General features: G+C 58.1%; 51 protein-coding genes (1 of these 51 running past the window's edge). 34 read left to right on the top strand and 17 right to left on the bottom strand.

Annotation, left to right across the window (positions count from 1 at the left end):
- The 5 genes from mrcB to fhuB form a co-directional block, all read left to right on the top strand.
- Positions 1-2467: the 3' portion of a bifunctional glycosyl transferase/transpeptidase gene (gene mrcB, locus ABLV52_RS09795; protein ID WP_348890320.1), read on the top strand. It extends 86 nt beyond the left edge of the window; 2467 of the gene's 2553 nt are visible here — the last part of the coding sequence; the start codon falls outside the window, past its left edge; it ends in the stop codon at positions 2465-2467.
- Positions 2468-2701: 234 nt separating this feature from the next.
- The gene (gene fhuA / locus ABLV52_RS09790; RefSeq protein WP_348890319.1) at positions 2702-4909 is read left to right on the top strand and encodes a ferrichrome porin FhuA; all 2208 of its coding nucleotides are present in this window, start codon (positions 2702-2704) and stop codon (positions 4907-4909) included.
- A 45-nt stretch (positions 4910-4954) separates the two neighbouring features.
- Positions 4955-5752: a Fe3+-hydroxamate ABC transporter ATP-binding protein FhuC gene (gene fhuC / locus ABLV52_RS09785; RefSeq protein WP_004204431.1), complete on the top strand. Its 798-nt coding sequence runs from the start codon at positions 4955-4957 to the stop codon at positions 5750-5752.
- The gene (gene fhuD, locus ABLV52_RS09780; RefSeq protein WP_032452786.1) at positions 5752-6642 is read left to right on the top strand and encodes a Fe(3+)-hydroxamate ABC transporter substrate-binding protein FhuD; all 891 of its coding nucleotides are present in this window, start codon (positions 5752-5754) and stop codon (positions 6640-6642) included. Before fhuC ends, fhuD begins: the two co-directional genes overlap by 1 nt.
- On the top strand, positions 6639-8621 hold the full coding sequence (fhuB, locus tag ABLV52_RS09775) for a Fe(3+)-hydroxamate ABC transporter permease FhuB (protein ID WP_130952974.1): 1983 nt from the start codon (positions 6639-6641) through the stop codon (positions 8619-8621). The genes fhuD and fhuB overlap by 4 nt, the downstream gene beginning before the upstream one ends.
- 136 nt (positions 8622-8757) lie before the next feature.
- Here the strand turns inward: fhuB and hemL are convergent, their stop codons facing one another.
- A complete protein-coding gene (gene hemL / locus ABLV52_RS09770) occupies positions 8758-10038 on the bottom strand; it encodes a glutamate-1-semialdehyde 2,1-aminomutase (protein WP_017900647.1) in 1281 nt (426 codons plus the stop codon).
- Positions 10039-10218: 180 nt separating this feature from the next.
- Between hemL and clcA the strand changes: the two genes are divergently transcribed.
- Together clcA and erpA are read left to right on the top strand one after the other, a co-directional pair.
- Positions 10219-11637, top strand: a complete 1419-nt coding sequence (gene clcA, locus ABLV52_RS09765; protein WP_032429103.1) for a H(+)/Cl(-) exchange transporter ClcA — start codon at positions 10219-10221, stop codon at positions 11635-11637.
- Between the two features lie 81 nt (positions 11638-11718).
- On the top strand, positions 11719-12063 hold the full coding sequence (gene erpA, locus ABLV52_RS09760; protein WP_002889275.1) for an iron-sulfur cluster insertion protein ErpA: 345 nt from the start codon (positions 11719-11721) through the stop codon (positions 12061-12063).
- A gap of 82 nt (positions 12064-12145) precedes the next feature.
- Here erpA and ABLV52_RS09755 read toward each other — a convergent pair whose 3' ends face one another.
- The 3 genes from ABLV52_RS09755 to mtnN are packed head-to-tail and all read right to left on the bottom strand — an operon-like array spanning position 12146 to position 14300.
- Complete coding sequence (locus ABLV52_RS09755) at positions 12146-12772, bottom strand: TRIC cation channel family protein (protein ID WP_023292038.1); 627 nt, start codon at positions 12770-12772, stop codon at positions 12146-12148.
- 36 nt (positions 12773-12808) lie between these two features.
- Entirely contained in the window at positions 12809-13609 is an 801-nt protein-coding gene (gene btuF, locus ABLV52_RS09750) for a vitamin B12 ABC transporter substrate-binding protein BtuF (RefSeq protein WP_023292039.1), read from the bottom strand.
- A complete protein-coding gene (gene mtnN / locus ABLV52_RS09745; RefSeq protein ID WP_023292040.1) occupies positions 13602-14300 on the bottom strand; it encodes a 5'-methylthioadenosine/S-adenosylhomocysteine nucleosidase in 699 nt (232 codons plus the stop codon). Before mtnN ends, btuF begins: the two co-directional genes overlap by 8 nt.
- Positions 14301-14383: 83 nt before the next feature.
- Here mtnN and dgt point away from each other — a divergent pair, with 83 nt between their 5' ends.
- From dgt to cdaR, 3 genes are all read left to right on the top strand, one after another.
- The gene (gene dgt, locus ABLV52_RS09740) at positions 14384-15898 is read left to right on the top strand and encodes a dGTPase (RefSeq protein ID WP_023292041.1); all 1515 of its coding nucleotides are present in this window, start codon (positions 14384-14386) and stop codon (positions 15896-15898) included.
- A 134-nt stretch (positions 15899-16032) separates the two neighbouring features.
- On the top strand, positions 16033-17466 hold the full coding sequence (gene degP, locus ABLV52_RS09735) for a serine endoprotease DegP (protein WP_023292042.1): 1434 nt from the start codon (positions 16033-16035) through the stop codon (positions 17464-17466).
- A 166-nt stretch (positions 17467-17632) separates the two neighbouring features.
- Entirely contained in the window at positions 17633-18790 is a 1158-nt protein-coding gene (gene cdaR / locus ABLV52_RS09730; protein WP_023292043.1) for a DNA-binding transcriptional regulator CdaR, read from the top strand.
- A gap of 118 nt (positions 18791-18908) precedes the next feature.
- Here the strand turns inward: cdaR and ABLV52_RS09725 are convergent, their stop codons facing one another.
- From ABLV52_RS09725 to map, 4 genes are all read right to left on the bottom strand, one after another.
- Entirely contained in the window at positions 18909-19295 is a 387-nt protein-coding gene (locus ABLV52_RS09725) for a DUF3461 family protein (protein WP_002889292.1), read from the bottom strand.
- 107 nt (positions 19296-19402) lie between these two features.
- Complete coding sequence (gene dapD / locus ABLV52_RS09720) at positions 19403-20227, bottom strand: 2,3,4,5-tetrahydropyridine-2,6-dicarboxylate N-succinyltransferase (protein ID WP_002889295.1); 825 nt, start codon at positions 20225-20227, stop codon at positions 19403-19405.
- Between the two features lie 30 nt (positions 20228-20257).
- Positions 20258-22921: a bifunctional uridylyltransferase/uridylyl-removing protein GlnD gene (glnD, locus tag ABLV52_RS09715; RefSeq protein WP_348890318.1), complete on the bottom strand. Its 2664-nt coding sequence runs from the start codon at positions 22919-22921 to the stop codon at positions 20258-20260.
- Positions 22922-22978: 57 nt separating this feature from the next.
- Positions 22979-23773, bottom strand: coding sequence for a type I methionyl aminopeptidase (gene map / locus ABLV52_RS09710; RefSeq protein ID WP_004204446.1), 795 nt, complete (start codon positions 23771-23773; stop codon positions 22979-22981).
- Positions 23774-24096: 323 nt separating this feature from the next.
- Between map and rpsB the strand changes: the two genes are divergently transcribed.
- From rpsB to tilS, 20 genes are all read left to right on the top strand, one after another.
- On the top strand, positions 24097-24822 hold the full coding sequence (gene rpsB / locus ABLV52_RS09705; protein WP_004204447.1) for a 30S ribosomal protein S2: 726 nt from the start codon (positions 24097-24099) through the stop codon (positions 24820-24822).
- A gap of 119 nt (positions 24823-24941) precedes the next feature.
- A complete protein-coding gene (tsf, locus tag ABLV52_RS09700; protein ID WP_004151930.1) occupies positions 24942-25793 on the top strand; it encodes a translation elongation factor Ts in 852 nt (283 codons plus the stop codon).
- A 147-nt stretch (positions 25794-25940) separates the two neighbouring features.
- Entirely contained in the window at positions 25941-26666 is a 726-nt protein-coding gene (pyrH, locus tag ABLV52_RS09695; RefSeq protein ID WP_004098747.1) for a UMP kinase, read from the top strand.
- Positions 26667-26816: 150 nt separating this feature from the next.
- The gene (gene frr / locus ABLV52_RS09690; RefSeq protein ID WP_002889308.1) at positions 26817-27374 is read left to right on the top strand and encodes a ribosome recycling factor; all 558 of its coding nucleotides are present in this window, start codon (positions 26817-26819) and stop codon (positions 27372-27374) included.
- A 228-nt stretch (positions 27375-27602) separates the two neighbouring features.
- A complete protein-coding gene (gene ispC, locus ABLV52_RS09685; RefSeq protein ID WP_044521082.1) occupies positions 27603-28805 on the top strand; it encodes a 1-deoxy-D-xylulose-5-phosphate reductoisomerase in 1203 nt (400 codons plus the stop codon).
- 237 nt (positions 28806-29042) lie between these two features.
- Positions 29043-29801, top strand: coding sequence for a (2E,6E)-farnesyl-diphosphate-specific ditrans,polycis-undecaprenyl-diphosphate synthase (ispU, locus tag ABLV52_RS09680; protein WP_032429282.1), 759 nt, complete (start codon positions 29043-29045; stop codon positions 29799-29801).
- Positions 29802-29813: 12 nt separating this feature from the next.
- A complete protein-coding gene (gene cdsA, locus ABLV52_RS09675; protein ID WP_023292047.1) occupies positions 29814-30671 on the top strand; it encodes a phosphatidate cytidylyltransferase in 858 nt (285 codons plus the stop codon).
- An 11-nt stretch (positions 30672-30682) separates the two neighbouring features.
- Positions 30683-32035, top strand: a complete 1353-nt coding sequence (gene rseP, locus ABLV52_RS09670; RefSeq protein WP_004204451.1) for a sigma E protease regulator RseP — start codon at positions 30683-30685, stop codon at positions 32033-32035.
- Positions 32036-32066: 31 nt separating this feature from the next.
- The gene (bamA, locus tag ABLV52_RS09665) at positions 32067-34496 is read left to right on the top strand and encodes an outer membrane protein assembly factor BamA (RefSeq protein WP_023292048.1); all 2430 of its coding nucleotides are present in this window, start codon (positions 32067-32069) and stop codon (positions 34494-34496) included.
- Between the two features lie 121 nt (positions 34497-34617).
- Positions 34618-35103, top strand: a complete 486-nt coding sequence (gene skp / locus ABLV52_RS09660; protein WP_002889325.1) for a molecular chaperone Skp — start codon at positions 34618-34620, stop codon at positions 35101-35103.
- 3 nt (positions 35104-35106) lie between these two features.
- The gene (lpxD, locus tag ABLV52_RS09655; protein ID WP_044521084.1) at positions 35107-36132 is read left to right on the top strand and encodes a UDP-3-O-(3-hydroxymyristoyl)glucosamine N-acyltransferase; all 1026 of its coding nucleotides are present in this window, start codon (positions 35107-35109) and stop codon (positions 36130-36132) included.
- Between the two features lie 105 nt (positions 36133-36237).
- Positions 36238-36693, top strand: a complete 456-nt coding sequence (gene fabZ, locus ABLV52_RS09650) for a 3-hydroxyacyl-ACP dehydratase FabZ (RefSeq protein WP_004145858.1) — start codon at positions 36238-36240, stop codon at positions 36691-36693.
- A 3-nt stretch (positions 36694-36696) separates the two neighbouring features.
- Complete coding sequence (gene lpxA, locus ABLV52_RS09645) at positions 36697-37485, top strand: acyl-ACP--UDP-N-acetylglucosamine O-acyltransferase (protein WP_004204455.1); 789 nt, start codon at positions 36697-36699, stop codon at positions 37483-37485.
- Entirely contained in the window at positions 37485-38636 is a 1152-nt protein-coding gene (lpxB, locus tag ABLV52_RS09640; protein WP_023292050.1) for a lipid-A-disaccharide synthase, read from the top strand. Before lpxA ends, lpxB begins: the two co-directional genes overlap by 1 nt.
- Positions 38633-39232: a ribonuclease HII gene (gene rnhB / locus ABLV52_RS09635; RefSeq protein ID WP_004204458.1), complete on the top strand. Its 600-nt coding sequence runs from the start codon at positions 38633-38635 to the stop codon at positions 39230-39232. The genes lpxB and rnhB overlap by 4 nt, the downstream gene beginning before the upstream one ends.
- 17 nt (positions 39233-39249) lie before the next feature.
- The gene (gene dnaE, locus ABLV52_RS09630; RefSeq protein WP_023292051.1) at positions 39250-42732 is read left to right on the top strand and encodes a DNA polymerase III subunit alpha; all 3483 of its coding nucleotides are present in this window, start codon (positions 39250-39252) and stop codon (positions 42730-42732) included.
- Positions 42733-42744: 12 nt separating this feature from the next.
- The gene (accA, locus tag ABLV52_RS09625; RefSeq protein WP_004145855.1) at positions 42745-43704 is read left to right on the top strand and encodes an acetyl-CoA carboxylase carboxyl transferase subunit alpha; all 960 of its coding nucleotides are present in this window, start codon (positions 42745-42747) and stop codon (positions 43702-43704) included.
- Between the two features lie 113 nt (positions 43705-43817).
- Positions 43818-45971: a lysine decarboxylase LdcC gene (locus tag ABLV52_RS09620; RefSeq protein ID WP_048336438.1), complete on the top strand. Its 2154-nt coding sequence runs from the start codon at positions 43818-43820 to the stop codon at positions 45969-45971.
- Positions 45972-46017: 46 nt separating this feature from the next.
- Positions 46018-46407: a VOC family protein gene (locus tag ABLV52_RS09615; RefSeq protein WP_002889387.1), complete on the top strand. Its 390-nt coding sequence runs from the start codon at positions 46018-46020 to the stop codon at positions 46405-46407.
- 53 nt (positions 46408-46460) lie between these two features.
- Entirely contained in the window at positions 46461-47774 is a 1314-nt protein-coding gene (gene tilS / locus ABLV52_RS09610) for a tRNA lysidine(34) synthetase TilS (protein ID WP_348890317.1), read from the top strand.
- A gap of 12 nt (positions 47775-47786) precedes the next feature.
- Here the strand turns inward: tilS and rof are convergent, their stop codons facing one another.
- Complete coding sequence (rof, locus tag ABLV52_RS09605) at positions 47787-48047, bottom strand: Rho-binding antiterminator (protein WP_002889424.1); 261 nt, start codon at positions 48045-48047, stop codon at positions 47787-47789.
- Positions 48034-48234: a YaeP family protein gene (locus ABLV52_RS09600; RefSeq protein ID WP_002889429.1), complete on the bottom strand. Its 201-nt coding sequence runs from the start codon at positions 48232-48234 to the stop codon at positions 48034-48036. The genes rof and ABLV52_RS09600 overlap by 14 nt, the downstream gene beginning before the upstream one ends.
- A gap of 196 nt (positions 48235-48430) precedes the next feature.
- Here ABLV52_RS09600 and ABLV52_RS09595 point away from each other — a divergent pair, with 196 nt between their 5' ends.
- The 3 genes from ABLV52_RS09595 to nlpE are packed head-to-tail and all read left to right on the top strand — an operon-like array spanning position 48431 to position 50127.
- Entirely contained in the window at positions 48431-48976 is a 546-nt protein-coding gene (locus tag ABLV52_RS09595; RefSeq protein ID WP_023292054.1) for a YaeQ family protein, read from the top strand.
- The gene (gene arfB / locus ABLV52_RS09590; RefSeq protein ID WP_004204468.1) at positions 48973-49386 is read left to right on the top strand and encodes an alternative ribosome rescue aminoacyl-tRNA hydrolase ArfB; all 414 of its coding nucleotides are present in this window, start codon (positions 48973-48975) and stop codon (positions 49384-49386) included. Before ABLV52_RS09595 ends, arfB begins: the two co-directional genes overlap by 4 nt.
- Before the next feature lie 42 nt (positions 49387-49428).
- Positions 49429-50127, top strand: coding sequence for an envelope stress response activation lipoprotein NlpE (gene nlpE, locus ABLV52_RS09585; protein ID WP_101976373.1), 699 nt, complete (start codon positions 49429-49431; stop codon positions 50125-50127).
- 157 nt (positions 50128-50284) lie between these two features.
- Here nlpE and ABLV52_RS09580 read toward each other — a convergent pair whose 3' ends face one another.
- From ABLV52_RS09580 to metN, 7 genes are all read right to left on the bottom strand, one after another.
- The gene (locus ABLV52_RS09580) at positions 50285-51127 is read right to left on the bottom strand and encodes a YaeF family permuted papain-like enzyme (protein ID WP_348890316.1); all 843 of its coding nucleotides are present in this window, start codon (positions 51125-51127) and stop codon (positions 50285-50287) included.
- 59 nt (positions 51128-51186) lie between these two features.
- On the bottom strand, positions 51187-52905 hold the full coding sequence (gene proS, locus ABLV52_RS09575) for a proline--tRNA ligase (RefSeq protein ID WP_032452990.1): 1719 nt from the start codon (positions 52903-52905) through the stop codon (positions 51187-51189).
- A 112-nt stretch (positions 52906-53017) separates the two neighbouring features.
- Positions 53018-53725, bottom strand: a complete 708-nt coding sequence (gene tsaA / locus ABLV52_RS09570; protein WP_032452991.1) for a tRNA (N6-threonylcarbamoyladenosine(37)-N6)-methyltransferase TrmO — start codon at positions 53723-53725, stop codon at positions 53018-53020.
- Complete coding sequence (gene rcsF / locus ABLV52_RS09565) at positions 53722-54129, bottom strand: Rcs stress response system protein RcsF (protein ID WP_023292059.1); 408 nt, start codon at positions 54127-54129, stop codon at positions 53722-53724. The genes tsaA and rcsF overlap by 4 nt, the downstream gene beginning before the upstream one ends.
- 107 nt (positions 54130-54236) lie before the next feature.
- The gene (gene metQ / locus ABLV52_RS09560) at positions 54237-55052 is read right to left on the bottom strand and encodes a methionine ABC transporter substrate-binding lipoprotein MetQ (RefSeq protein ID WP_002889445.1); all 816 of its coding nucleotides are present in this window, start codon (positions 55050-55052) and stop codon (positions 54237-54239) included.
- Positions 55053-55095: 43 nt separating this feature from the next.
- Complete coding sequence (locus ABLV52_RS09555; protein WP_004204478.1) at positions 55096-55749, bottom strand: methionine ABC transporter permease MetI; 654 nt, start codon at positions 55747-55749, stop codon at positions 55096-55098.
- Positions 55742-56773, bottom strand: coding sequence for a methionine ABC transporter ATP-binding protein MetN (metN, locus tag ABLV52_RS09550; protein WP_348890315.1), 1032 nt, complete (start codon positions 56771-56773; stop codon positions 55742-55744). Before metN ends, ABLV52_RS09555 begins: the two co-directional genes overlap by 8 nt.
- A 188-nt stretch (positions 56774-56961) precedes the next feature.
- Here metN and gmhB point away from each other — a divergent pair, with 188 nt between their 5' ends.
- Complete coding sequence (gmhB, locus tag ABLV52_RS09545) at positions 56962-57528, top strand: D-glycero-beta-D-manno-heptose 1,7-bisphosphate 7-phosphatase (RefSeq protein ID WP_023292060.1); 567 nt, start codon at positions 56962-56964, stop codon at positions 57526-57528.
- Positions 57529-57671: the final 143 nt, after the last annotated feature.

Raw genomic sequence — 57671 nt, 5'->3', positions numbered from 1 at the left:
GGAAGAGGACTACGACGACGAGTATGATGACGATGATTATGAGGATGAGAAACCGGTGCCGAGAAAAGGCAAAGGCAAAGGTGGTAAGCCTCGTCGTAAGCGCAGCTGGCTGTGGCTGCTGGTCAAGCTGGGGATTGTCTTCGCGGTGCTGATTGCCGCCTATGGCGTCTACCTCGACCAGAAAATCCGCAGCCGCATTGACGGTAAAGTCTGGGAGCTGCCGGCCGCGGTCTATGGCCGAATGGTGAACCTTGAGCCGGACATGCAGATCAGCAAAAACGAGATGGTGCGTCTGCTGAACGCCACCCAGTATCGTCAGGTCAGCGCGATGACGCGTCCCGGCGAATATACGGTGCAGGCCAACAGCATCGAGATGATCCGCCGTCCGTTCGATTTCCCGGACAGTAAAGAAGGGCAGGTGCGCGCGCGTCTGACCTTCGATGGCGACCATCTGGAAACCATCGAGAATATGGATAACAACCGCCAGTTCGGTTTCTTCCGTCTCGATCCGCGGCTTATCACCATGCTGCAGTCGCCGAACGGCGAGCAGCGTCTGTTCGTGAAGCGCAGCGGCTTCCCCGACCTGCTGGTGGATACGCTGCTGGCGACCGAAGACCGCCACTTCTACGAGCACGATGGTATCAGCCTCTATTCCATCGGCCGTGCGGTGCTGGCGAACCTGACGGCAGGCCGGACGGTGCAGGGGGCAAGTACCCTGACCCAGCAGCTGGTGAAAAACCTGTTCCTCTCCAGCGAACGCTCCTACTGGCGTAAAGCCAACGAAGCGTACATGGCGCTGATCGTCGACGCCCGCTACAGCAAGGATCGCATCCTTGAGCTGTATATGAACGAGGTGTACCTCGGTCAGAGCGGCGATAACGAAATTCGCGGCTTCCCGCTGGCCAGCCTGTACTACTTTGGCCGTCCGGTGGAAGAGCTGAGCCTCGACCAGCAGGCGCTGCTGGTGGGGATGGTGAAAGGGGCCTCGGTCTATAACCCGTGGCGCAACCCGAAACTGGCCCTTGAGCGACGCAATCTGGTGCTGCGTCTGCTGCAGCAGCAGCAGGTCATCGACCAGGAGCTGTACGACATGCTGAGCGCGCGTCCGCTGGGCGTGCAGCCGCGCGGCGGAGTGATTTCACCACAGCCGGCGTTTATGCAGATGGTGCGTCAGGAGCTGCAGGCGAAGCTGGGCGATAAAGTGAAAGATCTCTCCGGCGTGAAGATCTTCACGACCTTCGACTCGGTGGCGCAGGATGCCGCGGAAAAAGCGGCCACCGAAGGGATCCCGGTACTGAAGAAACAGCGCAAGCTGGCAGATCTGGAAACCGCCATGGTGGTGGTGGACCGCTTTACCGGTGAAGTGCGGGCGATGGTCGGCGGCGCGGAGCCGCAGTTCGCCGGCTACAACCGTGCGATGCAGGCCCGACGGTCGATTGGTTCTCTGGCCAAGCCGGCGACCTATCTGACCGCGCTGAGCCAGCCGAACCAGTATCGCCTGAATACGTGGATCGCCGATGCGCCAGTGACTATTCGCCTGTCCAACGGCCAGACCTGGTCGCCGCAGAACGACGATCGTCGCTTCAGCGGCCAGGTGATGCTGGTGGATGCCCTGACCCGTTCGATGAACGTGCCGACGGTTAACCTCGGGATGGCGCTGGGCTTGCCGGCGGTGGTCGATACCTGGACCAAACTGGGGGCGCCGAAGAATCAGCTCAACGCCGTGCCGGCGATGCTGCTTGGCGCGCTGAACCTGACGCCAATTGAAGTGGCCCAGGCCTTCCAGACCATCGCCAGCGGCGGCAACCGTGCGCCACTCTCCGCCCTGCGGTCAGTGATTGCGGAAGATGGCACGGTGCTGTATCAGAGCTACCCGCAGGCGGAGCGCGCGGTGCCTGCCCAGGCGGCCTACATGACGCTGTGGACCATGCAGCAGGTGGTGCAGCGCGGGACGGGGCGTCAGCTGGGCGCGAAGTATCCGGGCCTCCATCTGGCGGGGAAAACCGGGACCACCAACAATAACGTCGATACCTGGTTTGCCGGGATCGACGGTAGCCAGGTGACCATCACCTGGGTGGGTCGCGATAATAACCAGCCAACCAAACTGTACGGCGCCAGCGGTGCGATGTCGATTTACCAGCGTTATCTGGCGAACCAGACGCCAACGCCGCTGGTGCTGACGGCGCCTGAGGACGTGGTCGACATGGGCGTGGACAGCAACGGCAACTTCGTCTGCAGCGGCGGTATGCGTTCGCTGCCGGTGTGGACGACGCAGCCGGATGCGCTGTGCCGCCAGGGCGAAATGATGCAGCAGCAGCAGTTGCAGCAGCAGGAAGCGAACAACCCGTTCAATCAGTCCGGGCAGCAGCAGCCTCAGCAGCAACAGCAGCAACAGCAGCCGCCGAAGCAGCAGGAGAAGAGCGACGGCGTCGCGGGCTGGATCAAGGATATGTTCGGCAGTAACTGATTTAAGCCCTAAGACCAGACCCCTTAAGACGAAAGTATTAAGGGGTTTTTTTATGCCTGTAAAAAAGTTAACGGCTCTTTAACTCCATAATAACTATCTGGTTATTAATTCAGCCTTCAGCCCGCAGCGACAGGCATATCGCTTGCCTTGCCTTCAACGTTTCGCCTATTATATCGCCCGTCATAATAATAATTCTCGTTTACGTTATCATTCACTTTCATCAGAGATATACCCATGGCGCGTCCAAAAACTGCTCAGCCAAACCACTCGCTGCGTAAAGTCGCAGCTGTAGTAGCCACGGCGGTTAGCGGCATGTCTGTCTACGCACAGGCAGCAGAACAACCGAAGCAAGAAGAAACCATCACCGTCGTTGCCGCCCCGGCCGCCCAGGAAAGCGCCTGGGGACCGGCGCCGACCATCGCGGCGAAACGTTCCGCCACGGCGACGAAAACCGATACCCCGATAGAAAAAACGCCGCAGTCTGTGTCGGTGGTGACGCGCCAGGAGATGGAGATGCGCCAGCCGACGACGGTAAAAGAGGCGCTCTCCTATACGCCAAGCGTCTTCTCCACTCGCGGCAGTTCGACCACCTATGACGTGGTCACCATTCGCGGCTTCACCACCTCGACGACCGTCAACACCAACCAGTATCTGGACGGCATGAAGCTGCAGGGGAATAACTACTCTGAAGTCTCCATGGATCCTTACTTCCTGGAGCGCGTGGAAGTGATGCGCGGGCCAACCTCGGTGCTGTACGGCAACAGCAACCCGGGCGGTATCGTCAGCATGGTCAGCAAACGCCCGACCACCGAGCCGCTGAAAGAAGTGCAGTTTAAGATGGGCACCGACAATCTGTGGCAGACCGGGTTTGACTTCAGCGACGCCATTGATGATGCCGGCGTCTGGTCCTACCGCCTGACCGGTCTGGGCCGCAGCCAGGATGCCCAGCAGCAGATGGCGAAATCGACCCGCTACGCGGTGGCGCCCTCCTTTAGCTGGCGTCCGGACGATAAAACCGACTTCACCTTCCTGAGCAACTTCCAGAATGATCCGGATGCGGGCTACTACGGCTGGCTGCCGCGCGAAGGCACCGTGGTGCCGTATTACGACGCCAACGGTAAGGCGCATAAGCTGCCGACCGATTTCAACGAAGGCGAGGCGGATAATAAAATCTCCCGCCGCCAGAAGATGGTGGGCTACAGCTTCTCCCATCAGTTCGATGACATCTTTACCGTGCGGCAGAACCTGCGCTATGCCGATGTGCATACGCTCTATCGTTCGGTGTACGGCAACGGCTATGTCGCGCCGGGCTACATGAATCGCGCCTATGTGCGCTCCGACGAGCACCTGAACACCTTCACCGTCGATACTCAGCTGCAGTCTGATTTCGCCACCGGCGCGGTTAGCCATACCCTGCTGACCGGCGTGGACTACTCGCGGATGCGTAACGATGTGGATGCCGACTACGGGACGGCGGATCCCATCAGCATGAACAATCCGCAGTACGGCAACCCGAATATTCAGGTCACCTTCCCGTACGCGGTGCTCAACCGGATGGAGCAGACTGGCCTGTACGCGCAGGATCAGATGGAGTGGGATAAATGGGTGATGACCCTGGGCGGCCGTTACGATTACGCCACGACCTCAACGTTAACCCGCGCCACCAACAGCCTGGCGGAGAACCACGACCAGCAGTTCAGCTGGCGCGGCGGCATCAACTACCTGTTCGATAACGGTATCTCTCCGTACTTCAGCTACAGCGAATCGTTTGAACCGGTATCGGGATCCAGCAGCAGCGGTAAGCCGTTCGATCCGTCGCGCGGTAAGCAGTATGAAGCCGGCGTGAAATATGTGCCGAAAGATATGCCGGTGGTGGTCACCGCGGCGGTCTATCAGCTGACCAAAGACAAGAACCTGACGGCGGATCCGGCTAACCAGGCGTTCAGCATCCAGACCGGCGAAATCCGCTCCCGCGGCCTTGAGCTGGAGGCGAAGGCGGCGGTGAACGCCAATATTAACGTCACCGCAGCCTACAGCTACACCGATGCGGAGTACACTCACGATACGGTGTTCAACGGCAAACGTCCGGCGGAAGTGCCGCGTAACATGGCCTCCCTGTGGGCGGATTATACCTTCCACGAAACCGCGCTGAGCGGTCTGACGATTGGGGCCGGGGCGCGCTATATCGGTTCAACGGTCAGCTACTACAAAAATGACACCAGCACCGGTAAGAAAAATGATGCCTTTAGTGTGGCCGGTTATGCGCTGATGGATGCGACGGTGAAATACGATCTGGCGCGCTTTGGCCTGCCGGGCTCGTCGGTCGGCGTCAACGTCAACAACCTGTTCGACCGCGAATATGTCTCCAGTTGCTACAGCGAATACGCCTGCTACTGGGGGGCCGGACGTCAGGTCGTCGCCACCGCCACCTTCCGTTTCTAACCACCTACGGGCGCGGTTCGCCGCGCCCTTTATCAGGTTATCGCTATGCAGGAACAGACTCCGCACGCAGAAACCACCTTTGCGCTGGATCGCGTCACTTTCCGTGTGCCTGGCCGCACGTTGCTCCATCCGCTCTCGCTCACCTTCCCGGCCGGAAAAGTCACAGGCCTGATCGGCCATAATGGCTCCGGCAAGTCGACGTTATTGAAAATGCTTGGCCGCCATCAGCCGCCTTCCGCAGGCGATGTGCTGCTGGACGGCCAGCCGCTGGAGAGCTGGGGCAGCAAAGCCTTTGCCCGCAAAGTGGCCTATCTGCCGCAGCAGCTGCCGCCGGCCGAAGGTATGACGGTGCGCGAGCTGGTGGCGATCGGCCGCTATCCGTGGCACGGCGCGCTGGGTCGCTTTGGCGCGGCGGACCGCGAGAAAGTGGAAGAGGCGATTGCGCTGGTAGGGCTGAAGCCGCTCGCCCATCGTCTGGTGGACAGCCTCTCCGGCGGCGAACGTCAGCGGGCGTGGATCGCCATGCTGGTGGCGCAGGATAGCCGCTGTCTGCTGCTCGATGAACCCACCTCGGCGCTGGATATCGCCCATCAGGTTGATGTTCTCGCGCTGGTGCATCGTCTCAGCCAGCAGCGTGGCCTGACGGTGATCGCCGTCCTGCACGACATTAATATGGCGGCCCGCTACTGCGACTATCTGGTGGCCCTGCGCGGCGGGGAAATGATCGCCCAGGGGACGCCGGCGGAACTGATGCGCAGCGATACCCTGGAACAAATCTACGGCATCCCGATGGGGATCCTGCCGCACCCGGCCGGCGCGGCGCCGGTAAGCTTTGTCTATTAATGATGACCCCGACTCAGATAACCCGACGTCGCCTGCTGACCGCGATGGCGCTCTCGCCGCTGCTGTGGCAGATGCGCGGCGCGCAGGCGGCGAACGTTGACCCGCAGCGTGTGGTCGCCCTGGAGTGGCTGCCGGCGGAGCTGCTGCTGGCGCTGGGCGTCACGCCTTACGGCGTGGCCGATATCCCTAACTATCGCCTGTGGGTAAACGAGCCCGCGCTGCCCGACTCGGTGATCGATGTCGGACTGCGCACTGAACCCAATCTTGAGCTGCTGACGCAGATGAAACCGTCGTTTATCGTCTGGTCAGCAGGCTACGGCCCGTCGCCGGAGAAGCTGGCGCGTATCGCCCCCGGCCGCGGATTCACCTTTAGCGACGGCAAACGTCCGCTGGCGATGGCTCAGCGCTCGCTGCTGGAGATGGCTGACCTGCTGGGCAAACCGCAGCAGGCTCAGCGCCACCTGGCGGAGTTTGAGGCGCTGATGGCGAGCCTGAAGCCGCGTTTTGCCGGGCGCGGCGACCGTCCGCTACTGATGATCTCCCTGCTCGATCCGCGCCACGTTCTGGTGTTTGGCGAAAACTGCCTGTTCCAGGAGGTGCTTGACCGCTTTGGTATTAAAAACGCCTGGCGCGGCGAAGCGGCGTTCTGGGGCAGCGTCAGCGTTGGCATCGACCGGCTGGCGGCGTTTAACGAGGCCGATGTGATCTGTTTTGATCATGGTAACGAGCGGGAGATGACCCAGCTGCTGGCGACCCCGCTGTGGCAGGCGATGCCGTTCGTGCGCGCGGGGCGCTTCCAGCGCGTTCCGGCGGTATGGTTCTATGGCGCGACGCTGTCGGCGATGCATTTTGCCCGCGTGCTGGCCGAGGCCCAGGGGAGTCCGGCATGAATACGCGTATTTCACCGTTAGCCAGTATCCTGCTGGCCGCGCTGCTGGTTGCCGCCTTCGCGTTGAGTATCGTCAATCTCAATGTCGCCTTGCCCTATGCGCAATGGCGGCAGGCGCTGTGGCAGCCGGATAGCGATCAGATTGCCCAGATGCTGTTTCATTACAGCCTGCTGCCGCGGGTGGCCGTTTCACTGCTGGTGGGGGCCGGGCTGGGACTGGTCGGCGTACTGTTCCAGCAGGTGCTGCGCAATCCGCTGGCGGAGCCGACCACCCTTGGCGTCGCCACCGGAGCGCAGCTGGGGATAACGGTCACCACGCTGTGGGCCATCCCCGGCGTGCTGGCGTCGCAGTTTGCCGCGCTGGCCGGGGCCTGTCTGGTGGGTGCGCTGGTGTTTGGCGTCTCCTGGGGCAAGCGTCTGTCGCCGGTAACGCTGATCCTGGCGGGCCTGGTGGTCAGCCTCTACTGCGGGGCGCTTAACCAGCTGATGGTGATTTTCCATCACGACCAGCTGCAGAGCATGTTCCTGTGGAGCACCGGGACGCTGACGCAAACCGACTGGAGCGTGGCGCAGCGCCTGTGGCCGCAGCTGCTGGGCGGGGCGATACTCACCCTGCTGCTGCTGCGTCCGCTGACTCTGATGGGGCTCGATGACGGGGTGGCGCGCAACCTGGGGCTGGCGCTGTCTCTGGCGCGCCTCGGCGCCCTGACGCTGGCGATCGTGATGAGCGCGCTGCTGGTCAACGCGGTCGGGATTATCGGCTTTATCGGCCTGTTCGCGCCGCTGCTGGCGAAAATGCTCGGCGCCCGTCGACTGCTGGCCCGGCTGCTGCTGGCGGCGCTGATCGGCGCGCTGCTCCTGTGGCTTTCCGATCAGGTGATCCTCTGGCTGAGCCGGGTATGGCGGGAAGTCTCCACCGGCTCGGTCACCGCCCTGATTGGCGCGCCGCTGCTGCTGTGGCTGCTGCCGCGGCTGCGCAGCATCAGCGCCCCGGTGATGAACGGCGGCGATAATGTGCAGCCTGAGCGCTATCACGTGCAATGGTTTGTTCTCGGGGGCGTCGCGTTGCTGCTGCTGGCGATGAGCGTAGCGCTGGCCTTTGGTCGCGATGCCCACGGCTGGCTGTGGGCTCACGGCGATCTGCTGGAGCAACTGCTGCCCTGGCGCTGGCCGCGGGTGCTGTCGGCGCTGTTCGCCGGGGTGATGCTGGCGGTCGCCGGCTGTATTATCCAGCGCCTGACCGGCAATCCGATGGCCAGCCCGGAAGTGCTGGGCATCAGCTCCGGCGCCGCCTTTGGCGTGGTGCTGATGCTGTTCTTCGTGCCTGGCGACGCCTTTGGCTGGCTGCTGCCGGCCGGGAGCCTTGGCGCGGCGGCCACTTTGCTGATCATTATGCTGGCCGCCGGACGGGGCGGTTTCTCGCCGCATCGGATGCTGCTGGCGGGGATGGCGCTCAGTACCGCCTTCACCATGCTGCTGATGATGCTGCAGGCCAGCGGCGATCCGCGCATGGCGCAGATCCTGACGTGGATCTCGGGGTCGACCTACAGCGCGACGCCGGAGAGGGTGGTACGCAGCGGCGCGGTGATGCTGGTCCTGCTGGCGCTGGCGCCGCTCTGTCGCCGCTGGTTAACCATCCTGCCGCTGGGCGGGGAGGCGGCGCGGGCGGTGGGTATGGCGCTGACGTCATCGCGGATTGTTCTGCTGCTGCTGGCGGCATGCCTGACGGCGGCGGCGACGCTGACCATCGGCCCGCTGAGCTTCGTCGGGCTGATGGCGCCGCATATTGCGCGCATGATGGGCTTCCGGCGAACGCTGCCGCATATGGTGATCTCCGGACTGACTGGCGGGCTGCTGCTGGTCTTCGCCGACTGGTGCGGACGGATGATCATGTTCCCGTACCAGATCCCGGCGGGGCTGCTGTCGACCTTTATCGGCGCGCCGTACTTTATCTATTTGCTGAGGAAGCAGAGCCGCTAACGATCCCGGATGGCCTCAACATCCCCGGTGGCGCTAGTGCTTACCGGGGCTACAGTGCTGTGCGATTTGGTAGCCCGGATAAGGCGCAATGCGCCGCATCCGGGAAAATCCCTGCGTCACCAGGCATTCAAGCACCTTACAGTTTGGCAAATACCCGACGCGCGGCGTCGATGGTATTGTCGATATCTTCTTCGCTGTGGGCGACGGACATAAAGCCAGCCTCAAACGCTGACGGCGCCAGGTACACGCCTTCCTCCAGCATCAGATGGAAGAAGCGCTTGAAGCGTTCGACATCGCACTTCACTACGTCCTGATAGCAGGTGACGGTTTCGGCATCGGTAAAGAAGATGCCGAACATGCCGCCGACGTTATTGACCACCAGCGGGATCCCGGCGTCACGCGCCGCATCCAGCAGGCCTTGCGCCAGCTGGTTGGTCAGCTCGGTGAGGGTTTCATGCACGCCCGGCTGCGCCACTTCGCTTAAGCAGGCGAAGCCGGCGGCCATGGCGATCGGGTTACCGGAGAGGGTTCCGGCCTGGTAGACCGGACCGGTGGGCGCCAGCGCGTCCATCACCTCGCGACGGCCGCCGAAGGCGCCTACCGGCATCCCGCCGCCGATGATTTTCCCGAGACAGGTCAGATCCGGCTCCACGCCGTAATAAGCCTGCGCGCCCGCCAGCGCCACGCGGAAGCCGGTCATCACTTCGTCGATGATCAGCAGGGCGCCAAATTCGTCGCACAGCGCGCGCAGGCCCGGCAGGAACTCCGGCTGCGGCGGTATGCAGTTCATATTCCCGGCGACCGGCTCGACGATGATGCAGGCGATATCCTGCGGATACTGCTCGAACGCCGCGCGCACGGAGGCGAGGTCGTTATAGGTGCAGGTCAGGGTATGTTTGGCGAAATCAGCCGGCACGCCCGGCGAGTTCGGCTGGCCGAGGGTCAGCGCGCCGGAACCGGCTTTCACCAGCAGGCAGTCGGCATGGCCGTGGTAGCAGCCTTCGAACTTGATGATCTTGTCGCGGCCTGTGAAACCGCGCGCCAGGCGAATCGCGCTCATGGTGGCTTCGGTACCGGAGTTCACCATGCGCACCATATCCATGGTCGGCACCAGCTCGGTCACCAGCGCCGCCATTTTTACTTCCATTTCGGTCGGCGCGCCAAAGCTCAGGCCGCGGGACGCCGCCTCGATCACCGCGTTGCGGATCGCCGGATGGTTGTGGCCCAGCACCATCGGACCCCAGGAGCCGACATAATCGATATAGGCTTTCCCATCCACGTCATAAAGGTAAGCGCCATCCGCGCGTTCGATAAACAGCGGGGTGCCGCCGACGCCGGTGAAGGCGCGGACCGGCGAGTTAACGCCGCCGGGGATCAGTTCACGCGCAGCGTGGTACAGATTTTCAGATTTGCTCATGGCCAGGGTCCTGGTTCGTGAAAAATGTTTTATCGGCTATTCTAAGTTATTCCAGGATGGTTATGAAAGTTTTGCCCAATTGAAACAATGTGCCGCAAGGGCATTTTTTTGACGACGCAGCGCGCCGGGGCGGCTAAAATGCCTCTCTCTTCATTTGTATTACCAATAATTGATAATGGCATGAAAGCAGAAACTCCCTCTTTTGAAGCACATCAGTTCGTGCGGGTGCGTCGCGGCGATGCGGTGCGCCGTTTGATTCAGCGCGATAAAACGCCGCTGGCGGTGCTGTTTATGGCGGCGGTGGTCGGCACGCTGGCCGGGCTGGTGGGCGTGGCGTTTGAAAAGAGCGTGAACTGGGTGCAGAACCAGCGGATCGGCGCGCTGGCGCAGGTGGCGGACCACTGGTATCTGGTCTGGCCGCTGGCGTTTATCTTGTCGGCGCTGCTGGCGATGGTCGGCTATTTCCTCGTGCGCCGTTTTGCGCCGGAGGCTGGCGGATCGGGGATCCCGGAAATCGAAGGGGCGCTGGAGGAGCTGCGGCCGGTGCGCTGGTGGCGCGTGCTGCCGGTGAAATTCATCGGCGGCATGGGGACCCTGGGCGCCGGAATGGTGCTGGGACGCGAGGGGCCGATGGTGCAGCTTGGCGGCAACATTGGACGCATGGTGCTGGATATTTTCCGCATGCGCAGTCCGGAAGCGCGGCACACGCTGCTGGCGACCGGTGCGGCGTCGGGGCTCTCAGCGGCCTTTAACGCGCCGCTGGCCGGTATCCTGTTTATCATCGAAGAGATGCGCCCGCAGTTCCGCTACAACCTGATCTCCATTAAAGCGGTATTTACCGGCGTGATCATGTCGAGCATTGTGTTTCGCATTTTCAACGGCGAGGCGGCAATTATAGAGGTGGGCAAGCTGAGCAATGCCCCGGTGAATACCCTGTGGCTGTACCTGGTGCTGGGGATGCTGTTTGGCTGCTTTGGCCCGTTGTTTAATTTTCTGGTGCTACGCACCCAGGATCTGTTCCAGCGCATTCACGGCGGCAACATCAAAAAATGGGTGTTAATTGGCGGGGTCATCGGCGGGCTTTGCGGCCTGCTGGGGCTGATGCAGCCCTCCGCGGTGGGCGGTGGCTTTAACCTGATCCCCATCGCCGCCGCCGGTAACTTCTCCGTCGGTTTGCTGCTGTTCATCTTTATTGCCCGCGTGGTGACCACGCTGATCTGCTTCTCTTCCGGCGCGCCGGGCGGCATTTTCGCTCCGATGCTGGCGCTCGGCACGCTGCTGGGCACGGCGTTCGGCATGGCGGCTATTCCGCTGTTTCCGTCCTACCATCTCGATGCCGGCACCTTCGCCATCGCCGGTATGGGGGCGCTGCTCGCCGCCTCGGTGCGCGCGCCGCTGACCGGGATTGTGCTGGTGCTGGAGATGACCGATAACTATCAGCTCATTTTGCCAATGATTATTACCTGCCTTGGCGCAACACTACTGGCGCAATTCCTCGGCGGTAAGCCTTTGTATTCGACCATTCTGCAACGTACTCTGGCGAAGCAGGAGGCCGAGCAGGCGGCAAAAGCGCAGCAGGCACCCCGGGAGAATACTTGAACGATTTACCAGGGTATTAGATAATGGCTCAAAAGGTCCGGTTATTCTTTAACCGGCCGGAAGTATCAATGGGAGCAAAAAATGAGTGATGACGTAGCGTTGCCGCTGGAGTTTACCGAAGCCGCAGCCAATAAAGTAAAACACCTGATTGCGGATGAAGATAATCCGAACCTGAAACTGCGCGTGTATATCACCGGCGGCGGTTGCAGCGGTTTCCAGTATGGCTTCACCTTCGACGATCAGGTGAACGAAGGGGATATGACCATTGAGAAACAGGGTGTCGGCCTGGTGGTTGACCCGATGAGCCTGCAGTACCTGGTCGGCGGCTCTGTCGACTATACCGAAGGGCTGGAAGGTTCGCGCTTTATCGTGACCAACCCGAACGCGAAAAGCACCTGCGGCTGCGGGTCCTCGTTCAGCGTTTAAAGCGAGCGCGGCAGGGGGCTTTTTCTCGCAGCGAGAGGGCGCCAACGCTAAAAACGGTAACCTCAGGGTTACCGTTTTGCTTTTATGACCGTCCGTTATCGTCCAGGGCAAATGTCGGCAGCTTCAGATGCCAGCGGATCGCCGCCAGCCGGATCGCCAGGGTCACCACCATCCCCATCATCGCCGAATTCTCCAGCGGGAGATGGAAGGTGTCGTGCGCGGTGGCGTGGACAATGCCGCCGACAATACAGGCGGTGGCGTAGATCTCGGTGCGCAGAATCATAGGAATTTCGCGCGCCAGCACGTCGCGGATTATCCCGCCGCCAACGCCGGTCACCACCCCCATGCATACCGCTACCAGCGGGCCGCTGCCGGCGAGAAAGGCTTTATTCACGCCGATGCCGACAAACACCGCTAAACCGACGGCGTCGAGCACCGGCAGGATCCATTTCGGCAGCCGGCGCGGCTGGCGGACCAGCAGGATGGTCAGCATGCTGGTGACCATCGCCACCACCAGATCGGTGGGATCTTTGACCCAGAATACCGGGCCATTCGCCAGCGCCATGTCGCGGATGGTTCCGCCGCCCACCGCCGTCACCACGCCTAACACCAGCACGCCAAACGGGTCCATGCGTAATTTTCCGGCCAGCAGAACGCCGGAGATCGCGAAAACGGCCGTGCCAATAATATCCAGCCAATAGACAAGCATCGTTGATTCCCACTGAACATCCGCTTTACCGGATGGTTATTTTACCTGGTCGAGCGCCGCACAAAGTTGTTTGGCGGCGAGGATAATACGTGGGCTTGCGCGTTCAAACCAGTCGCTGTGTAACGCAATCAACGAAATGGTGAGCTGATGTTGCCAAAAGCGCTGCGCCTCGGCGATGCGGCTGGCGTCGCCGGTCACCACAATCGCCTGCGGCTGACGGGCCAGCACCTGTTCGCGGCTCACCTGCGGCCAGGGAACGCGGCTGGCGGCAAAGATATTCTCGCCGCCGCACAGCCTCAGCACCTGATCCTGAATCGAGCCGGGGCCGCTGGTGAACAGCGGGGCGGAACCGAACTGCAGGAAGACGCGTTTCTTCGGCGCGCTGGCATAGCGCGCTTTCAGCGCATCGTATTCCTGCTGCATCGCCTGCGCCGCCTGCTGCGCTTTTTCCGGTTGCGGGCTCCACTTCGCCAGTTGACGCAGGGTGGCGATGATCTCTTCGATGGTCGAAGTCTGCACCCAGAGGACGTGGATCCCCAGGGACTGCAGCTGGTTAACCTGACGTTCGGCATTACCGCCGCGCCAGGCCAGCACCAGGTCTGGCTTTAACGCTACGATGCGCTCCAGGTTCATCCCCTGCCAGCTGGCAACCTGCTCAATCGTTTTGGCCTGCGGCGGATAATCGGAATAGCTACTGACGCCGACCGGCGTGATCCCGGCGGCAAAGGCCAGTTCGGTATTGGCGGGGGAGAGGGTGATCACCCGCGGCGCGGCCAGCAGCCACGCCGGGGCGAGTAACAGCAGCGCGGCAAGCGCGAAGGAGAGCGACTTAGCCACGTGCCAGGTTCTGGACCAGATTCTCCACCATCAGGGTGGACTGTCGGGCGGCGACCGCAAGGAACTCCTCAAAGCTGAGGTGAGACTGCTGGTCGGCCACATCGGATATGGCGCGAACCACCACGAAGGGAACCTTAAAGTTATGGCAAACGTGAGCGATAGCGGTCGCTTCCATTTCCACAGCGATCGCCTGCGGGAAATTATGGCGGATCTTCGCCAGACCGACAGAGCCGTTAATGAAGGCATCGCCGCTGACGATCAGGCCGCGAACGGCATTGAGATCTAACGCGTTAATGCAGCTCTCCGCGGCGGCCACCAGTTTTTCGTCCGCTTTAAAGCCCGCCGGGCAGCCAGGCAGCTGGCCGTACTCATAACCGAAGGCGGTGACGTCGGCGTCGTGGTAGCGCGCTTCATCGGAGACGACGATATCGCCGACCTTCAGCGTCGACGCCAGGCCGCCGGCTGAGCCGGTATTAATGATCACGTCAGGCTGGCAACGCTCCAGCAGCAGGGTCGCGCCCATCGCCGCCGCCACTTTCCCGATACCAGACTTCAGCAGCGCGACGTCAACGCCGTGAAGTTGGCCGGTATAGATTTCGCTCCCGCCAATAGTGATAGTCTGGCGGTTTTCGATTTTGTCGCGCAGAAGGGTAACTTCCTCTTCCATAGCGCCAATAATGCCAATTTTCATAGATTTACTCGCGATGTGTCAGGTTTAGTTGCATAGTCTATCATGCGCTTAAGGGGAAGCGTATTGCTCGCGCGGGAGAGGCTATGGCAAAGATTGATTTTCGCAACAAGATAAACTGGCGTCGACGCTTCCGTTCGCCGCCGCGTGTCGAGACGGAGCGCGACATCCTGCGGATCTTCGAAAGCGATCGGGGACGGATCGTCAACTCGCCGGCCATCCGTCGCTTACAGCAAAAAACTCAGGTCTTCCCGCTGGAGCGCAACGCAGCGGTGCGTACCCGTCTGACCCACTCGCTGGAGGTGCAGCAGGTGGGGCGTTATATCGCCAAAGAGGTACTGAGCCGGCTGAAAGAGCAGAGGCTGCTGGAAGAGTATGGCCTGGAAGAGCTGACCGGGCCATTCGAGAGCGTCGTGGAGATGGCCTGCCTGATGCACGATATCGGCAACCCGCCGTTTGGCCATTTTGGCGAGGCGGCGATTAACGACTGGTTCCGCCAGCGTCTGGCGCCCGGCGATGCGCTCGGGCAGCCGCTGACCGACGATCGCTGTGAAGTGCAGGCATTACGCCTGCAGGAGGGGGAAACGTCGCTTAACGCGCTGCGCCGCAAAGTGCGCCAGGATCTCTGCTGCTTTGAGGGCAACGCCCAGGGCATTCGTCTGGTCCATACGCTGATGCGCATGAATCTGACCTGGGCGCAGGTCGGCTGTATTCTGAAATATACTCGTCCGGCGTGGTGGTCCGAGGCGACGCCAGCCAGCCACAGTTATTTAATGAAGAAGCCTGGCTACTATTTAGCCGAAGAGGAGTATGTGGCGCGCCTGCGTAAAGAACTGGATCTGGCGCCTTACAATCGGTTCCCATTAACCTGGATTATGGAAGCCGCGGATGACATCTCATATTGCGTCGCGGATCTCGAGGACGCGGTGGAAAAACGTATTTTCAGCGCTGAGCAGCTTTATCAGCATCTTTACGACGCCTGGGGCAGCCATGAAAAAGGATCGTTATTCTCGCAGGTGGTGGAAAATGCCTGGGAGAAATCACGAGCCAATTCCCTGAAGCAGAGCGCGGAAGATCAGTTTTTTATGTATTTGCGGGTGAACACGCTGAATAAGCTGGTGCCCTACGCGGCGCGCCGATTTATTGACAACCTGCCGGCCATCTTTACGGGCGACTTTAATCATGCGCTGCTCGAGGACGACAGCGATTGCAGTCAGCTGCTGGAGCTTTATAAAAATGTAGCGATTAAACAGGTGTTTAGCCATCCGGATGTCGAGCAGCTGGAATTGCAGGGCTACCGGGTGATCAGCGGCCTGCTGGATATCTATCAGCCGCTGCTGAAATTATCACTGGAGGATTTCAGCGAATTAGTGGCGCAGGAGCGGGTACGGCGTTTACCCATTGCCTCCCGGCTGTATCAGAAACTTTCAACCCGCCACCGGCTGGCCTATGTGGAAGCGGTAAATAAGCTCGCGCGCACAGCGCCTGAATTTGCGCTGATGGAATACTATTATCGCTGCCGTCTGATTCAGGATTATATCAGCGGGATGACGGATTTATATGCGTGGGATGAATATCGACGACTGATGGCGGTGGAATAGGCTGGAGTTTTGTAAAGATGGACAATAAATTTTTACTTTTTCCAGAAACTTAATTCCGGAACTTAGCGCTATAAAATGACTCTGATAGTCACGTACACAGCAACTTTCGTTTTCTGATATTGAGATTGAAACTGATGAAAAAAACCACGTTAGCAATGAGTGCACTGGCTCTGAGTTTAGGTCTGGCATTGTCCCCGCTCTCTGCGAGCGCGGCGGAAACGGCATCTTCGGCCACTAACGCGCAGCAGATGCCAAGCCTGGCCCCGATGCTGGAGAAAGTGATGCCGTCGGTGGTGAGCATTAACGTTGAAGGTAGCACCACCGTTAATACCCCACGGATGCCGCGTAACTTCCAGCAGTTCTTTGGCGATAACTCGCCGTTCTGCCAGGATGGTTCTCCATTCCAGAGTTCGCCGTTTTGCCAGGGCGGCGGACAGGGCGGTCAGCCTGACGGCGGCCAGCAGCAAAAATTCATGGCGCTGGGCTCCGGCGTGATTATTGATGCGGCCAAAGGGTATGTGGTGACCAACAACCACGTCGTGGACAACGCCACCACGATTAAGGTCCAGCTGAGCGATGGTCGTAAGTTTGATGCCAAAGTCGTGGGTAAAGATCCGCGCTCTGATATCGCGCTGATTCAGATTCAGGATCCGAAAAACCTGACGGCAATTAAGCTTGCCGACTCTGACGCGCTGCGCGTCGGCGACTACACCGTGGCTATCGGTAACCCGTTCGGTCTGGGCGAAACCGTGACCTCCGGGATTGTTTCCGCGCTGGGTCGTAGCGGCCTGAACGTGGAAAACTACGAAAACTTTATCCAGACCGATGCGGCGATTAACCGCGGGAACTCCGGCGGCGCGCTGGTGAATCTCAACGGCGAGCTGATCGGCATCAACACCGCCATTCTGGCGCCGGACGGCGGCAACATCGGTATCGGTTTTGCTATCCCGAGCAACATGGTGAAAAACCTGACCGAGCAGATGGTGAAATATGGCCAGGTGAAACGCGGCGAGCTCGGCATCATGGGCACCGAACTGAACTCTGAGCTGGCGAAAGCGATGAAAGTCGACGCCCAGCGCGGCGCCTTCGTCAGCCAGGTGATGCCGGGATCGGCGGCCGCGAAAGCGGGCATTAAAGCCGGCGACGTGATCACCTCCCTCAACGGGAAGGCGATCAGCAGCTTCGCCGCACTGCGTGCTCAGGTCGGCACCATGCCTATCGGCAGCAAGGTTGAGCTTGGCCTGCTGCGCGATGGCAAACCGGTGACCGTCACCGTCGAACTGCAGCAGAGCAACCAGACCCAGGTTGACTCCAGCACCATCTTCAACGGGATTGAAGGGGCGGAAATGAGCAACAAGGGTCAGGACAAAGGCGTGGTGGTCAATAATGTGAAAGCCGGCACCCCGGCGGCGCAGATTGGCCTCAAGAAAGGCGACATCATTGTCGGGGCCAACCAGCAGCCGGTGAAAAACATCGCCGATCTGCGGAAAATCTTCGACGCCAAACCGTCCGTGCTGGCGCTGAACATTCAGCGCGGCGACGCCTCTATCTACCTGCTGCTGCAGTAATCGTCAGCGCTTGATCCCAGCCCCTTCCCTCGCCGAGGGCAGGGGCTTTTTTTCGTTCTGTGACCGCTTCCACAACTCCACATATCTTATCCGGGCTTCGGGCATATGCACAATGCAGCAGGGCGACGACTCTTTTATGCTGGTGCCCTGCAAAGGGGAGGATTACATGGCTGGCTGGCATCTCGATACCAAAATGGCGCAGGATATTGTGGCGCGGACGATGCGCATCATCGATACCAACATCAACGTGATGGATGCCCGCGGGCGGATTATCGGCAGCGGCGATCGGGAAAGGATTGGTGAATTGCACGAAGGCGCGCTGCTGGTGCTTTCCCAGGGGCGGGTGGTGGATATCGACGACGCGGTGGCTCGCCATCTGCACGGGGTGCGCCAGGGCATTAACCTGCCGCTGCGCCTGGAGGGGGAGATCGTCGGGGTGATCGGCCTGACCGGCGAGCCGGAGTCGCTGCGAAAATATGGCGAGCTGGTGTGCATGACGGCAGAGATGATGCTGGAGCAGTCGCGACTGATGCATCTCCTGGCGCAGGACAGCCGTCTGCGCGAAGAGCTGGTGATGAACCTGATTCAGGCGGAAGAGCATACCCCGGCGCTGAACGAATGGGCTCAGCGATTAGGCATCGACCTGAATCAGCCGCGCGTGGTGGCGATGATTGAGGTGGACAGCGGCCAGCTCGGCGTAGACAGCGCGATGGCGGAACTACAGCAGCTGCAGAACGCGCTGACCACGCCCGATCGCCATAATCTCGTGGCCATTGTCTCGCTCACGGAAATGGTGGTGCTGAAACCGGCGCTGAACAGCTTTGGCCGCTGGGACGCCGACGATCACGTCCGGCGCGTCGAGCAGCTTATCGCCAGGATGAAAGAGAATGGCCAGCTCCGTTTCCGCGTGGCGTTGGGCAACTTCTTCACCGGTCCCGGGAGTATCGCCCGCTCTTACCGTACCGCTCGCACGACGATGATGGTGGGCAAGCAGCGGATGCCGGAGAGCCGCTGCTATTTCTATCAGGATCTGATGCTGCCGGTGCTGCTTGACAGCCTGCGCGGCGGCTGGCAGGCCAATGAGCTGGCTCGTCCGCTGGCGCGTCTCAAGGCGATGGATAACAACGGGCTGCTGCGGCGAACGCTGCAGGCGTGGTTTCGCCATAACGTGCAGCCGCTGGCGACGTCGAAGGCCCTGTTTATTCATCGCAATACGCTGGAGTACCGGTTGAATCGTATCTCGGAGCTGACGGGGCTGGATCTTGGCAGCTTTGACGACCGGCTGCTGCTGTATATCGCGCTGCAGCTGGATGAACAACGCTAAGGCGTGGAGGTAAAAAATGCCGGGTAGCGACTCGCCATACCCGGCCTGGACGATGCATGCTGTCGGTAGCGGTTTGATACCGCCAGCCCGGTCAGGCGACGCGCCGCCGGGGATGCGCTTACTTACGGGTGAGCTTTTCCAGATCGGCTTCGATTTCGCTGATCTTATTGGTGACCACGCTTTCCAGATGGCGTAAATCGTCGAGGATTTTACGCTTGAGATCGATTTCAGTGCGGTCGCGCTGGCAAATCTGATCCAGCTCATCGATGACGTAACGCAGATTGGGGCTGATCTCCTGGACCTCTTTGTAGCCCTGGCCGACGCCGTCGGCGACGACGGTTTTGCGCTGACGCGGATATTTGAACTTCACGCTCTTGGCGAAGAATTCGCCTTTGTCTTTCTGAAAATAGATTTTCAGAATGTCGTTGTTAGCTTCCTGCCGCAGGCTATAGCGATCGATCTCATCAGGGTTGGTAATGCCAAGACTTTTCAGATTATCGTACATAACGGTACCTTTGATAGCATCATAACCATTGAATAATTAACGAAAAAATCCATTCTCGCCAGCATCAAATATCAAAAAAGCGGGATATCTCCCGCTTTTTATTTGCTTTAGTCGATGGTGCGCAGCAGTTCGTTAATGCCGACCTTGCCGCGAGTTTTAGCATCGACTTTCTTCACGATCACTGCGCAGTACAGACTGTATTTACCATCTTTCGACGGCAGGTTGCCTGACACCACTACCGAGCCAGCCGGCACGCGGCCGTAGAAGACTTCGCCGGTTTCGCGATCGTAGATTTTGGTGCTCTGACCCAGGTAAACGCCCATGGAGATCACGGAGCCTTCTTCGACAATCACCCCTTCAACTACTTCAGAGCGCGCGCCGATGAAGCAGTTATCTTCGATGATGGTCGGGTTCGCCTGCAGCGGCTCCAGTACGCCACCGATGCCGACGCCGCCGGACAGGTGAACGTTTTTACCGATCTGCGCGCAGGAGCCGACGGTGGCCCAGGTGTCAACCATGGTGCCTTCGTCAACGTAGGCGCCGATGTTAACGTAGGACGGCATCAGCACGGTGTTGCGGGCGATGAACGCGCCCTGGCGCACCGCTGCCGGCGGCACCACGCGGAAACCTTCTTTCTGGAAACGCGCTTCGTCATAGTCAGCGAATTTCATCGGTACTTTATCGAAGTAGCGGCTTTCCGCACCATCGATAACCTGGTTATCGTTAATACGGAAAGAGAGCAGTACCGCCTTCTTCAGCCACTGATGCGTCACCCACTGACCGTCGATCTTCTCAGCGACGCGCAGCGCGCCGGAATCCAGAAGGGCAATAACCTGGTTAACCGCTTCGCGGGTCACGGTATCCACATTGGCCGGCGTGATGTCGGCGCGACGCTCAAAGGCGGACTCAATAACGTTCTGTAACTGCTGCATTGTTTCTTTCCATTCACTAAAAAAAATACGTCACCCTTTATCGTTTGGATTGAGGGCCGCTGTCAACCGTTGTTGCACTTCTTGTTGCAGCTCATTATTAAGGGCACGCCGGTCGGCGGTAGCGATTATAAATAAATCTTCTACTCGCTCACCAATTGTCGTAATTCGCGCCCCGTGAAGCGAAATTCCGAGGTCGGCGAACACCTGACCGACGCGGGCGAGCAGCCCGGGCTGGTCAAGGGCAATCAGCTCGAGAAACGATTTGCGATCGGTATGGGTCGGCAGGAAATTCACCTCGGTGTCCACCGAGAAATGACGCAGCTTTGCCGCCTGACGACGGGGCGCCGGGGGCTCCCAACTGCGCTGGGTGATGGTCTGTTCCAGACCCTGGCGGATCGCCTCGTGGCGGTCGGCGGACAGCGGACTGCCGTCAGGCTCAAGGACGATAAAGGTATCCATCGCCATGCCGTCGCGGGTGGTGAAGATCTGCGCGTCGTGGACGCTGAGGTTGCGACGGTCCAGTTCGCCACACACCGCGGCGAACAGGTAAGGGCGATCCGGGCTCCAGATAAAAATCTCCGTTCCGCCGCGAGTGGCCTGCGAGCTCAGGAGGATCATCGGCTTATTCAGATCGTGGCGCAGCAGGTTGCGGGCGTGCCAGGCGAGCTGCGTCGGCGTATGTCGCACGAAATAGTTGGCGCGGCAGCGGTTCCAGATTTGATGCAGCGCCTCTTCATTAATATTGTCCATCCGCAGCAGGGCCAGCGCCTGCAGCTGATGGTGACGCACCCGTTCGCGCATGTCCGGGGTGCTTTGCATGCCGCGACGCAGCTGTTTTTCAGTGGCGAAATAGAGTTCGCGCAGCAGGCTCTGCTTCCAGCTGTTCCACAGCGTTTCGTTGGTGGCGCAGATATCGGCCACGGTCAGGCACACCAGATAGCGCAGGCGATTTTCCGTTTGCACCTCCTCGGCGAACTGCTTAATCACCTCCGGATCCTGAATATCGCGCCGCTGGGCGGTGACCGACATCAGCAGGTGGTGACGCACCAGCCAGGCGACCAGCTGCGTTTCACGGGAGTTCAGCCCGTGCAGTTCGGCAAATTTCAGCACATCCTGTGCACCGAGGATCGAGTGGTCGCCGCCGCGCCCTTTGGCGATGTCGTGGAACAGGGCGGCGATTAAAATCAGCTCCGGGTGCGTTAAGCGCGGCCACAGTTCCACGCACAGCGGGTGGCGGCTACGGGTCTCTTCTTTAGCAAAGCTCTCCAGCTTGAGCATCACGCGGATGGTGTGTTCATCGACGGTGTAGGCGTGAAACAGGTCGAACTGCATCTGGCCGACGATATGGGACCACTGCGGCATATAGGCCCACAGCACGCTGTGACGATGCATCGGCAGCAGTCCGCGACTCACTGCCCCCTGATGGCGCAGCATGCTGAGAAAGAGCGTGCGCGCCTCCGGGATATAGCACAGCGGCTGGGTCAGATGGCGGCGGGCGTGGCGCAGATGGCGCAACGTCGTGGAGTAGATGCCGGTGATGGTGCTGTTGCGCACCATGATATAAAACATGCGCAGAATGGCCTGCGGCTCGCGAATAAACAGCGTATCGTCACGCAGATCGATCAGCGTGCCGCGCAGCTGGAAATCATCATCGATCGGGCGCGGTTTTTCATCCTCGGTCAGGGCGAGGATGGCCTCTTCAAACAGCTGCAGCAGCATCTGGTTCAGCTCGCTCACCCGGCGGGTGACGCGGAAGAAGTCCTTCATCATATGCTCAATCGGCTGATTGCCGTCGCCTTCATAGCCGAGTCGGCGGGCGACGCTGAGCTGGCGGTCGAAAAGCAGGCGGTTGTCATAGCGAGTGAGTTCGAGATGCAGCGCGAAGCGGATACGCCACAGCTGGTGCAGACACTCGTCGAGCTCATTGCGCTCGGCTTCGGTCAGAAAGCCGAAGCCGACCATCTCATCCATCGAGGTGGCGCCGAAATGGCGGCGAGCCACCCACTGTAGCGTATGGATATCGCGCAGGCCGCCGGGGCTGCTTTTCACGTCCGGCTCGAGGTTATAGCTGGTGCCGTGATAGCGTTGATGACGGACGTTCTGCTCTTCGACTTTCGCGGCGAAGAACTTTTCTGATGGCCAGAAGCCGTCGCTAAAAATATGTTTTTGCAGTTCAAGGAACAGCGCGACGTCGCCGATCAGCAGGCGCGATTCGATTAAGTTGGTGGCGACGGTGAGGTCCGAAAGCCCTTCCAGCAGACACTCTTCGAGAGTGCGCACGCTGTGGCCTACCTCCAGTTTGACGTCCCACAGCAGCGTCAGCAGTTCGCCGACCTTTTGCGCCTGGTCGTCCGGCAGCTTTTTGCGGCTGAGGATCAGCAGATCGACGTCAGAGAGCGGATGCAGTTCGCCGCGGCCATAGCCGCCGACGGCCACCAGCGCCAGGTCGCAGACGGATTCAAAGCCGCAGGCGATCCACAACCGCTGCAGCAGCTGGTCGATAAATTCGGTGCGCGCCGCAATGAGCTGCTCCGCGGCGATACCGGCGTCAAACGCCTCGCCCAGCCAGTGCTGAAAGGTATCGATGTGCGCCTTAATTGCAGCACAGTTCAGATCGCCCTGCGGCCAGCTCACCGGATGTTCCGGCGGGATGGGCAGAAGGGGGGAGGCTGTGTCAGGTAATGAGTTGCTCATCGCGTCACCATAAGAAAAAACTATCTAATAAAAAAGCCGGCGGGCGCCGGCTTTTCATCATTCATCGTGCGAGATTATCGCCGGGATGGTGTCATCCTTACGTAGCGTCAGAATTTCGCAGCCGTTGTCTGTCACCACAATAGTATGCTCGTACTGCGCAGACAAGCTCCGGTCTTTGGTTTTCACCGTCCAGCCGTCTTTCATGCTGCGGATCTCTTTTTTACCGGCGTTGACCATCGGCTCGATGGTGAAGGTCATGCCTGGTTTGAGCACGACGTTGGTTTCCGGCGAGTCGTAGTGCAGCACCTGCGGCTCTTCATGGAAGCCGCGGCCGATGCCGTGACCACAGTATTCGCGAACCACGGAGAACCCTTCCGCTTCCACATATTTCTGAATCGCCGCGCCGATGGTGCGCAGGTTGATGCCCGGCTTCACCATCTTCAGCGCCAGGTACAGGCTTTCCTGAGTGATACGGCACAGGCGCTCGCCAAGAATCGTCGGTTTGCCGACGATAAACATTTTGGAGGTATCGCCATGGAAATCATCTTTAATGACGGTCACGTCGATATTCACGATATCGCCATCTTTCAGCAGCTTGCCGTCGTCAGGGATACCGTGACAGACCACTTCGTTGACCGAAATGCAGACGGATTTCGGATAGCCGTGATAGCCGAGACAGGCGGAAATGGCCTTCTGCTCGTTAACGATATAGTCGTTACAGATACGGTCCAGTTCGCCAGTGCTGACGCCCGGCTTAACCCAGGGTTCGATCATTTCCAGCACTTCAGCGGCCAGGCGACCGGCAACGCGCATTTTTTCAATATCTTCAGATGTCTTAATAGAGATAGCCATGGAGTATGTCCAGCAGTGTCGATATTTTCGACAATAATAGAGTAAGTCCTGTCAATGGTAACAGTCCGGGTAGGCTGGTGCCAAACTGAGAATCATTAACAGCACGTGACGTCAACAAGAGTTGGTGTCTGGATGGATTTTGTGATATAAAGCGCGCCGGACTTCCGTTCCATCTCAGATACACAAGGATGGGACGTAAGCGACATCGCTCACTTTGTGTAATAACACACACGTATCGGCACATATTCCGGGGTGCCCTTCGGGGTCGGTAATATGGGATACGTGGAGGCATAACCCCAATTTAATCTATAGAGGTTTTAAACATGGCAACTGTTTCCATGCGCGACATGCTCAAGGCTGGTGTTCACTTCGGTCACCAGACCCGTTACTGGAACCCGAAAATGAAGCCGTTCATCTTCGGTGCGCGTAACAAAGTTCACATCATCAACCTTGAGAAAACCGTACCGATGTTCAACGATGCTCTGGCTGAACTGAACAAGATCGCTGCTCGTAAAGGTAAAATCCTTTTCGTTGGTACTAAGCGCGCTGCAAGCGAAGCGGTAAAAGACGCTGCTCTGAGCTGCGACCAGTTCTTCGTGAACCATCGCTGGCTGGGCGGTATGCTGACTAACTGGAAAACCGTTCGTCAGTCCATCAAACGTCTGAAAGACCTGGAAACTCAGTCCCAGGACGGTACTTTCGACAAGCTGACCAAAAAAGAAGCGCTGATGCGTACTCGTGAGCTGGACAAGCTGGAAAACAGCCTGGGCGGTATCAAAGACATGGGCGGCCTGCCGGACGCACTGTTCGTTATCGACGCTGACCACGAGCACATCGCTATCAAAGAAGCAAACAACCTGGGCATCCCGGTATTTGCTATCGTTGATACCAACTCTGATCCGGACGGCGTAGACTTCGTTATCCCGGGTAACGACGATGCAATCCGCGCAGTAAGCCTGTACCTGGGCGCTGTTGCTGCTACCGTTCGTGAAGGTCGCTCTCAGGACCTGGCTTCTCAGGCGGAAGAAAGCTTCGTAGAAGCTGAATAATAAGGTTTAAGCCCTTATTAGTACCGTGTATGAATAGGGGCCCATTATCGGCCCCTTTTTTCAATTTACGCTGTTTGGCCGTTGGCCGGGCAGTATCCACATCTCCCGAGGATTTTAGAATGGCTGAAATTACCGCTTCCCTGGTAAAAGAGCTGCGCGAACGTACTGGCGCAGGCATGATGGATTGCAAAAAAGCGCTGACTGAAGCGAATGGCGACATCGAGCTGGCAATCGAAAACATGCGTAAATCCGGCGCGATCAAAGCGGCGAAGAAAGCAGGCAACGTGGCTGCTGACGGCGTGATCAAAACCAAAATCGAAGGCAACTACGGTTACATTCTGGAAGTTAACTGCCAGACTGACTTCGTTGCTAAAGATGGTGGTTTCCAGGCATTTGCTGACAAAGTACTGGACGCCGCTGTTGCGGGTAAAATCTCCGACGTTGAAGTTCTGAAAGCGCAGTTCGAAGAAGAACGTGTTGCCCTGGTTGCTAAAATCGGTGAGAACATCAACATCCGTCGTATCGCTGTTCTGGAAGGCGACGTTCTGGGCAGCTACCAGCACGGTGCGCGCATCGGCGTTCTGGTTGCCGCTAAAGGCGCTGACGAAGAGCTGGTTAAGCAGCTGGCAATGCACGTTGCCGCAAGCAAGCCGGAATTCGTTAAGCCGGAAGACGTGTCTGCTGAAGTGGTAGAGAAAGAGTACCAGGTTCAGCTGGACATCGCGATGCAGTCCGGTAAGCCGAAAGAAATCGCAGAGAAAATGGTTGAAGGCCGCATGAAGAAATTCACCGGCGAAGTTTCTCTGACTGGTCAGCCTTTCGTCATGGAGCCGAGCAAATCTGTTGGTCAGCTGCTGAAAGAGCACAACGCTGACGTGACTGGCTTCATCCGCTTTGAAGTGGGCGAAGGCATCGAGAAAGTTGAGACTGACTTTGCAGCAGAAGTTGCTGCGATGTCCAAGCAGTCTTAATTTTTACAAGGAGCCGCCTGAGGGCGGCTTCTTTTTGCGCCCATTTTGTAAATTCAGCCAACTGCTTATAGTGACCGCGCTGAAATGCGACATACAATGTCGCCGGAATTCTCACATCTCATTCGTTGACAGTCTCAGGAAAGAAACATGGCTACCAATGCAAAACCCGTCTACAAACGTATTCTGCTGAAATTAAGTGGCGAAGCGCTGCAGGGCTCAGAAGGCTTCGGTATTGATGCAAGCATACTTGACCGCATGGCTCAAGAGATCAAAGAGCTGGTTGAGCTGGGTATTCAGGTTGGCGTAGTAATTGGTGGCGGTAACCTGTTCCGTGGTGCTGGTCTGGCGAAAGCGGGTATGAACCGCGTTGTGGGCGACCACATGGGCATGCTGGCTACGGTTATGAATGGCCTCGCGATGCGCGATGCGCTCCACCGCGCCTATGTGAACGCTCGTCTGATGTCCGCCATCCCGCTGAACGGCGTGTGCGACAACTACAGCTGGGCAGAGGCGATCAGCCTGCTGCGCAACAACCGCGTGGTGATCCTCTCCGCAGGCACCGGCAACCCGTTCTTTACCACCGATTCCGCAGCCTGCCTGCGTGGTATTGAAATTGAAGCCGACGTGGTGCTGAAAGCGACCAAGGTTGACGGTGTGTTTACCGCGGATCCGGCAAAAGATCCTTCTGCCACCATGTACGATCAGCTGACCTACAGCGAAGTGCTGGATAAAGAGCTGAAAGTGATGGATCTGGCGGCCTTCACCCTGGCGCGTGACCACAAATTGCCGATTCGCGTCTTCAACATGAACAAACCCGGCGCCCTGCGTCGCGTGGTGATGGGCGAAAAAGAAGGCACATTGATCACGGAATAATTCCCGTCAGCGCCAAATCCGGGTAAGATTCCGCTTTACTTTCGCGGGGATATTACCCGGTGATTTTCATTAAATCTGACTATACTTAGCTCATTTTCCGACGGGTGCCCCGTCTGGTCTGACTGAGACAAGCTTTCAAGGATTCGTAACGTGATTAGCGATATCAGAAAAGATGCTGAAATCCGCATGGAAAAATGCGTCGAAGCATTCAAAAACCAAATCAGCAAAATTCGCACGGGTCGTGCTTCTCCGAGCCTGCTGGACGGGATTGTTGTTGAATACTACGGTACGCCGACCCCGCTGCGCCAGCTGGCCAGCGTCACCGTCGAAGACTCCCGTACCCTGAAAATCAACGTCTTTGACCGTTCTATGTCCGCGGCTGTTGAAAAAGCGATCATGGCGTCCGACCTCGGTCTGAACCCAAGCTCTGCCGGTAGCGATATTCGTGTTCCGCTGCCGCCGCTGACCGAAGAGCGTCGTAAAGATCTGACCAAGATCGTGCGTGGTGAAGCTGAGCAGGCGCGCGTTGCCGTACGTAACGTTCGCCGCGACGCCAACGACAAAGTCAAAGCGCTGCTGAAAGAGAAAGAGATCAGCGAGGATGACGATCGCCGTTCTCAGGACGACGTGCAGAAAATGACTGACGCCGCCATCAAGAAAGTTGACGCGGCGCTGGCAGACAAAGAAGCGGAACTGATGCAGTTCTGATGCTCTGCCCTTACTCGGGCCTGACAGCGTCTGGCCTGAGTAAAATCCGAAACGCCGTACAGAAGACTGTACGCTCAATTCTCGGGATTGCGTTGCGACCGCTGGCCTTGTAGCCTTTAGCGCTAAGTTGAAGGCCTGATGCCGCCGTCTTATCCCTGATAATTGCTGCGTAGGGGCTTGCTGGCGGCGTTTTGCTTTTTATTCTGTTTCCACTCTTCTGGACGTCTCATGAAGCAATTAACCGTTCTCGGTTCGACCGGCTCCATTGGCTGTAGCACGCTGGACGTGGTACGCCATAATCCCGGTCGCTTTTCCGTCGCCGCGCTGGTCGCGGGGAAAAACGTTGACCGTATGGTTGAACAATGCCTTGAATTTACCCCCCGTTACGCCGTGATGGACGATGCGCAAAGCGCTGAGCGGTTGCGCACCCGTCTGCAGGAACATGGCTGCCGTACCGAGGTGCTGAGCGGCCAGCAGGCGGCGGCAGAGGTCGCGGCGCTGGAGGAGGTCGATCAGGTAATGGCGGCTATCGTCGGCGCGGCGGGTCTGGTGCCGACGCTGGCGGCGATCCGTGCCGGAAAAACGGTGTTGTTAGCGAATAAAGAGTCGCTGGTGACCTGCGGTCGCTTGTTCATGGAGGCGGTTCAACGGTCGGGGGCGCGATTGCTGCCGGTCGACAGCGAACATAACGCGATTTTTCAGAGTATGCCGGAGACAATTCAGCAGCATCTGGGATACGCTGACCTGGCGCAGAACGGCGTTTCGTCCATTCTGCTGACCGGCTCGGGCGGGCCTTTCCGCGAGACAGCGGTAGCTGAACTGGCGGCGATGACGCCGGATCAGGCCTGCCGTCATCCCAACTGGTCGATGGGACGCAAGATCTCCGTCGACTCCGCCACGATGATGAACAAAGGTCTGGAATATATTGAAGCGCGCTGGCTGTTTAACGCCTCGGCCCGGCAGATGGAGGTCCTTATCCATCCGCAGTCGGTGATCCACTCGATGGTTCGCTATCAGGACGGCAGCGTGCTGGCGCAGCTTGGGGAACCGGATATGCGCACGCCGATCGCCCATACCATGGGCTGGCCGCAGCGGCTGAACTCCGGGGCTAAGCCGCTGGACTTCTGTCAGCTGAGCAATCTGAGCTTCTCCGCGCCAGACTATACGCGGTATCCGTGCCTGAAGCTGGCGATGGAGGCGTTTGACGTTGGCCAGGCGGCGACCACCACGCTGAATGCGGCCAATGAAGAGTCGGTTGCCGCGTTTCTGCAGGGCGATATCCGCTTTACCGATATTGCGGCGGTTAACCTGGCGGTGCTGGATAAGATGAACCTGCTGGAGCCGCAAAGCATTGATGACGTTCTGGTTATCGACGCTGAGGCCCGCGCGGTTGCTCATCAACAGCTGAAGCGGTTGGTCACCCAGGCGTAACGCGGTGATATTTGTGGGCGCAAAGCTTCAGTGATATAGTCTGCGCCACCCGATCGTTGCATTTTGTTGTTGAAGATTACGGTGGCCGTGGCAAAACACGGCTTTTTTGCGTAAAGCTTTTGGTTGTTCTCTGCGATTGGCTGCAGCCCCGGCACCGGATAAAAATGCGTATCCAGCGCGGCCCGGTGGCCTCTGTTTGGTGGCTAGTTAATCCTTATTATGGACTTAAAACGCGTGATGTTGTCTGCTAATCAAACTGTCAGCGAAATATCGCCTACACATGGCTGCCGTCATGTCGCCATTATTATGGATGGCAACGGCCGTTGGGCGAAACGGCAAGGTAAAATTCGCGCTTTCGGGCACAAGGCCGGTGCGAAATCCGTGCGTCGCGCGGTCTCTTTCGCGGCGAATAATGGAATTGAGGCGTTAACGTTATACGCGTTCAGCAGCGAAAACTGGAACCGTCCGGCTCAGGAAGTCAGTGCGCTGATGGAGCTGTTCGTCTGGGCGCTGGATAGCGAAGTCAAAAGCCTGCACCGACACAATGTGCGTTTGCGGATTATTGGCGACACCACGCGCTTCAATGCGCGCCTGCAGGAGCGTATCCGCAAAGCGGAAGCGCTGACCGCGAACAATACCGGCTTAACGCTGAATATTGCGGCCAATTACGGCGGTCGCTGGGATATTACCCAGGGCGTTCGTTTTCTGGCGAAACAGGTACAGGACGGGACGCTGCTGCCTGAGCAGATCACGGAAGACATGCTGAGTCAGCAGGTCTGCATGCATGAACTGGCTCCCGTAGATTTAGTTATTAGGACCGGGGGAGAGCACCGAATAAGTAATTTTCTGATTTGGCAAATTGCCTATGCCGAACTTTACTTTACGGATGTTCTTTGGCCCGATTTTGCTGAACAGGACTTTGAAGGTGCACTCCATGCCTTTGTTAATCGAGAGCGTCGTTTCGGCGGCACTGAGCCGGGTGGCAGTCATGCCTGATGGGGGTCACTTTTGCTGAAGTATCGCCTGATATCTGCTTTCGTCTTAATCCCCGTCGTCATTGCGGCGCTGTTTTTATTGCCGCCGATGGGGTTTGCTATCGTGACCCTGGTGGTCTGCATGCTCGCCGCGTGGGAGTGGGGGCAACTGAGCGGTTTCACCTCGACGTCGCAGCGGGTCTGGCTGGCGGTGTTGTGCGGCCTTCTGCTGGCGGCGATGCTGTTTTTGCTGCCGGAATACCATTATGACGTTCATCAACCGATGGTTGAAGGCTCGCTGTGGGCCTCTTTCGCCTGGTGGATCGTCGCGCTGCTGCTGGTGCTCTCTTATCCGGCGTCGGCGGCATTCTGGCGGCACTCGAAAGTGCTGCGCCTTATCTTCGGTATCCTGACCATCGTCCCGTTTTTCTGGGGCATGCTGGCGCTGCGCGCCTGGCACTATACCGATAACCATTACAGCGGCGCGCTGTGGCTCCTGTATGTGATGATTCTGGTCTGGGGCGCGGACTCCGGCGCCTATATGTTTGGCAAAATGTTTGGCAAGCACAAGCTGGCGCCGAAGGTCTCGCCGGGGAAAACCTGGCAGGGCTTTTTTGGCGGTTTGCTGACCGCGGCGGTGATCTCCTGGGCCTACGGGGTGTGGGCCCATCTTGACGTTACGCCAACGGTGCTGCTGGTCTGTTCGGTGGTGGCAGCCCTGGCTTCGGTGCTGGGCGATCTGACGGAAAGTATGTTTAAGCGCGAGGCCGGCATTAAGGATAGCGGGCACTTGATTCCCGGACATGGCGGTATTCTCGATCGTATCGACAGCCTGACGGCGGCGGTGCCGGTCTTCGCCTGTCTGCTACTGTTGGTCTTCAGGACGATTTGACGGAAGGTTATATGCTGAGCGTGCTCTGGAATCTGGCAGCTTTTATCATTGCGCTTGGCGTACTGATTACGGTGCATGAGTTTGGCCATTTTTGGGTAGCGCGCCGCTGCGGTATCCGGGTTGAGCGTTTTTCTATCGGCTTCGGCAAAGCGCTGTGGCGGCGGATGGATAAGCAGGGTACGGAGTTCGTCATTGCCCTGATCCCGCTGGGCGGCTACGTCAAGATGCTGGATGAGCGTGTTGAAGCGGTGGCGCCGGAGATGCGCCACTACGCTTTCAATAATAAAACCGTCGGCCAGCGTGCGGCGGTGATTGCCGCCGGTCCCATCGCTAACTTCCTTTTCGCTATCTTTGCCTACTGGTTGGTCTTCATCATCGGCGTTCCTGGCGTTCGCCCGGTAGTGGGTGAAATAACCCCCAATTCGGTTGCCGCGCAAGCACAAATTGCAAAAGGCACGGAACTTAAAGCGATAGATGGTATCGAAACGCCTGATTGGGATGCGGTGCGTCTGCAGCTGGTGGCCAAAATCGGCAACCCGCAAACAATACTTACCGTCGCCCCTTTCGGGACCAATCAGCGCCAGGATAAAATCGTCGATCTGCGGCACTGGGCGTTTGAGCCAGACAAGCAAGATCCCGTGACGTCGCTAGGGATCCAGCCGCGCAGCGCGCAGATTGATACGGTGCTGGCGGAAGTCCAGGCGGGCTCGGCAGCTCAGAAAGCAGGTTTGCAAGCGGGCGACCGGATCGTTAAAGTCGATGGACAACCGTTAACGCAGTGGATGACGTTTGTTAATCTGGTGCGCGATAATCCGGGCAAAGCGCTGGCGCTGGAGATTGAACGGCAGGGGAGTGCGCTGCCGTTAACCCTGACGCCGGATGCAAAAACGGTGAAAGGTAAGGCAGAAGGGTTCGCAGGGGTGGTGCCAAAGGTCATCCCGCTGCCTGAAGAATACAAGACAGTACGTCAGTACGGACCGTTTGCCGCCATCGCTGAAGCCACGGATAAAACCTGGCAGCTGATGTCGCTGACGGTCAGGATGCTGGGTAAATTGATAACCGGTGATGTCAAACTGAACAACCTCAGTGGGCCGATCTCTATCGCTCAGGGGGCTGGAATGTCAGCGGAGTTTGGGTTGATTTATTATCTGATGTTCCTTGCGCTGATTAGCGTGAACCTCGGAATCATCAACCTGTTCCCACTACCCGTACTGGATGGGGGACATCTGCTGTTTTTGGCGATTGAAAAGCTGAAGGGCGGGCCGGTATCCGAGCGAGTTCAAGACTTTAGTTATCGCATTGGCTCAATACTGCTGGTGCTGTTAATGGGGCTTGCACTTTTCAATGATTTCTCTCGGTTATAAGAGAGTTTGTTAGGAAGAACGCATAATAACGATGGCGATGAAAAAGTTGCTCATAGCGTCGCTGCTGTTTAGCAGCGCGACTGTATACGGTGCTGAAGGGTTCGTGGTGAAGGACATTCATTTCGAAGGCTTGCAGCGTGTCGCTGTTGGTGCGGCCCTCCTCAGTATGCCAGTGCGTCCTGGCGATACGGTGACCGACGATGATATCAGTAACACTATTCGCGCGCTGTTTGCCACTGGCAACTTCGAGGACGTCCGCGTCCTGCGCGATGGTGATACCCTGCTGGTGCAGGTGAAAGAGCGTCCGACGATCGCCAGCATCACTTTCTCCGGCAACAAGTCGGTGAAAGATGACATGCTCAAGCAGAACCTTGAGGCCTCTGGCGTTCGGGTGGGCGAGTCGCTTGACCGCACGACCATCGCGGACATCGAGAAGGGTCTCGAGGATTTCTACTACAGCGTCGGTAAATACAGCGCCAGCGTCAAAGCGGTGGTTACTCCGCTGCCGCGAAACCGTGTCGACCTGAAACTGGTCTTCCAGGAAGGCGTCTCCGCTAAAATTCAGCAGATCAACATCGTCGGCAACCATGCGTTTTCGACTGATGAGCTGATCTCCCACTTCCAGCTGCGCGATGAAGTGCCGTGGTGGAACGTGGTCGGCGACCGTAAGTACCAGAAGCAGAAGCTGGCGGGCGACCTTGAAACCCTGCGCAGCTACTACCTGGATCGCGGCTATGCCCGTTTCAACATCGATTCTACCCAGGTCAGCCTGACGCCGGATAAGAAAGGGATCTACATCACCGTCAACATCACTGAAGGCGATCAGTACAAGTTTTCCGGGGTGCAGGTGACGGGCAACCTCGCCGGCCATTCCGCGGAAATCGAAGCGCTGACCAAAGTCGAGCCGGGTGAACTGTATAACGGCGCGAAAGTGACCAAGATGGAAAACGACATCAAGAAACTGTTGGGTCGTTATGGTTACGCCTACCCGCGCGTGCAGTCGCAGCCGGAGATCAACGACAGCGATAAAACCGTTAAGCTGCACGTCAACGTCGATGCGGGCAACCGCTATTACGTGCGTAAAATTCGCTTCGAAGGCAACGACACCTCCAAAGATGCCGTTCTGCGCCGCGAAATGCGCCAGATGGAAGGCGCGTGGCTGGGCAGCGACCTCGTCGATCAGGGTAAAGACCGTCTCAACCGTTTAGGCTTCTTCGAAACGGTCGATACCGATACCCAGCGCGTCCCGGGCAGCCCGGACCAGGTCGATGTAGTCTACAAGGTGAAAGAGCGTAACACCGGTAGCTTCAACTTCGGTATCGGTTACGGTACCGAGAGCGGCGTCAGCTTCCAGGCGGGCGTTCAGCAGGATAACTGGTTAGGTACTGGCTATGCTGTCGGGATCAACGGCACCAAAAACGACTACCAAACCTATACCGAGCTGTCGGTGACCAACCCGTACTTCACCGTAGACGGTGTGAGCCTCGGCGGCCGTGTCTTCTATAATGACTTTGATGCGAACGATGCAGATCTGTCTGACTATACCAACAAAAGCTATGGTACAGACATCACGCTGGGCTTCCCGGTCAACGAATACAACACGCTGCGCGCCGGCGTCGGGTATGTGCATAACTCCCTGTCCAATATGCAGCCGCAGGTGGCGATGTGGCGTTACCTGAACTCGATGGGCCAGTATCCGGACAACACCAACGACCGGAACTCGTTCAGTGCGAATGACTTCACCTTCAACTACGGTTGGACCTATAACAAGCTTGACCGCGGCTTCTTCCCAACGGAAGGTTCGCGCGTCAACCTGAACGGTAAAGTGACCATTCCGGGTTCGGACAACGAATACTACAAAGCGACGTTGGATACCGCCACCTATGTGCCGATCGACAACGATCATGAATGGGTGGTGCTGGGTCGTACCCGCTTTGGCTATGGCGATGGTATCGGCGGCAAAGAGATGCCGTTCTATGAGAACTTCTATGCCGGTGGCTCCAGCACCGTGCGTGGCTTCCAGTCGAACACCATTGGTCCGAAGGCAGTGTATTTCCCGGCAAGCAGCCGTCATGACGATGATGACAGCTACGATAATGAATGTAAGAGCACCGAATCCGCACCGTGTAAATCCGATGATGCGGTGGGCGGTAACGCGATGGCGGTGGCCAGCCTGGAGCTGATTACCCCGACGCCGTTCATTAGTGACAAATATGCGAACTCGGTCCGGACTTCCTTCTTCTGGGATATGGGTACCGTATGGGATACTCACTGGGATTCGAGCGCGTATGGCGGTTATCCGGATTACAGCGATCCGAGCAACATCCGTATGTCTGCGGGTATTGCCGTGCAGTGGATGTCGCCGTTGGGGCCGTTGGTCTTCTCCTACGCCCAACCGTTCAAAAAGTACGATGGAGACAAAGCCGAACAGTTCCAGTTTAACATTGGTAAAACCTGGTAATTGTTGGCGGCAATGGAATGCAAGTGCAGTATAGCGCTGACCGTAGGCGATAACGCGTTTATCGCCTCGCCACGCAAATAACGGTACCCCTGGGTACTCATGGGATGGTAAGGAGTTTATTGTGAAAAAGTGGTTATTAGCTGCAGGTCTGGGTTTGGCAATGGTAACTTCCGCTCAGGCGGCAGATAAAATTGCCCTGGTGAACATGAACAGCCTGTTCCAACAGGTTGCCCAGAAAACTGGCGTTTCCAACACGCTGGAAAACGAGTTCAAAGGCCGCGCTAGCGAACTGCAGCGTATGGAAGGCGACCTGCAGTCTAAAATGCAGCGTCTGCAGTCCATGAAGCCGGGCGCCGATCGTACCAAACTGGAAAAAGACGTGATGGCTCAGCGCCAGACCTTCTCACAGAAAGCGCAGGCGTTTGAACAGGATCGCGCTCGTCGTTCCAACGAAGAGCGTGGCAAACTGGTGACCCGTATCCAGACTGCCGTACAGAGCGTAGCGAAAGATCAGAGCATCGATCTGGTGGTTGACGCGAATGCCGTTGCATACAACAGCAGCGATGTAAAAGACATCACCGCTGATGTGCTGAAACAGGTTAAATAAGTAATGCCTTCAATTCGACTGGCTGATCTTGCGCAGCAGTTGGATGCAGAATTACACGGTGATGGCGATATCGTCATCACCGGCGTTGCGTCCATGCAGAGCGCGAAAACGGGCCAAATCACTTTCATGGTCAACCCTAAGTACCGTGAACACCTGGCCGCTTGCCAGGCTTCTGCCGTTGTGATGACGCAGGATGATTTGCCTTTTGCCCATAGCGCCGCGCTGGTAGTGCGTAATCCCTACCTGACCTACGCGCGCATGGCTCAAATTCTGGATACCACGCCGCAGCCGGCACAGGATATCGCGCCGAGCGCGGTTATCGATCCGACGGCGAAGCTGGGTATCAACGTTGCCATCGGCGCCAACGCCGTTATCGAATCCGGGGTAGAGCTGGGCGATAACGTGGTCATCGGCGCAGGCTGCTTCGTTGGGAAAAATACGAAAATAGGCGCCGGCTCGCGTTTGTGGGCCAATGTGACCGTTTACCATGAGATTGAGATCGGCGAGAATTGCCTGATCCAGTCCAGCACGGTGATCGGCGCGGATGGCTTCGGCTACGCCAACGATCGCGGCAACTGGGTGAAGATCCCGCAGCTGGGTCGCGTCATTATTGGCGATCGCGTGGAGATCGGCGCCTGCACCACAATTGACCGCGGCGCGCTGGACGATACCGTGATTGGCAACGGGGTTATCATTGATAACCAGTGCCAGATTGCGCATAACGTGGTGATTGGCGACAATACCGCGGTTGCCGGCGGTGTCATCATGGCAGGCAGCCTGAAAATCGGCCGCTACTGCATGATTGGCGGCGCCAGCGTGATTAACGGCCATATGGAAATCTGCGATAAGGTCACCGTCACGGGGATGGGGATGGTGATGCGTCCTATCAGCGAACCTGGCGTATACTCCTCCGGTATTCCGCTGCAGCCGAACAAGGCGTGGCGTAAAACCGCTGCGCTGGTGATGAATATTGACGAGATGAGCAAGCGCCTGAAAGCGATTGAGCGCAAGGTTAATCAACAAGACTAATTCATCATTTGGTCACATGACATTTCCGGCCTGTTGCATTCGCTAAAAGATTGCCGCAGGCCGTGTTATTATTGCCTTTTAGTACATTTAGACAGGAAGAGTATTTTGACTACTGACACTCATACTCTGCACATTGAAGAGATTCTGGAACTTCTGCCTCACCGTTACCCGTTCCTGCTGGTAGACCGCGTGCTGGATTTTGAAGAAGGTCGTTTTCTGCGCGCAGTAAAAAATGTTTCTGTAAACGAGCCGTTTTTCCAGGGGCATTTCCCTGGTAAGCCGATTTTGCCGGGCGTCCTGATTCTGGAAGCAATGGCGCAGGCCACCGGGATTCTGGCATTCAAAAGCGTTGGAAAACTGGAACCAGGCGAGCTGTATTACTTCGCGGGTATCGATGAAGCACGTTTCAAACGCCCGGTAGTACCAGGCGATCAGATGATTATGGAAGTCACTTTCGAGAAAACCCGCCGCGGCCTGACCCGTTTCAAAGGCGTTGCGCTGGTTGACGGTAAAGTGGTTTGCGAAGCGACGATGATGTGTGCGCGTAGCCGGGAGGCCTGATACGTGATTGATAAAACCGCTTTTGTTCATCCTACCGCCATTGTTGAAGAAGGCGCCGTGATTGGCGCTAACGTCCACATTGGTCCGTTTTGTATTGTTGGCGCCAACGTCGAAATCGGCGAAGGCACCGTACTGAAGTCTCACGTTGTCGTTAACGGCCACACCAAAATCGGCCGTGACAACGAGATCTATCAGTTCGCTTCCATCGGCGAAGTTAACCAGGATCTGAAATATGCTGGCGAACCAACCCGGGTGGAAATTGGCGATCGCAACCGCATTCGCGAAAGCGTCACCATTCATCGCGGCACAGTACAGGGCGGTGGATTAACAAAGGTGGGCAACGATAACCTGCTGATGATCAACGCCCACGTGGCGCACGATTGTACGCTTGGCGATCGCTGCATCCTGGCCAATAACGCGACGCTCGCGGGCCATGTTTCGCTGGATGATTATGTCATTATCGGCGGCATGACTGCGGTGCACCAGTTCTGCGTCATTGGCTCACACGTTATGGTTGGCGGTTGCTCCGGCGTAGCGCAGGACGTTCCGCCGTTCGTGATTGCCCAGGGCAACCATGCGACGCCGTTCGGCGTCAACATCGAAGGCCTGAAACGCCGCGGCTTCAGCCGGGAAGCGATTACCGCGATCCGCAACGCGTATAAACTGCTGTACCGCAGCGGCAAGACGCTGGAAGAAGCCAAGCCGGAGATCGCCGAACTGGCGACTCAGCATCCTGAAGTTCAGCCGTTTGTCGATTTCTTCGCCCGCTCTACCCGCGGCTTGATTCGTTAATGGCTGAACAGCGTCCCCTGACGATTGCCCTGGTCGCCGGAGAAACCTCCGGCGATATTCTTGGCGCTGGCCTCATCCGCGCCCTCAAAGCACGCATCCCGAATGCGCGCTTTGTCGGCGTGGCGGGACCGCTGATGCAGGCGGAAGGGTGTGAAGCCTGGTACGAAATGGAAGAGCTGGCGGTGATGGGTATTGTTGAAGTGCTCGGTCGCCTGCGTCGCTTACTCCATATTCGCGCCGATTTGACCCGCCGCTTCGGCGAGCTGCGTCCCGATGTTTTCGTCGGTATCGACGCCCCTGACTTCAATATTACCCTCGAAGGGAATCTGAAAAAGCAGGGCATCAAAACCATTCACTACGTCAGCCCATCGGTCTGGGCCTGGCGACAAAAACGCGTTTTCAAAATCGGCAGATCCACCGATCTGGTGCTGGCCTTTCTGCCTTTCGAAAAAGCGTTTTATGACAAATTTAACGTTCCCTGCCGCTTTATCGGCCATACCATGGCGGATGCGATGCCGCTGGATCCTGACAAAGGCGCCGCGCGCGACCGGTTAGGGATCCCGCACGACGTGCGTTGCCTGGCGCTGTTGCCCGGTAGCCGCGGCGCGGAAGTCGAAATGCTCAGCGCGGACTTTCTGAAAACCGCGCAGCTTCTGCGGGCTACCTATCCCGATCTGCAGGTGGTGGTGCCGCTGGTTAATGCTAAACGGCGGGAGCAGTTTGAGCGAATTAAAGCTGAGACGGCGCCGGATATGATCGTGCATATGCTGGACGGCCAGGCGCGCGATGCGATGATCGCCAGCGACGCCGCGCTGCTGGCCTCCGGGACGGCGGCGCTGGAGTGTATGCTGGCGAAATGCCCGATGGTGGTTGGCTATCGCATGAAGCCGTTCACCTTCTGGCTGGCGAAGCGGTTGGTTAAAACCGACTACGTCTCGTTGCCGAACCTGCTGGCCGGGCGCGAGCTGGTTAAAGAGCTGCTGCAGGATGAGTGCGAGCCGCAGGCGCTGGCTGCCGCCCTGCAGCCGCTGCTGGCCGATGGCAAAACCAGCCATGAGATGCATGAGACATTCCGCGCGCTGCATCAGCAGATCCGCTGCAACGCCGATGAGCAGGCGGCGGACGCCGTACTGGAGTTAGCAAAACAATGATGGAGTTCGTCTATCCGCATACCCATCTGGTTGCCGGCGTCGATGAGGTCGGGCGTGGCCCCCTGGTTGGCGCGGTGGTGACCGCGGCGGTGATCCTCGATCCGGCGAAGCCGATTGTGGGTCTGAATGATTCCAAAAAACTCAGCGAGAAGCGTCGACTGGCGCTCTTCGATGAGATTAAAGAGAAAGCGCTGTGCTGGAGCCTTGGGCGCGCCGAGCCGCATGAGATCGATGAGCTGAATATCCTGCATGCCACTATGCTGGCGATGCAGCGCGCCGTCGCCGGCCTGAGCATTGTGCCCGAGTTTGTCCTGATCGATGGCAACCGCTGTCCGTCGCTACCGATGCCCTCCCTGGCGGTGGTGAAAGGCGACAGCCGGGTGGCAGAAATCAGCGCAGCGTCTATTCTGGCAAAAGTCACTCGTGACGCCGAAATGGCCACGCTGGACCTCGCATTTCCCCACTACGGATTTGCCCAGCATAAAGGCTATCCCACCGCTGTTCACCTGCAGAAGCTGCAGGAACACGGCGCAACAGAGCATCACCGGCGCAGTTTCGGCCCGGTGAAGCGTGCCCTGGGCCTGGCGTCCAACTAAGTCACCGGGATCTAAAGATGGCTGAACCACGTTTCGTACACCTGCGGGTGCACAGCGACTATTCCATGATCGATGGGCTGGCAAAGACCGGGCCGCTGGTCAAGAAGGCGGCCTCGCTTGGCATGCCAGCGCTGGCAATCACCGATTTCACCAACCTCTGCGGGCTGGTGAAGTTCTACGGGACGGGACACGGCGCGGGGATTAAGCCGATCGTCGGCGCCGATTTCCACGTGCAATGCGACCTGCTCGGCGACGAATTTACCGAGCTGACCGTGCTGGCGGCGAACAACACCGGCTACCAGAACCTGACTCTGCTGATTTCCCGCGCCTATCAGCGCGGCTACGGCGCCCTGGGGCCGTGGATCGATCGCGACTGGCTGGTGGAACATCAGGAAGGGCTGATTCTGCTCTCCGGCGGCCGTAAAGGCGACGTCGGCGTCAGCCTGATCCGCGGCAACATGCCGCTGGTTGAGCAGTGCGTCTCCTTCTATGAAGAGCATTTCCCGGATCGCTATTTTCTGGAGCTGATCCGCACCGGTCGTCAGGATGAAGAGAGTTATCTCCATGCCGCCGTAGCGCTGGCGGAAGCGCGTGGTCTGCCGGTGGTGGCGACCAACGATGTCCGCTTCCTCGACACTGGCGACTTTGACGCCCATGAAATCCGCGTCGCTATTCACGACGGCTTCACCCTCGACGACCCGAAACGGCCGCGCAACTACTCGCCACAGCAATATATGCGCAGCGAGGAGGAGATGTGCGAGCTGTTCGCCGATATTCCGGAAGCGCTGGCAAACAGCGTCGAGATCGCCAAACGCTGCAACGTCACCGTGCGGCTTGGCGAATATTTCCTGCCGCAGTTCCCGACCGGCGATATGACCACGGAAGATTTCCTGGTAATGAAATCGAAAGAGGGTCTGGAAGAGCGGCTGGAATTCCTCTTCCCGGATCCGGAAGTGCGCGCGAAGCGCCGACCGGAATACGACGAGCGTCTGGATATCGAGCTGCAGGTGATCAACCAGATGGGTTTCCCCGGCTACTTCCTGATCGTGATGGAGTTTATCCAGTGGTCGAAGGATAACGGCGTGCCGGTCGGCCCGGGCCGTGGTTCCGGCGCCGGCTCGCTGGTGGCCTACGCGCTGAAGATCACCGATCTTGACCCGCTGGAATTCGACCTGCTGTTCGAACGTTTCCTCAACCCGGAACGTGTTTCGATGCCCGACTTCGACGTCGACTTCTGCATGGAGAAACGCGACCAGGTTATCGAGCACGTGGCGGATATGTATGGCCGCGACGCGGTATCGCAGATCATCACCTTCGGTACCATGGCGGCGAAGGCGGTCATCCGCGACGTGGGCCGCGTGCTGGGTCACCCGTACGGCTTTGTCGACCGCATCTCCAAGCTGGTACCGCCCGATCCGGGCATGACGCTGGCGAAAGCCTTCGAGGCCGAGCCGCAGCTGCCGGAGATCTACGAGGCGGACGAAGAAGTGAAAGCGCTGATCGACATGGCGCGTAAGCTGGAAGGGGTGACGCGAAACGCCGGTAAGCATGCGGGCGGCGTGGTTATCGCGCCGACCAAAATCACCGACTTCGCCCCGCTGTATTGCGATGAGCAGGGGCTGCATCCGGTTACCCAGTTTGACAAGAACGACGTGGAATACGCCGGGCTGGTGAAATTCGACTTCCTCGGTCTGCGTACGCTCACTATCATTAACTGGGCGCTGGAGATGATTAACAAGCGCCGTGAGAAGAACGGCGAAGGGCCGCTGGATATCGCCGCCATCCCGCTGGATGACAAGAAAAGCTTCGACATGCTGCAGCGCTCGGAAACCACCGCGGTCTTCCAGCTTGAATCGCGCGGCATGAAAGATCTGATTAAACGCCTGCAGCCGGACTGCTTCGAAGATATGATCGCGCTGGTGGCCCTGTTCCGCCCGGGCCCGCTGCAGTCGGGGATGGTAGATAACTTTATCGACCGTAAGCACGGCCGCGAAGAGATCTCGTATCCGGACGTACAGTGGCAGCATGAAAGCCTGAAACCGGTGCTGGAGCCGACCTACGGCATCATCCTGTACCAGGAACAGGTCATGCAGATTGCCCAGGTGCTGTCCGGATATACCCTCGGCGGCGCGGATATGCTGCGTCGTGCGATGGGTAAGAAAAAGCCGGAGGAGATGGCCAAGCAGCGTTCTATCTTTGAGGATGGGGCGAAGAAAAACGGCGTTGATGGCGAGCTGGCGATGAAAATCTTCGACCTGGTGGAGAAATTCGCCGGTTACGGGTTTAACAAATCGCACTCCGCCGCATACGCGCTGGTTTCTTACCAGACGCTGTGGCTTAAGGCGCACTATCCGGCTGAGTTTATGGCGGCGGTAATGACCGCCGATATGGACAACACCGAAAAGGTCGTTGGCCTGGTGGACGAGTGCTGGCGTATGGGGCTGAAAATTTTGCCCCCGGATATTAACTCCGGCCTCTACCATTTCCACGTCAATGACGACGGCGAGATCGTCTACGGTATCGGCGCCATCAAGGGCGTCGGCGAAGGGCCGATCGAAGCGATCATTGAGGCGCGCAACAACGGCGGTTATTTCCGCGAGCTGTTCGACCTCTGCGCGCGGACCGATATTAAAAAGCTCAACCGTCGGGTGCTGGAAAAACTGATTATGTCCGGGGCGTTCGATCGTCTCGGTCCGCATCGCGCGGCGCTGATGAATTCACTGGGCGATGCGCTGAAAGCCGCCGATCAGCACGCCAAAGCCGAGGCCATCGGCCAGGCCGATATGTTCGGCGTGCTGGCGGAAGAGCCTGAGCAGATTGAACAGTCCTACGCCAGCTGCCAGCCGTGGCCTGAGCAGGTGGTGCTGGATGGTGAAAGGGAGACCCTGGGGCTGTACCTGACCGGGCACCCGATTAACCAGTATCTGAAAGAGATTGAGCGCTACGTCGGCGGCGTGAGGCTCAAAGACATGCATCCGACCGATCGTGGAAAAGTGACCACGGCGGCGGGGCTGGTGATTGCGGCGCGGGTAATGGTCACCAAGCGCGGCAATCGTATCGGCATCTGTACCCTGGATGACCGTTCCGGGCGGCTGGAGGTGATGTTATTCACCGACGCGCTGGATAAATATCAGCAGTTGCTGGAAAAAGACCGCATACTTATCGTCAGCGGACAGGTCAGCTTTGATGACTTTAGCGGGGGGCTTAAAATGACCGCCCGTGAAGTCATGGACATTGACGAAGCCCGGGAAAAATATGCTCGCGGGCTTGCTATCTCGCTGACGGACAGGCAAATTGATGACCAGCTTTTAAACCGACTCCGTCAGTCTCTGGAACCCCACCGTTCGGGAACCATTCCAGTGCACCTCTACTATCAGAGGGCGGATGCACGCGCGCGGTTGCGTTTCGGCGCAACATGGCGCGTCTCTCCGAGCGATCGTTTACTCAACGATCTGCGTGGCCTTATCGGCTCGGAGCAGGTGGAACTGGAGTTTGACTAATACAGGAATACTATGAGTCTGAATTTCCTAGATTTTGAACAGCCGATTGCAGAGCTGGAAGCGAAAATCGATTCCCTGACTGCGGTAAGCCGTCAGGATGAGAAACTGGATATTAACATCGACGAAGAGGTGCATCGTCTGCGCGAGAAAAGCGTAGAGCTGACGCGCAAAATCTTCGCCGATCTCGGTGCATGGCAGGTTGCGCAACTGGCGCGCCACCCGCGCCGTCCTTACACCCTGGATTATGTCCGCCTGGCGTTCGACGAATTTGACGAACTGGCCGGTGACCGCGCCTTCGCTGACGATAAAGCGATTGTCGGCGGTATCGCGCGTCTTGACGGTCGTCCGGTGATGATCATCGGCCACCAGAAAGGTCGCGAAACCAAAGAAAAAATTCGTCGCAACTTTGGTATGCCGGCCCCGGAAGGCTACCGCAAAGCGCTGCGCCTGATGGAGATGGCTGAGCGGTTTAAAATGCCGATCATCACCTTTATCGACACCCCGGGCGCCTACCCGGGCGTCGGCGCGGAAGAGCGCGGCCAGTCGGAAGCGATTGCCCGCAACCTGCGTGAGATGTCGCGTCTGAGCGTGCCGGTTATCTGCACCGTGATCGGCGAAGGCGGCTCCGGCGGCGCGCTGGCGATTGGCGTGGGCGACAAGGTCAATATGCTGCAGTACAGCACCTATTCGGTGATTTCGCCGGAAGGCTGCGCCTCCATTCTGTGGAAGAGCGCGGATAAAGCGCCGCTGGCTGCGGAAGCGATGGGCATTATCGCCCCGCGTCTGAAAGAGCTGAAGCTGATCGATTCTATCGTTCCGGAACCGCTGGGCGGCGCCCACCGCAACCCGGAAGCGATGGCGGCAAGCCTGAAAGCGCAGCTGCTGGCGGACCTGGCCGATCTCGATCTTCTCAGCGAAGAAGAGCTGCTGAACCGCCGCTATCAACGTCTGATGAGCTACGGTTACGCCTAAGTTTTCCGCTAGCGCAAAACACTAAGGGCCGGATTTTCCGGCCCTTTTTTTATGTGCGATGCGCCCAGGGGATTGCTATGATGCTGGACTTAGGTGAATACCAGGAGGAAAGCGTGAATATCATCGCCATCATGGGGCCTCACGGCGTCTACCACAAAGACGAGCCGATCAAAGAACTGGAAGCGGCGCTGCAGCGCCAGGGCTTTCAGACCATCTGGCCGCAAAATAGCGCCGACCTGCTGCAGTTTATCGAGCACAACCCGCGCATCTGCGGCGTGATCTTCGACTGGGATGAGTACAGCGTCGATCTGTGCAGCGATATTAACCAGCTCAATGAATACCTGCCTCTGTACGCCTTTATTAACGCCCACTCGACGATGGACGTCAGCAGTCAGGATCTGCGCATGACGCTGTGGTTCTTCGAATATGCGCTGGGACTCTCCGAAGAGATCGCCACCCGCATCGGGCAGTATACCCGCGAGTACCTGGACAATATCACCCCGCCATTTACCCGCGCGCTGTTTAACTATGTGCAGGAGGGGAAATATACCTTCTGTACGCCGGGTCATATGGGCGGTAGCGCCTATCAGAAAAGCCCGGTGGGCTGCCTGTTCTATGATTTCTTTGGCGGGAATACGCTGAAGGCGGATGTCTCGATTTCGGTCACCGAGCTGGGCTCCCTGCTGGATCATACCGGCCCGCATCTGGAGGCGGAGGAGTATATCGCTCGCGCCTTTGGCGCCGAGCAAAGCTATATGGTGACCAACGGTACCTCGACGTCCAATAAAATTGTCGGTATGTACTCGGCGCCCGCCGGCAGTACCCTGCTGATTGACCGTAACTGTCACAAATCGCTGGCCCACCTGCTGATGATGAGCGATGTGGTTCCCCTGTGGCTGAAGCCGACCCGCAATGCGTTAGGGATCCTCGGCGGTATCCCCCGGCGCGAGTTTACCCGCGACAGTATTCAGCAGAAAGTGCGCGACACGGACGGGGCGCAGTGGCCCGTGCATGCGGTGATCACCAACTCCACCTATGATGGGCTGCTCTACAACACCACTTGGCTTAAAGAGACGCTCGACGTCCCGTCGATCCATTTCGATTCCGCCTGGGTGCCGTATACCCATTTCCATCCGATATATCAGGGGAAAAGCGGCATGAGCGGTGAGCGGATCCCCGGAAAAGTCATTTTCGAGACGCAGTCGACGCATAAGATGCTGGCCGCGCTGTCGCAGGCCTCGCTGATCCACATTAAGGGCAACTATGATGAAGAGACCTTTAATGAAGCCTTTATGATGCATACCTCTACGTCGCCGAGCTATCCCATTGTCGCGTCGATTGAGACCGCGGCGGCGATGCTGCGCGGTAACTCCGGTAAGCGCCTGATCCAGCGCTCCATTGAGCGGGCGCTGGATTTCCGCAAAGAGGTGCAGCGACTGCGCGAGGAGTCGGACGGCTGGTTCTTTGATATCTGGCAGCCGGAAGCGGTGGATAAAGCCGAGTGCTGGCCGGTGGCGCCGGGCGATGACTGGCACGGTTTCAAAGATGCCGATGCGGATCATATGTACCTCGATCCGGTGAAAGTCACCATTCTGACGCCGGGTATGGACGAGCAGGGGAATATGGATGAAGAGGGGATCCCGGCGGCGCTGGTGGCGAAGTTCCTCGACGAGCGGGGCGTGGTGGTGGAGAAAACGGGCCCCTACAACCTGCTGTTCCTCTTTAGCATCGGTATTGATAAAACCCGGGCGATGGGTCTGCTGCGCGGCCTGACCGAATTTAAGCGCGCCTACGATCTCAATCTGCGGGTGAAAAATATGTTGCCGGATCTGTACGCGGAAGATCCCGACTTCTACCGCAACATGCGGATCCAGGATCTGGCACAGGGGATCCACCGCTTGATCCGCCAGCACCAGCTGCCGCAGCTGATGCTCAGCGCCTTTGACGTCCTGCCGGAAATGAAAATGACGCCGCATCATGCCTGGCAGCGCCAGATCAAGGGTGAGGTGGAAACCATTGAACTGGAGAACCTGGTGGGCCGGATTTCGGCCAACATGATCCTCCCTTATCCGCCGGGCGTACCGCTGCTGATGCCGGGAGAGATGATCACGGAGGAGAGCCGGGCGGTGCTCGACTTCCTGCTGATGCTCTGCTCAATAGGACGTCATTACCCGGGGTTTGAGACCGATATTCACGGCGCGAAGCGCGATGAGGACGGCGTGTATCGGGTACGAGTCTTAAAAAATGACGAAAGGCTTGCGCGTTAACGGCGCGCACGAGTAACGTGGCTGGCTTAACAGAAGGAGTTTGACCATGCTGGGTTTGAAACGGGTTCACCATATTGCCATCATTGCGACTGACTACGCCCGCAGTAAAGCGTTCTATTGCGATATTCTGGGGTTTACGCTGCAAAGCGAGTTTTATCGCGCCGAACGTGACTCCTGGAAGGGCGATCTGGCGCTCAACGGCGAGTATGTGATTGAGCTGTTCTCGTTCCCGTTTCCGCCGGCCCGACCCAGTCGTCCGGAAGCCTGCGGGCTGCGTCATCTGGCCTTTAGCGTGGATGATATCGACGCTGCGGTGGCGCACCTGACGGCGCATGGCGTGGAGTGCGAAGCGATTCGCGTCGATCCCTTTACCGGTAAACGCTTTACCTTCTTTAGCGATCCGGACGACCTGCCGCTGGAAATATATCAGCAGTAAACCTTGCCAGCGCGACCCTGGCCCGGTAACGTGCCGGGCCATCACTTCTCGGTATGTTTGTGGTTATGACGGCTAACATTGCGCATACGCTTCATCCCCATCGCCAGCTGCTGGTGGCCTTCAGCGGCGGTCTGGACTCGACGGTTCTCCTGCATCAGCTGGTGCTGCTGCGGGAACAGGATCCCTCTCTGACGCTGCGGGCGGTGCATGTTCATCACGGCCTTAGCGCCCACGCAGACGACTGGGTGGCGCATTGTCGGCAAATTTGCCAGCAGTGGCGGGTGCCGTTGGCGGTGCATCGCGTGACGTTAGCCCGGGGCGGCCTGGGCGTCGAGGCCCATGCCCGCGCGGCGCGCTATCAGGCCTTTCAGGAGACGCTCCGCGCCGGCGAAGTGTTAGTGACCGCTCAGCACCAGGACGATCAGTGTGAAACGCTGCTGCTGGCGTTAAAACGCGGCAGCGGTCCGACCGGCCTGTCGGCGATGGCGCCATCGTCTCCCTTTGCCGGCAGTCGACTGCTGCGTCCTCTCCTCAATGAAACCCGGGAATCGCTGCGCCAGTGGGCGCTCGCCCACCAGCTGTCGTGGATTGAAGATGAGAGTAATCAGGACGATACCTATGACCGCAACTTCCTGCGCCTGCGGGTGATCCCGGTGCTGCGTGAGCGCTGGCCGCACTTTAGCGAGGCCGTCGCCCGCAGCGCCAGCCTGTGCGCCGAGCAGGAGCAGCTGCTGGACGAGATGCTGGCGGCGGAGCTGGCGTCGCTGGTGGCCGAAGACGGGTCGCTGGCTATCGCGCCGCTGACGTCGATGAGTTCTCCCCGCCGCGCGGCGTTGCTGCGTCGCTGGCTCGCCGGGCAGCAGGCGCCGATGCCGGCCCGCGAGGTGCCTGAGCGCCTCTGGCACGAGGTGGCGCTGGCGCGGGAAGATGCCAGCCCCTGCCTGCGGTTGGGGGAATTTACCGTCCGCCGTTTTCAGCAGCGCTTGTACTGGGTGAGATATGTACCCGGGCAGACGGACAGCGTCCAGCGCTGGACAGACTGGCGCCAACCGCTGCGGCTGGCGGACGGTCTTGGTGAGCTGGTGCTGCAGCCGGGCGGCAGGCTGCGCCCGCCCCCGGCGGATGAGCCAGTCACCGTCCGCTTTCGCGCCAACGGCCATCTGCATATCGTCGGGCGTCATGGCGGCCGTAAGCTGAAGAAGATCTGGCAGGAGCTGGGCGTTGCTCCGTGGCGACGAGACAGCACGCCGCTGCTGTTTTACGGCGAAACGCCGATTGCCGCAGCGGACGATCTGTTTGTGACTAACGAAGGTGAAGTCAAAGACGGGGAAGGGGTCAGTCTGGCGTGGAGGAAAACGGGCGGTTAAGCCCGTTTTGATTCAGGATTCGCTCACCACCACGGTGCCGATTTCCGGGTGACTGAAGCTGGCGATTTTATCCAGGCGCAGCTCGCGGACGTTGCCGGCGAGTTCGACCACAAGATACTCGATATTTTTACGCGAGATTAGATCGCTGGCCTTCGCCTGCAGCTGTTCGCCATCCTTCAGCGCCAGCGTCAGCACCAGGTGATGCTGGCAGGCCAGCTCCAGGTTGTCGTAATCATCGCAGTTAATGGGTTGATAAGTATCATTCATTGACATAATCGCTCACCAGTAAGTTTGCTGCCGCATAAGCGGCCTTTTCCCTGACTGACTCCGAAAGGGCCTCATCCGCCGCAATCTCATTCAATACTTTCAACACGCAACCCAGCGCATCCGGGATATACCCTAAGTCTCCGCTGGCTATTTCCGCATACCGCTTGCGTATTAACTCACAATAGTGGTCCACATGCCCTCCTGTCAGCGTTCTGACTCAACCGTGGGATGCAAGTTTAAGCCTACGAAGATAAACTCTGTTTAGCAAGGGAACTATATCATAGTCATTTAAGCAATTTCAGCAGGATGAAACAGGTTGCTGCGATTGCTGACAGCCTTTTGTCGCCAGTTTCGCTACAATGTACGCCATTTTTTTCAGGAGTTTGTTCATGGCGCTGAAAGCGACGATATATAAAGCCGCGGTGAATGTAGCCGATCTGGATCGCAACCAGTTTCTGGATGCTAACCTGACGCTGGCGCAGCACCCGTCGGAAACCCAGGAGCGCATGATGCTGCGCCTGCTGGCGTGGATCAAATATGCCGATGAGCGGCTGCAGTTTACGCGCGGCCTCTCGTCAGACGACGAGCCGGAGCTGTGGCTGCTTAACGATCATCTCGGGGTTGATCTGTGGATCGAGCTGGGGCTGCCGGACGAGAAACGTCTCAAGAAAGCCTGCTCGCGGGCGCAGGCGGTGGCGTTGTTTGCCTATAACAGCCGGGCGGCTGAAATCTGGTGGCAGCAGAATCAGAACAAGCTTGCGGCGTACCCGAAGCTGACCATCTGGTATCTTGATGATGCCCAGCTGGCGCAGCTTAGCGCTTTTGCCGACCGCACGATGACGCTGCAGGCCACTTTGCAGGAGGGGAGCATCTGGTTGTCCGACGCTCAGAATAATCTGGAAATTCAGCTTACCGCCTGGCAAGGGCCGGCATGATTACTATCAGCCGCAGCGTGGCCATTGCCGATAACGAGATCACGCTGGAAGGTATTCGCGCCCAGGGGGCCGGGGGCCAGCACGTGAACAAAGCGTCGACCGCGATCCATCTGCGCTTCGATATTAAAGCCTCGAGCCTGCCGGCGTTTTACAAAGAGCGCCTGCTCGCCGCCAGCCACCACTTAATTTCTGCTGACGGTGTGGTTATCATTAAGGCTCAGGAATATCGCAGTCAGGAGATGAACCGCGAAGCGGCGATCGCCCGGCTGGTGGCCCTTATCAAAGAATTGACCGCAGTGCAAAAAAGTCGCCGGGAGACGCGACCGACTCGGGCATCCAAAGAGCGACGCCTTGCTTCCAAGGCGCAAAAGTCCTCAGTCAAGGCGCTGCGTGGGAAAGTTCGCCAGTGAAGGCGTCGGCGAACGGGTGGAATGGATCATAAGGAAAGTAGAGTGAAGAAAATCATATTCTCCGTGATAGCGGCCTGTTCGCTGTTCGCGCTGTTTGGTTGTAACCATCGCGCCGAAACTGACACGGTCCAGCCGGCGGCGATGGAAGAGCTCAAGCCGATGCAGCAAAGCTGGCGCGGGGTGCTGCCTTGCGCGGATTGCGAAGGCATCGACACCTCGCTGTTCCTGGAAAAAGACGGCACCTGGGTGATGAATGAGCACTACCAGGGCGCGCGTCGTGAACCATCCTCCTTTGCCTCTTACGGCACCTGGGCGCGTACGGCGGATAAGCTGGTACTGACCAACAGCAAGGGCGAAAAATCGTACTTTCGCGCGAAGGGCGACAAGCTGGAGATGCTCGACCGCAACGGGAGCCCCATTCAGTCTCCCCTCAACTATACCCTGGAGCCGGTGAAGGCCAGCCTGCCGACCACCCCGATGGCGATGCGTGGCATGTACTTCTATATGGCCGATGCGGCAACCTTTACTGATTGCGCGACCGGTAAACGCGTCGCGGTGGCGAATAATGCCCAGCTTGAGCGGGATTATGCCGCGGCCCGCGGCAATGATTCACGTCCGGTGCTGCTGGTGGTGGAGGGGCACTTTACCCTCGAGGCGAACCCGGATACCGGCGAAATGATGAAAACGCTGATGACGGATCAGGCTGGCAAATTTATTCCTGGGAAGGACTGTGGACATTGATTGTCCGGCTCCTGCCCGGGAAACGGGCAGGGGATACGCCTCAGCGGTAGCCGGCCAGCGGAATTGGGTCATTGTGGTTTTACCGTCCCCCCTTTTCCACCAACCATAGCGCACGAAGCATGAGCCTCATGACGGGGGTAAAGGGCAAATCGTTCTTTTACTCCGCACCGGCCTTCGGTTTGCTCAACCCCACCAGTTTACCGGCCTGAAGATAAACTCCCAGTTTCAGATGCCCGACATACTGCAGCTGCGTCTCGGGTTTAAAGGTGGCGACATCTCCTTCCCGCATGTGCAGCAGATCGGAAGGGCTGATCCACGCCGCCTGCGCCAGGGTCAGCGGATGCCCGGCTCTGACAAAGGCCTCGCTGACAAACTCCGAGCAAAACCACGCTTTCTTGTCGGGGCTGGCCCCATCGCCCAGTTGCGCTTTGGCCAGGCCGCTTACGCACTGCTGGCGAAAGTTACGCGAGAAAGGGTTGAGCGAGCAGAGCGGTTTGGTGACCATATAAGGGATAAACTGAATAATGCCGCGATAGTTATACCCGCTGTCTTTGACCTGCCAGGCAAAACCTCTCATCGCCATCGCCTGGTCCGGCGTCAGATCGGGCACTCTGAGGGCAAAGAGTTTATCGCTGTGCGCCATCGCTTGCTGTAGCGATATCACCTGCACACCGGCGCCGGTAGCTTCCGCAATTTGACCCTCGCCGAGATACAGCGCGACGTGGCTCACGGAAGAGGCGCTGAAGGCGCGGATCCCAAGCGAAGTGACGCCAAGGCTGGAGGAGAAGAGCAGGTCGCCGGAACGAAGGTCGTTTTCGGCGATTTCGCGCAGTCCGCTGCCGGCAATCGAGCTTTGACGCTGGAGGGTGACAGCCCATGGCGGTGAGCGGCCATCGGTAGCGGATGCGGAAGGGACGCTGCGGCCGACGTCTACAGTGCAGGCGGTAAGCAGGAGCAGGGCGGAGGTAAGCAGCCCGCTGCTGAGGAGAGGTGCAGTCATGGGTACAGTCCTTGTAAAAAAAAGGCCCTGACATCCGTTCAGGGCCCTGAGCTGTGTAATTAGCCTTTTATCGCTTTAACCAGATATTCCACAATATCCCCGGTCTTGATCAGCTGCTTCTCACCGTTGCGACGATACTTGTATTCGATATCGTCGTTGTCGAGGTTACGATCGCCCAGCACGATGGTGTGCGGGATACCGATCAGCTCCATATCGGCGAACATCACGCCCGGACGCTCTTTACGATCGTCCATCAGCACTTCAATACCCTGGGCGCTCAGCTCGGCGTACAGTTTCTCCGCCAGCTCCTGCACACGGTAAGATTTATGCATGTTCATCGGCAGGATCGCCACCTGGAACGGCGCAATCGCATCCGGCCAGACAATACCGCGATCGTCAAAGTTCTGCTCAATCGCCGCCGCCACCACGCGAGTGACCCCGATACCATAGCAACCCATGGTCAGGATCTGGTTGCGGCCATCTTCGCCCTGAACCGCGGCTTTCATCGCCTCGGAGTACTTCGTCCCCAGCTGGAAGATATGACCCACTTCGATACCGCGCTTGATAAGCAGGGTACCTTTGCCGTCCGGGCTCGGATCGCCGGCAACGACGTTACGGATGTCAGCGACCTCCGGCGTGGCGACATCGCGGTCCCAGTTGATGCCGAAATAGTGTTTGCCGTCGATGTTGGCGCCGGCGGCGAAATCGCTCATCACCGCCACAGTACGGTCGATAATCACCGGCACCGGCAGGTTCACCGGACCCAGGGAGCCCGGACCGGCTTTCACCAGGGCGCGGATCTCTTCTTCGGTGGCGAAGGTCAGCGGGCTGGCGACCTGCGGCAGTTTTTCCGCTTTCACTTCGTTCAGCTCGTGATCGCCGCGCACCAGCAGGGCAACCAGCGGGGAAGCGCTATCTTCAACCGCTTTCACCAGCAGGGTTTTCACGGTTTTTTCGATCGGCAGGTTGAACTGCTCAACCAGCTCGGCGATGGTTTTGGCGTTCGGCGTGTCGACCAGGGTCAACTCCTGGGTGGCGTCCGCGCGCGGCGTTTTCGGCGCAACGGCTTCCGCAAACTCGATGTTTGCCGCGTAGTCGGAGCTGTCGGAGAAGATCACATCGTCTTCGCCGCTCTGCGCCAGCACCTGGAATTCATGAGAGGCGCTGCCGCCGATGGAGCCGGTATCAGCCTGTACCGCACGGAAATCCAGCCCCATACGGCTGAAGATTTTGCTGTAAGCGGCGTACATCGCATCGTAGGTTTCCTGCAGCGATTCCTGCGAAGTATGGAAAGAGTACGCATCTTTCATCAGGAATTCGCGGGAGCGCATCACGCCGAAACGCGGGCGCACTTCGTCGCGGAATTTGGTCTGGATCTGATAGAAGTTCAGCGGCAGCTGCTTATAGGAGTTCAGCTCGTTGCGGATCAGATCGGTGATGACCTCTTCGTGGGTTGGACCGAGGACGAACGGACGATCGCCACGATCGGCAATGCGCAGCAGTTCCGGGCCGTACTGCTCCCAGCGACCGCTCTCCTGCCACAGTTCAGATGGCTGAACGACCGGCATTAACACCTCGATCGCACCGGCGTTGTTCATCTCTTCACGCACGATGTTTTCGACTTTTTTCAGGACGCGCACGCCGGTCGGCAGCCAGGTGTATAACCCGGAGGCCAGCTTGCGGATCATCCCGGCGCGCAGCATCAGCTGGTGGCTGATTACCTCGGCGTCGGCAGGTGTCTCCTTCAGAGTGGAGAGCAGATATTGGCTAGTACGCATGTTGTAACGGTTCCAGTTAAACGAGCGGAACAGGCTGGTTGCCCAGCCTGAAACAAAAAAAGTGGTTTAGTTTACCAGTGTGGCAAAGATGCCAAAAGAGAGGAAAATAAAATTAGCGCGCTTCGAGGGCAAAGACTTCAAAACCGGAGGCAGTCACCCGCCAGCGGACGTTGAAATCCAGCAGCCAGACGGCGTAATTTTTGCCTGCCTCTTCCTCCTTACGGTAGGCCGGACGCGGATCCTGCGCCAGCACCTCTCGGATAAACGCCTTCAGGTGCGGATAACGCTTCTCCAGATGCAAAAGCTGCGTTTCGACGTCGGCGGTAAAACTGACGACCTGATCCGCCTGCGGCGCCTGTTGCGCGTAGCTGGCGTGCGCGTTGGGCAGCGCTTCGGCAAACGGCAGATAGGGTTTGATGTCGACCACCGGCGTACCGTCGACGAGATCGAGGCTGCCGAGTTCCAGTATCACCTGCTCTTTCTGACAGCGGACGCCCTTCAGCTCAACCAGAGACATGCCAATGGGATTGGGGCGAAAGGTGGAGCGGGTGGCGAAGACGCCCATACGCGCGTTGCCCCCGAGACGGGGAGGGCGCACCGTCGGACGCCAGCCGCCTTCCATGGTCTGATGAAACACAAACAGGATCCACAGATGGCTGAAGCTTTCCAGACCACGCACGGCGTCGGCCTGGTTGTAGGGCGCGATCAGATGGAGTTCTCCGCCGCCGTGCTTGACCAGACCCGGCTGGCGAGGTACGGCAAACTTCTCTTTATACGGCGAGCGGATCACGCCTATCTGCGCGAACTGAAATGCACTCATTGCGCCGAGACGTTAAGCGCCGAGCCCAGACAAACCGCCTGACGGTAGCAGCCTGGGGTGCCGCTGGTCACTTCGCAGCGGTGCAGCAGGACAGCATTGGCTTTCATACGTGCAGCATTAATCTGCAGGCGCTTGCGGGCGGTAGGGATATTCGGCGGAGAATCCTGATTCGAGGCCTGGCAGGACTCGCCAGACACTTCCCCCAGATCGCGGAATGGTTTACCTACCAGCTCTGACGCATCGGTATAAATACGTACCGGCGCCGGACGGGTTGCGCGTGGTTTGCTCGGCTCCGATTTAACCGGGGGAGTTGCAGTGCTTTGAACAGGTTCAACGGGAGATCTGCTTAGCATGGAACAACCGCTTAACATGAGTGCTAACAAACAGACCGGTAAAGCACGCATAGTATTTCCTCAATGAATAAAAAACAGGGCGTTATTGAATCAGGTGCTTGCATAAATGACAAGACGGGCGTGAAGCCCGTCCTGAATGATATTACGGTGAGAAAAGATTACCAGCCTTTCACTGCACCGCCGTTAAAGATCTTGTTTGCTGCTTCGTAAACTTCATCGCTCTGGTAAGCCTGAACGAATTTTTTCACATTCTCAGCATCTTTATTGTCTTCACGCGCCACGATCAGGTTCACGTACGGCGACTCTTTCCCTTCAACAAAGATGCCGTCTTTCGCCGGGGTCAGGCCAATCTGGCTGGCGTAAGTGGTGTTGATAACGGCCAGCGCAATCTGCGCGTCGTCAAGAGAACGCGGCAGCTGCGGCGCTTCCAGTTCAACAATCTTCAGGTTTTTCGGGTTCTCGACGATATCCAGCGAGGTCGGCAGCAGGCCTACACCGTCCTTCAGTTTGATCAGGCCCACCTGCTGCAGCAGCAGCAGAGAACGACCGAGGTTGGTCGGATCGTTAGGGACGGCGATCTGCGAGCCCGGCTGCAGTTCGTCCAGCGATTTGATTTTCTTCGAGTAACCCGCGATCGGGTAGACGAAGGTGTTGCCGACAGCCACCAGCTTGTAGCCGCGGTCTTTAATCTGCTGGTCGAGATACGGTTTATGCTGGAAGGCGTTGACGTCGATATCGCCTTTGCTCAGCGCTTCGTTCGGCAGAACGTAATCGTTGAAGGTCACCAGCTCAACGTCAAGGCCATACTTCTCTTTTGCCACTTTCTGCGCGACTTCAGCGACCTGCTGCTCCGCCCCGACGATAACGCCGACTTTAATATGATTCGGATCTTTTTCATCCTGACCGCAACCCACCAGCGCCAGAGAACCGATTAACGCACCAACTGCCGCAAAGGTTTTGAAATTAAAGGCCATGTTATTTCCTTCCTGTAAGAATGAGTGTTGTCTGCCAATAACGTTATTTATGAGTCACAGCCCGGACGATGCGATCGCCAGAGAATTGAATTAAATAAACCAGAATAACCAGCAATACCAGTACGGTATTCATTACGGTGGCGTTGTAACCGATATAGCCATACTGGTAACCAATCTGCCCCAGACCGCCAGCGCCCACCGCGCCGCCCATGGCGGAATAGCCCACCAGGGTGATCAGGGTGATGGTGGCGGCGTTGACCAGACCCGGCAGCGCTTCAGGCAGCAGAACCTTACGCACGATCTGCAGCGGCGTGGCGCCCATCGCCCGGGAGGCTTCGATAAGGCCGGTCGGGATCTCCAGCAGGGCGTTCTCCACCATGCGAGCGATAAACGGCGCGGCGCCCACCGTCAACGGCACGATCGCCGCCTGCAGGCCGATTGAGGTGCCGACGATCACGCGGGTAAACGGGATCATCCAGACCAGCAGGATAATGAACGGGATGGAGCGGAAAATGTTCACCAGCGCCGACAGCGTCCGGTACAGTTTAGCATTGGCGACGATTTGCCCCGGACGGGTCACGTACAGCAGCACGCCCACCGGCAGACCAAGGACAAAACCGAAGAAGCCGGAGACAAAGGTCATTGCCAGCGTTTCCCATACGCCGCGCAACAGCAGCCACATCATTGCCTCAGACATAACCCAATACCTCTACTTTTACATGATGTTCCTGCAGCCAGGCGATAGCCGCCTGAGTGTCTTCCTGTGTACCGTGCATTTCGGTCAGCATGATGCCGAACTTCACCCCGCCGGCATAATCCATCTGCGCGCTAATAATGTTGTTATTCACGTTGAAGCGACGCGCGGTTTCAGAAAGCAGCGGCGCATCGACGGAGTGGCCGGTAAATTCCATGCGCAGCATCGGTACGCTATCCGCTGTGGCGGTAGGTTTCAGGCGCGCCTGGTAGTCATCAGGAATATCCAGGTGCAGCGTCGACTGAATAAACTGCTGGGCCAGCGGCGTCTTCGGATGGGAGAAGACTTCGCTCACCGTGTCCTGTTCAATCAACTGGCCGTTGCTAATCACCGCCACGCAGTCGCAGATGCGTTTCACTACATCCATTTCGTGGGTGATCAGCAGGATGGTCAGCCCCAGACGACGGTTAATGTCTTTCAGCAGTTCGAGAATGGAACGGGTGGTGGCCGGATCCAGGGCGCTGGTGGCTTCATCGCACAGCAGCACCTTGGGGTTACTGGCCAGCGCGCGGGCAATGGCGACACGCTGTTTCTGGCCGCCGGAGAGATTAGCCGGATAGCTGTCGTGCTTATCGCCCAGGCCGACAAGATCCAGCAGCTCCGCCACACGGCGTTTGATTTCTGCCTGTGGCGTGTTATCCAGCTCCAGGGGTAACGCCACGTTGCCGAAAACGGTGCGGGATGCCAGCAGGTTAAAATGCTGGAAAATCATGCCAATCTGACGGCGAGCGCGGGTTAGCTCTTTTTCCGACAGCGCAGTCAGTTCCTGACCGTCAACCTGTACGCTGCCCTCGGTCGGGCGCTCCAGCAGGTTAACGCAGCGAATCAGCGTACTTTTACCGGCGCCTGAGGCACCGATGACGCCGTAAATTTGTCCGGCAGGGACATGCAGGCTGACATTGTTCAGCGCCTGAATGCTGCGATTCCCCTGCTGGAACACTTTGGTGATATTGGAAAGTTTAATCATCAGTTATTTATTATCGTTTAGCCGTTTGCCGTGGCATTTTCTTCTGCCGTATCCAGGCGATGCCTGGCAATGAAATGGATGTTAAGGCATCCAGACGTCTAAATCAATCTGACTCTTTATAATGAGCACTTTCTTGCATGCGGAAACATGCGATACTAACGGCACTAGCCTTTTTCAGGAGCAAACCGGTGGCAAAGTCAGTACCCGCAATTTTTCTCGACCGTGACGGCACCATTAATGTCGATCATGGCTACGTCCACGAAATCGACAATTTTGAATTTATCGATGGCGTCATTGACGCAATGCGCGAGCTCAAAGAGATGGGCTACGCGCTGGTGCTGGTCACTAACCAGTCCGGTATTGCTCGCGGTAAATTTACCGAAGCCCAGTTTGAAACCCTGACTGAATGGATGGACTGGTCTCTGGCAGACCGTGGCGTAGATCTGGACGGTATCTATTATTGCCCGCATCACCCGCAGGGTGCGGTTGAGGAGTACCGTCAGACCTGTGATTGCCGTAAACCGCATCCGGGGATGCTGATCTCCGCCCGCGATTATCTGCATATCGATATGGCCGCTTCCTATATGGTAGGGGACAAACTGGAAGATATGCAGGCTGCAGCGGCCGCTGATGTTGGTACTAAAGTGCTGGTGCGTACCGGTAAGCCTGTTACTGAAGAAGCGGAAAAAGCCGCGGATTGGGTGCTAAATAGCCTGGCCGAGCTGCCGGCGGCGATTAAAAAGCAGCAAAAATAAGCGTTGCGTATAAAAGATGAGCGGTTGAAATAAAATTGTATTTTTCCGCTTGTCATTCCCGGCGGGCTCCCTATAATGCGCCTCCATCGACACGGCAGATGTGAATCACTTCACACAAACAGCCGGTTCGGTTGAAGAGAAAA

Origin of the sequence: Klebsiella sp. GB_Kp056 (genome assembly GCF_040064755.1) — a bacterium.
GTDB classification, from domain to species: Bacteria; Pseudomonadota; Gammaproteobacteria; order Enterobacterales; family Enterobacteriaceae; genus Klebsiella; species Klebsiella quasipneumoniae.
Note: the sequence above shows the minus strand (reverse complement) of the source record. Positions and strands in the feature narration are given on the sequence as shown.

Coding starts and splice junctions, on each gene's coding strand:
- fhuA (WP_348890319.1), top strand. CDS start 2,702: ATGGCGCGTCCAAAAACTGCTCAGCCAAACCACTCGCTGCGTAAAGTC.
- fhuC (WP_004204431.1), top strand. CDS start 4,955: ATGCAGGAACAGACTCCGCACGCAGAAACCACCTTTGCGCTGGATCGC.
- fhuD (WP_032452786.1), top strand. CDS start 5,752: ATGATGACCCCGACTCAGATAACCCGACGTCGCCTGCTGACCGCGATG.
- fhuB (WP_130952974.1), top strand. CDS start 6,639: ATGAATACGCGTATTTCACCGTTAGCCAGTATCCTGCTGGCCGCGCTG.
- hemL (WP_017900647.1), bottom strand. CDS start 10,038: ATGAGCAAATCTGAAAATCTGTACCACGCTGCGCGTGAACTGATCCCC.
- clcA (WP_032429103.1), top strand. CDS start 10,219: ATGAAAGCAGAAACTCCCTCTTTTGAAGCACATCAGTTCGTGCGGGTG.
- erpA (WP_002889275.1), top strand. CDS start 11,719: ATGAGTGATGACGTAGCGTTGCCGCTGGAGTTTACCGAAGCCGCAGCC.
- ABLV52_RS09755 (WP_023292038.1), bottom strand. CDS start 12,772: ATGCTTGTCTATTGGCTGGATATTATTGGCACGGCCGTTTTCGCGATC.
- mtnN (WP_023292040.1), bottom strand. CDS start 14,300: ATGAAAATTGGCATTATTGGCGCTATGGAAGAGGAAGTTACCCTTCTG.
- dgt (WP_023292041.1), top strand. CDS start 14,384: ATGGCAAAGATTGATTTTCGCAACAAGATAAACTGGCGTCGACGCTTC.
- degP (WP_023292042.1), top strand. CDS start 16,033: ATGAAAAAAACCACGTTAGCAATGAGTGCACTGGCTCTGAGTTTAGGT.
- cdaR (WP_023292043.1), top strand. CDS start 17,633: ATGGCTGGCTGGCATCTCGATACCAAAATGGCGCAGGATATTGTGGCG.
- ABLV52_RS09725 (WP_002889292.1), bottom strand. CDS start 19,295: ATGTACGATAATCTGAAAAGTCTTGGCATTACCAACCCTGATGAGATC.
- dapD (WP_002889295.1), bottom strand. CDS start 20,227: ATGCAGCAGTTACAGAACGTTATTGAGTCCGCCTTTGAGCGTCGCGCC.
- glnD (WP_348890318.1), bottom strand. CDS start 22,921: ATGAGCAACTCATTACCTGACACAGCCTCCCCCCTTCTGCCCATCCCG.
- map (WP_004204446.1), bottom strand. CDS start 23,773: ATGGCTATCTCTATTAAGACATCTGAAGATATTGAAAAAATGCGCGTT.
- rpsB (WP_004204447.1), top strand. CDS start 24,097: ATGGCAACTGTTTCCATGCGCGACATGCTCAAGGCTGGTGTTCACTTC.
- tsf (WP_004151930.1), top strand. CDS start 24,942: ATGGCTGAAATTACCGCTTCCCTGGTAAAAGAGCTGCGCGAACGTACT.
- pyrH (WP_004098747.1), top strand. CDS start 25,941: ATGGCTACCAATGCAAAACCCGTCTACAAACGTATTCTGCTGAAATTA.
- ispC (WP_044521082.1), top strand. CDS start 27,603: ATGAAGCAATTAACCGTTCTCGGTTCGACCGGCTCCATTGGCTGTAGC.
- ispU (WP_032429282.1), top strand. CDS start 29,043: ATGTTGTCTGCTAATCAAACTGTCAGCGAAATATCGCCTACACATGGC.
- rseP (WP_004204451.1), top strand. CDS start 30,683: ATGCTGAGCGTGCTCTGGAATCTGGCAGCTTTTATCATTGCGCTTGGC.
- bamA (WP_023292048.1), top strand. CDS start 32,067: ATGGCGATGAAAAAGTTGCTCATAGCGTCGCTGCTGTTTAGCAGCGCG.
- lpxD (WP_044521084.1), top strand. CDS start 35,107: ATGCCTTCAATTCGACTGGCTGATCTTGCGCAGCAGTTGGATGCAGAA.
- lpxB (WP_023292050.1), top strand. CDS start 37,485: ATGGCTGAACAGCGTCCCCTGACGATTGCCCTGGTCGCCGGAGAAACC.
- rnhB (WP_004204458.1), top strand. CDS start 38,633: ATGATGGAGTTCGTCTATCCGCATACCCATCTGGTTGCCGGCGTCGAT.
- dnaE (WP_023292051.1), top strand. CDS start 39,250: ATGGCTGAACCACGTTTCGTACACCTGCGGGTGCACAGCGACTATTCC.
- accA (WP_004145855.1), top strand. CDS start 42,745: ATGAGTCTGAATTTCCTAGATTTTGAACAGCCGATTGCAGAGCTGGAA.
- ABLV52_RS09615 (WP_002889387.1), top strand. CDS start 46,018: ATGCTGGGTTTGAAACGGGTTCACCATATTGCCATCATTGCGACTGAC.
- tilS (WP_348890317.1), top strand. CDS start 46,461: ATGTTTGTGGTTATGACGGCTAACATTGCGCATACGCTTCATCCCCAT.
- rof (WP_002889424.1), bottom strand. CDS start 48,047: ATGTCAATGAATGATACTTATCAACCCATTAACTGCGATGATTACGAC.
- ABLV52_RS09595 (WP_023292054.1), top strand. CDS start 48,431: ATGGCGCTGAAAGCGACGATATATAAAGCCGCGGTGAATGTAGCCGAT.
- arfB (WP_004204468.1), top strand. CDS start 48,973: ATGATTACTATCAGCCGCAGCGTGGCCATTGCCGATAACGAGATCACG.
- ABLV52_RS09580 (WP_348890316.1), bottom strand. CDS start 51,127: ATGACTGCACCTCTCCTCAGCAGCGGGCTGCTTACCTCCGCCCTGCTC.
- proS (WP_032452990.1), bottom strand. CDS start 52,905: ATGCGTACTAGCCAATATCTGCTCTCCACTCTGAAGGAGACACCTGCC.
- tsaA (WP_032452991.1), bottom strand. CDS start 53,725: ATGAGTGCATTTCAGTTCGCGCAGATAGGCGTGATCCGCTCGCCGTAT.
- rcsF (WP_023292059.1), bottom strand. CDS start 54,129: ATGCGTGCTTTACCGGTCTGTTTGTTAGCACTCATGTTAAGCGGTTGT.
- metQ (WP_002889445.1), bottom strand. CDS start 55,052: ATGGCCTTTAATTTCAAAACCTTTGCGGCAGTTGGTGCGTTAATCGGT.
- ABLV52_RS09555 (WP_004204478.1), bottom strand. CDS start 55,749: ATGTCTGAGGCAATGATGTGGCTGCTGTTGCGCGGCGTATGGGAAACG.
- metN (WP_348890315.1), bottom strand. CDS start 56,773: ATGATTAAACTTTCCAATATCACCAAAGTGTTCCAGCAGGGGAATCGC.